A 57,223-nucleotide genomic window follows, 5' to 3' on the forward strand; every position below is an offset into this window, starting at 1 on the left:
CCACCGGCTACGGCACCGCCGTCCGCGGCCTGCGCGAAGGCGCCACCAACCGCGTGGTGCTGCTCTCGGACGCCCTCGCCAACACCGGCGACACCAGCGCCGACGGCATCCTGCGCCGCGTAGAGGAGGCCCGCCGCGCGCACGGCATCACGCTCTTCGGCGTCGGTGTCGGCAGCGACTACGGGGACGCCCTGATGGAGCGGCTCGCCGACCGGGGCGACGGCCACACGACGTACGTCGCGGACGAGGAGGACGCCCGCGAGGTGTTCTGCGAGCGGCTGCCCGCGAACATCGACCTGCGCGCCCGTGACGCCAAGGCGCAGGTGTCCTTCGACCCCGACACGGTCGAGCGGTTCCGGCTCATCGGATACGACAACCGGCGCGTCGCCGACGACGACTTCCGCGACGACCGCGTGGACGGCGGGGAGGTCGGGCCCGGCCACACGGTGACGGCACTGTACGCGGTGCGCACCAAGCCCGGCGCCGACGGCCGCGTGGCCACGGCGCGCGTCCGCTGGCTCGACCCCACGAGCCGCGACCCGCGCGAGGAGTCCGCCGACGTGGACGCGGCCGACCTCGACCGCCCGCTGAACGAGTCCGACTCCGGCCTCCAGGTGGCCGCCACCGCGGCCTACTTCGCCGAAGGCCTGCGTACCTCGTACGACCCGCTGCCCGGCGCCCCGGCCCCCGCCGAACTGGAACGGCACGCCGCGGCTCTGGCGTTCACGACCGGTGACAAGGCCGTGACCGACCTTGCGGACAGCATCCGCCGCGCGAACGAACTGCGGGGCCGAGCCCTGTAGGGGCGCGAACCGAACTGTGGGGCCGAGCCCCGTAAGGGGCGCGGGGAACTGCGCGACCAGCCACAAAAAAAGCCGCAGACGCGTCTGCTCAGCGACTCGGCAGACGCGTCTGCGGTCCTTCTTGGGCTGAGCGCGCAGTTCCCCGCGCCCCTTACGGGGTGCCCGTGCCGCACAATTCGTGCTCCGCCCGCACCGGGTCGTTGGGAAAGCGGAACGACGTCCGCTCCAGGGCACCAGCGACGTTGCGGAGGAAGCGGTCCGGGGTGAGCGGCGCACGCGTGGCGGAGTGGAGTTCGGCGAGCGCCCCGCAGTTCAGGGCGCGCCGGGCCGCGGCCACGCGGGCGGGGTCCATGTCGTCCGGCAGGTCACCGGCGCCGCGGTCGGCGACGATCCACTCGTCGGGCAGCCACTTGTCGTGGCCCACGCGGCCGTGCGCGAGGCGCTGGGAGTGGGCGGCCAGGGGGTAGGCGAGCCCGATGGGATCGAGGGCGGCACCGTCGAGCGGGATGACGGTGCCGTTGAGGCCGAGAGTCGCGTAGAAACCGGTCACCGAGGGGGAGCCGGCGTCCACGCGGGTACGGGAGAGAAACAACGTGGAAGCGCCCTCGCGCCCGGCCGCGCGCACCTCGCGCGCGTACGCGGCGTTCTGCCGGAAGCCGCCGAAGGTGTGGTGCACGGGGTGGGCGGCGGCGTTCTGCCGGACGTACACGCCGCGTTCGTCCGCGATGCCGCCCGGTCCGATCCGCCCCTCGTAGCCGATCCGCAGCACGGCGGCACACACGACCGCCCACACGCCCACGCCCACCACGGCCGCCGTCCACGCGCGCGTGGCGGGCACCAGGAAGACCGGAAGCAGCATCAGGAACAGCCCCGGCAGGAACATCCGCGCGTGCATGAAGTCCCCGCCGACCTTGATGACGTACACCCAGCAGAGAGCCCCCGCGACGACGGGCGCGAGGACGGGCGCGAGCGCCCGGACGGACGAACCGCCGGAAGACGGGGCGAACGTGGCGCGCCCCGCGGGCAGCACCGCCGCGACGACGAACAGGGCGGGCACCCACAGTAGATAGGGCCCGGCGAAGTCGCCGAGGTAGTGCAGGCCCCGCCCCCACAGGCTCTGCGAGGCCTCCTTGGTGACGCCGGGCAGCGGCATCAGATGGCCGTAGTAGCCCATGCGGAAGATCTCGTACGCGACGGGCAGCGCGCCCGCCGAGGCGGCTCCGGCCAGCGCGGCGCGCCGGGAGGGGCGCACGACCAGCCACTGCGCGCCGAGGAACACGGCGGAGACCAGGGCCAGATCGGGACGTACGAGCGGCCCGAGGCCGATGACGAAGGCAGTGGCGAGCGTGCGGGGCCGCGCGACGAGCAACAGCCAGGCGCCCCCGATCCAGCAGGTGGCCAGGCCCGTCTCCAGGCCCGAGGTGGCGAAGTCCCAGACGGGCGGCAGGCCGAGCGGGACGAGGGGGCCGAGAGGCAGGAGGAGGCGCACGCCGCCCCTTGCGTGCAGCCGCACGGCCCCCAACGCGGCGAGCGCGAACCCGGCCGCGGTGAGCAGCAGCCCGCCGTACACGGCCGCGGAGGCGATGTCCGCGCCCGGCGCTCCCGCGAGCACGAGCAGCCACTGCCACAGCGTCCCCGTGGACGACTCGGCGCGTTCGCCCGCGTTGAACACGGGCCCGTGGCCCGCGAGGATCTGCCGGACGGTGCGGACGTAGATGTGCCCGTCGTCGGACATCCAGCGCCGCTGGAACCCGGCGACGAGGATCACCAGCGCCGGCGCCAGACACAGCCCGGCCCGCAAGACGGGCCGGGCGGCGGCGAGTTGGCCTCCCGAGCGCACGGCGACCGGCCCGGCGGACACGCCGGAAGTACGGGCAGGGGTGCGTGTAGAAGTCATGCACCGTACTTCGGCGCAGGCCAGCAGCGGCTTGAACGGGACGCGGAAGGGGGGGGTGGAGTCGGCTGCGGTACGGGAGCGCCCTGAAGGGGAGCGAGGTCGGCTGCGGTGCGGGGAGCGCCCTGAAGGGGCGCGGGGAACTGCGCGACCAGCCACAACGGGCCCGCAGACGAACGACGGGCCAACCGCGGCACATCCAGCGAAGCGAAGGCTCAGCGCCGCGCGTACACGTGGAAGAGCCCGTTGCCGCTAACACCCTCCGCACGGAAGCCGGACTTCTCGAGCAGACCGAGCCCCAGCTCCTGCGGATAGGCGCGGTACTCGCAGCGCATGTGGGCCTCAAGATGCCCGTCCTGCCGCTTGACGTAGTAGTCCTTGACGTACAGGCTCTCGCCAAGACGCTCGATCGCCTGGCTGTAGACCAGACCGTCCGGCAGATCGCGCGCGTAGTCGCGGTGGGCGGCCTGCCGCGCGAGCAGGAGGACGCCGCCGGGCTTGAGCGAGGCGTGGACGTTCCGGAGCCCCTTGATGTTGTCCTCCTCCTCCACCAGGTGGCTGCACAACAGGGAGGCGCCCTCGCCCCCGCCGTCCGGGTCCGGGTGGTCCGGGTCGGGCGTGTGGTACCAGACCCCGCCGACGGAGAACGCCGCGTCGAAGGCCGACGTCATGTCCGTGCCCGCGTCCATGTGCAGGATGTCCTGCCGCACGAAGCGCGCCCGCTCGCCCACGCGGGCGCGGGCCTGGACCAGCATGCTCTCGGTGTGGTCGATGCCGGTGATGTCCGGGGCGGGCCCGTCGACTGCGCCCGCGTCGGCCAGTTCCAGGAGCTTCTCGACGACCAGGCCGGTGCCCGTGCCGAGCTCCAGGAGGCGGGGGCGGTCGGCGAGGAGTTCGAGGAGGGCGCGGGCGTAGTCGTCGTAGTCGTAGTAGCCCGAGGTCATGATCTGGTCGTAGTGACCTGAGAGTTCCGTGTAGGAGTTGACCATGGACGGGACGGTAGCGAGCGGGGGAGGGTGCTGCCAGGGTGCCTTTCGAGCCCCTTCGAGCGGTGTTATCCAGCCCTCGGAGCGGGCTCGCCGAGCCCCGCGACCGGTACGGAGTATTTCTGCGCGAACCATTGAACTTTCCCTACGCGTCGGTAAGTTGACCCCGAAGTAAGCATCCGGGCCCGTACGGGGCGAACGAACCGGGAGCCGTCATGGGCGTACGCAAGGACCTGAAGCAGGCGCGACGCCGCAGCGATCTGGCGGACCGTGCCAAGGTCGAGACCGTCAGGGACGAGCACGGCGTCGTACGGGAGGCCCGCACCCCCGCGCTCGCCGCCCCCGCGGCCCGCGCCGGCACCGCCGACATCCCCTTCACCAACGCCGCCGAGGCCCCCGACGCCGTCGTGCTGCGCCGCAAGGAGGCGGGCGAGTGGCGTCCCATCACGGCCGCCGTCTTCGCCCGCGAGGTCACCGCGGCCGCGAAGGGCCTGATCGCGGCGGGACTCGAGCCCGGCGGCCGGGTCGCGGTGATGTCGCGTACGCGCTACGAATGGGCGGTGCTCGACTTCGCGATCTGGGCGGCGGGCGGCCAGACCGTGCCGGTCTACGCGACGTCGTCCGCCGAGCAGATCGAGTGGATCGTGCGGGACTCCGGCGCCCGGCTCTTCATCGCCGAGAGCGCGGAGAACGCGGAGACGGCGCGGCGCGCGGTCGCCGGCCTGGACGCGCCCCCGGCGGTGTCGGTCATCGACGACGGCGCGGTCCTCGAACTGGCCGAGCGCGGGCACGAAGTGAGCGACGAGCAGGTCACCGCGCGCCGCTCGGCCCTCACGCCCGACTCCGTCGCGACCCTCTGCTACACCTCGGGAACCACCGGCAAACCCAAGGGCTGCGTCCTCACCCACGGCAATCTGCACGCCGAGGCCGCGAACACCGTCGACCTGCTACACCCGGTCTTCAAGGAGGTCACGGGCCAGACGGCGTCGACGCTGCTGTTCCTGCCGCTGGCCCACATCCTGGGCCGCAGCATCCAGATCGCCTGCATGCTGGCCCGCATCGAACTCGGCCACTGCCCCAGCATCAAACCGGACGACCTCCGTCCCGAACTGCGGGCGTTCAGGCCGACGTTCGTCGTCGGCGTGCCGTACCTCTTCGAGCGGATCCACGACACCGGGCGCGCGACCGCCGAGAAGATCGGCCGCGGCGCCTCCTTCGACCGCGCCGAGCGGATCGGCGTGCGCTTCGGGGAGGCGTACCTGAACAAGTTCCTGGGGAGGGGCCCGGGCCCGTCCCTCGGCCTCTATCTCGGCTGGGCGCTGTACGAACTTCTCGTCTACCGCCGCATCCGCAAGGAGGTCGGCGGCCGCCTCCGCTACGCGATCAGCGGCGGCTCCCCGCTCGACAAGCGCCTCAACCTCTTCTTCTACGGCGCCGGAATCATCATCTACGAAGGCTACGGCCTGACGGAGACCACCGCGGCCGCCACCATCGTGCCGCCGCTGAGCCCGCGCCCCGGCACGGTCGGCGTGCCCGTGCCCGGCACGGCTGTGCGCATCGCGGACGACGGCGAGGTGCTCATCAAGGGCGGCATCGTCTTCACCTCGTACTGGAACAACAAGGAGGCCACGGACGCCGTCCTGGCCGGCGACTGGTTCGCGACCGGGGACCTCGGCTCCCTCGACGACGACGGCTACCTCACCATCACCGGCCGCAAGAAGGACATCCTCGTCACCTCCGGCGGCAAGAACGTGTCCCCCGCCGTCCTGGAGGACCGCCTGCGCGGCCGCCCGCTCGTCGGCCAGTGCCTCGTCGTCGGCGACAACCGCCCGTACGTCGCCGCCCTCGTCACCCTCGACCCGGAAGCCGTCGAGCACTGGCTCTCCGTACGCAAACGCCCCAAGGACACCCCGCTGTCCGCCCTGTGCCACGACCCGGACCTGCTCGCGGACGTACAGAAGGCCGTGGACTACACGAACGAGGCGGTGTCACGGGCCGAGTCCATCCGCGAATTCGTGGTCGTCGAGGGCGAGTTCACCGAGGAGAACGGGCTGCTGACCCCGTCCATGAAGCTCAAGCGGCGGGCGGTGACGGAGGCGTACGCGAAGGAGATCGAGGGGCTCTACCGCCGGTCGCGGTAGGGCGCCCGTCGCGGTGGTGAGTAGCGCGCCCACCGCGGGGATGACCGGATCGGATCACCTAGGGCGGCAGGTGGACCGGAGTCGGCGGATGCTGTTCGTCATCGCACCGAGTCTGTTCGACGGGTGCCTGTCGGTGGTATTCGGACATCCTGGTGGTGTATGAGAAGTGGCGTCGCCCTGGACCTCGGCGGCGTCACGCGGCGGACCGCGCGCCGCGCGGGTCGGGCGCGCTGTGTCATGCGGGACATTGCTGGGGGTTCGCCATGTGGGCCGACGAATCCGCCTTCGCGATGCGCGAACGCGTCACGGAGGCAGCCGTGGTGATCTGGCTGGGCGGAGAGATCGACATCCAGGCCGCGGTCGCGCTCATACCGCGGGCGGAGCCGCTGATCGCCAGGGCGGTGCCCGAGGTGATGGTCGACCTGAGTGCGGTGACGTTTCTGGACGCGGGCGGCCTGCGGCTGCTCACCAGGATGCGGGACCGGACGGCCGCACGGGCGGGCAAGCTATGGCTGGTGCGCGGCAGCCCGACGGTGATGCGGGTGTTCCGGCTGGCCGGCATCGAGGAGGCCTTCACCTTCCTCGACCGCCTGCCTCCGGTGCTGGGGGAGGGCGGCGAGAACGCTGCGGGGGTTGTGGCCGTGTCCTGAGCCGTGTCGGGCGTCGCCGGGTCTCCCTTTCGGTGACGACTTCGACCCGGTGGTCCTCCTCGACCGGCTCGCCGCGCACTGCCCCGACCTCATCGCAGCTGTCGGGCGTGGTCGGTCAGCCAAGCAGGGGCGATGACTTCGGCGTTGCCGTCGAGGGCGGCGGCCGCGCGGGTCAGGGCGTCGGCGGCGGCCTCCGGGGAGTCGGGCAGGGCATGCGCGGCCTCGGCCAGGGAGTGGGCCGCTGCCGCTTGGGCGGCGCCGGCGATCTGGAGGGCGGTCGAGGCGCGTTCGGCTGTGGCGGCCGATTCCTCGCGGCGCCCGTCGCACCAGTACGCCCAGGAGAGGTTGAGCAGGCAGACGCCCTCGGCACGGGGGTTCTCCATCCGTGACGCCTCGCGGAGCGCCTCTTCCAGGACCGTGGCCGCCCGGCCCGGGTCGGCGAGGGCGATGAGGGCGAGACCTTGCGCGTTCAGCGCGTAGGCGATCGCCTCCTGGCTGCCGGCAGCGCGGTAGGCGCGGGCCGCCGCGGCTCCCGCGTCGACGGTCTCCTGCCAGCGACCCAGTGTGAGCAGGGCGATGGTGCGCGCGTTGCCGGCGCGGGCGGCGGTGAGCGGGTCGTCGCCCGCCGCGGCCAGTGCGGCGAGCCGGTCGGCGCCGTCCAACGCCTTCTCGCCGTCGCCGAGGTAGCTGTGGGCGAGGCTGAGGGAGAGCAGTGCGTGTACTTCGCTCTCGGTGTCGCCGAGTTCGTGTGCCAGCTCGGCGGCGCGGGCGAGTGGTGCGACGGTGGCGCCCTGGTCGCCGAGTTGTCGATGGGCGTCACCGAGGCCGAACAGCGCGTTCTGGAGCGCGGACCGCTCGCCGAGGCGCTCGGCGAGAGCTGCCGCTTCCGTGAAGAGCTCGACCGCCTGCTCCATCGGGCCCGCGCTGAGCCGGGCGTGACCGTACGCGACGGTGTGGGCGAGGCGTACCCGCTCGTCGCCGATGTGTCCGTCGACGGCGAGGTGCATCGTGACCGCGGCGAGCACCGAGCCGTGCCAGACGAGCCACTCGCTGATCTCGTTCAGTACCCGCGCGGCGCCGTCGTGGTCGTCGGCGCTGACGAGGTGGTCGAACTGCCGCCGATGCGGCTCGATGTCCTCCAGCGTGCGCCATGTGCCGCGGGGCTGTGCCTGACGTGCGTACCAGGACGCGATCCGCTTTTCCACTTCCTGCCTCCCGAAGGGTCCGTGCCATGGCATCTGGTCGCGGGCGATGTCGGCGTCCAGGGGGTGCAGGGCGACTGTCCGGTTCGCCCGGTCCGCGGACACCAGGTGTCCGCGGACGAGGGCCGTGAGGACGGGACGCACCGGCAGGTGCGGATCGAGTCCGTCCAGAATGTCTTCGACCGCGCCCTGTCCCACGGGGGTGCGCAGCGCGGCGAGGACACCGAGGACCGCGCGCGCCGACGCGTCGAGCCGCTGGTGGCGATCCTGGGCCAGGTCGGAGACGACGTCGTGGCGACGGGTGAAGTCCTTCAGTACGTCGTTCAGGCTCGGCAGCGCCAATGTGTCCTCGGCGACCGCGCCGACGAGGAGTTCCAGCGCGCGCGGGACGCCGTGGACGCGGACCGCGGCGTGCAGCAGTTCGTCGTCGGACAGGTCGGCTATGCCGAGGCTGCCGTCACGGTCGAGTTCGCGCAGCAGGGCCGCTGCCTCGGCGGGGCGCAGTCCTTCGGAGAGGGGCACCTCGGCGGTGAAGCGGCGCAGTTCGGGCGCAAGACGTACGGGTACCTGGCTGGTCACGAGGAGACGCGGCGTGGTGCGGGCCCGGAACAGCCAGTCGAAGAAGACCGCCAGCTCCTCGTCCCTGACGCTGCCGTCGTCGCCGAGCAGATCCTCCAGGTTGTCCATGAGGATGACGATCAGCCGCCCGTCCATGGCCGCGAACAGTTCGGCCAGTCTGTTCTGCGTCGTGCCGCCGGTGGCCCAGACTGTGCGCAGGTGAGCTTCCCGTTCGGGGCCGAGCAGGCGGGCGCAGTCGAAATAGAGCCGCTCCAGGGAGATCCCGGACGTACGCGTGGAGAGGTTGGCCAGACCGGACGGGAGCGGCCCTTGGACGGAGCCGGGCCATTCGCCGCGGTCGAGAAGGTCCATGACCTTCGCGGCGAGCGCGCTCTTGCCGATGCCGCGCCGCCCGACGACCGTCACCATACGGATGGAGGGGTCGCTCAAGTGCCGGGCGATCACGTCGCTTTCATGGGTGCGGTTCTTGAACAGCTCGATCCCGTGCGCGACCGGGACCCCGACCACCCGCACCTCGGGGGCTCGCTCGTCGTCCGCATCCCCGGGCACGGCAAGGGGCAGCGTCGCCGAGTCGGGGAACGCGAGCAGCCGGGCGAGTTCCGCGCGGTCCGCGGCGGCAAGGCCGCGCAGCGCGTGGTCGAGACGGACCGCGGTGAGCCGGCCGACGCCCTCCGCGCGGTGGTGCTCGGCGACCACGCCGATGATGCGGCTGCCGGCCCACACCGCTGCCCCGGACATGCCCGCCCACGGCGACGTACCAGGGTCGGGATCGGTCCCGGCCGGTGTCACAGTCATCTCCAGCGAGCCGGTACGCAGGTTGGAGAGCGCCGCCACCGTCCCGTCCGCCTGGTGCAGTTCGCGGAAGTACGCGCCGTCGTGGCGGCGGCGACGCTTCCACAGCGGGAAACCGGCGGCGTGCACGCCGATCACGCCGTGCCGGTCGTCGGCGATGCGCCCGAAGCGGGCTGCCTCGATGACCACGGGGGCCGTCTCCGGCGGCACGAAGGTCAGCACGGCCACGTCACTGTCCTCGTCCGCCCAGGCCACTGACGCCTGAGCCGACCACTCTCCGGGCCGGTCGGCGTCGCACCGTACGACCGTCTCGGTCGCGTCGGCGACCACATGGGCGGCCGTGAGGACCATGTCCGTACAGATCCGGTATCCGGAACCGCGCCGCCTTCCGCTGTCGGATTCGGTGATGATCTCGGCGATACGGTGCGGGTCGAGCCCGGGCCCGACGGCCGAAGGCTCAGGTCTCATCGGGCAGTTCGGCGCCCGAGATCAGCGCGGGGCTGTCGGGTGCGTCGCCGCGGACCGGCTGCAGGGTGAGCGTGATCCGCTGGGTGGCGGTGTGTGCGGAGCGGGCGGAGTTGTGGACGTCGAACACCCAGAACCGCACCTTGGCCCCCGGCTCCCGGCTGCGTTCCACTCCGACGGTGAGTTCCAGTTCGAGCTTCTCCGCCTGGAACCGGAGCCCCTCGCCCTGCCCGTCCGCCATGGCCCGGCTCAGCGCGCTCCGCAGCTGGGCGATCATGTCCTCCAGTTCCACCGCGTCGTCCACTCTCAGCCCCCGTCTCGTCCGACACCGACCGGTCGCGTGACTGTTGAGAATACCTACGGACGGTCAACTGCACGTCGCGCAGTGGGACTTAAGCTGCGATGCTCACGTCGCGCAGTGGGACTCACGCTGCGATGCTCAAGAAGCCTCGCCGGGCGGCGGGCGGCGCCCTTCCGGAACGAGGGCCTCAGGACCGCTCTTTCGGCGCGTAGCGCAACAGCACGACGTCGTCGATGGGGCGTGCCTCAAGGAGTTTCATACGAGCCGTGGAACCACCGGGATACGGCGCCGGAGTCAGGAACATCGGTGCGGTGGACTCGCCCACCAGCAACGGGGCGACGACGAGGTGGAGTTCGTCGGCCAGGTTCTGTGCCAGGAACTGGGTATGGATCGTGCCTCCGCCTTCCACCAGGAGCCTTTCCACCCCGCGTCGGCCGAGTTCGTCGAGGAGGAGGGACCAGTCGAGCACAGGCCCGGTGCTGACAATGCCGGCGAGGGCTCCCAGGGCGCGGCGGGCCCGGGGCAACGCGCCGTCCACCGTGAAGACCAGCTTCTCGCCGCCGCAGTGCCAGAACGCGAGTCCCTCATCCAACTCGGCGGACCTGGTGACCGTGACCTTCAGCGGATGCTCGGGCTTGCCCGCCGCGACGCGCCCGGCGCGCCGTTCCGCGTCCGCCACCAGCAGCCGCGGGTTGTCCCTGCGCACGGTGTTGGCACCGACGAGGATGGCGTCCGCCGCGGCGCGTTCGTGGTCGACACGGTCGAGGTCCCGGTGGTTGGAGAGGACGAGCCGTTCATCGGAAGCGTCATCCAGGCGACCGTCCACGGAGACTGCCGCAGACAACAGCACGTACGGACGTATGGCCATGACCGGGGCCGGTCAGAGAGCGCGGTGGTAGTCGGCCCACGCTATGTGCGATTCGTGGAGCCGCACGGTGAGCCCGGTCAGATGGCGGGCACCGGGACCGAGCGCGCCGCCGTGTATGCGTGCGGCGAGGCGGTCGGCGACGACCTTGGCCAGGAACTCCGTGGTGGTGTTCATGCCGGCGAAGTCGGGGTCCTCGTCGAGGTTCCGGTAGGACAGCGCTTCGACGACCCCGTGCACTTCCTTGGCCGCCAGGTCCATGTCGACGACGAGGTTGTCGCTGTCCAGCTGCGGGCGCTGGAAGGTCGCGTCGACCAGATACGTCGCTCCGTGCAGGCGCTGCGCGGGCCCGAAGACCTCACCACGGAAGCTGTGGGCGATCATGAGGTGATCGCGGACGGTGACGGTGAACATGACTCCTCCGGAAGGGCGTTGTCGATTGGGAGGGGGCGGGTGCGGGTGCGGGTGCGGTCAGCCGGAGCCGTAGCGGATGCGGTGGCAGAGGCCGGGCTGTCCGCCTGCGGCGATGTCGGCCATGACCTGCGGAAGTTCGTCGAAAGGGGACTCGCCGGTGATCAGTACGTCGAAGACCGGGTCCCGTAGCAGGTCGAGCGCCAGGCTGAGCCGCTCGGCGGTCGTGTGCCGTCCACGGAGCCCCGGCGGAACGGCGCCCACCTGGCTGCTGCGTAGCGACAAGCGCCGGGAATGGAAGAACTCCCCCAGGGGCAGGGCCACCTGCTGGTCCCCGTACCAGCTCAGATCGATCACGGAGCCCTCGGGAGCGAGCAGTTCGAGGGAGCGCCGGAGTCCGGCCTGGGTGGCGCTGGCGTGGAAGACGAGATCACAGTCGTCTGCCGCCTGCTCGGGAGGGGCGAAAGCGACGCCGAGCGCCGCGGCGACCTCGACGCGGGCCGGGTCGACGTCGACGAGCTGCACGCGGACCCCGGGAAAGCGGGCCAGGAGAGCGGCCACGCAGCAGCCGACCAGGCCCGCGCCCACCACCGCGATCCGGTCGCCGATCCGCGGTGGCGCGTCCCACAACGAGTTGAGCGCGGTCTCGACGATCCCAGCCAGCACGGCGCGCTCCGGCGGCACCTCGTCGGGTACCGGGGTGACAGCCCCAGCCGGGATGCGGAAAAGGGTCTGGTGCGGATACAGGCTGAAGACGGTGCGGCCCACCAGCTCCGCCGGTCCTTCCCGCACCCGACCGACATTGAGGTACCCGTACTTGACGGGTCCGGGAAAGTCGCCTTCCTGGAACGGAGCACGCATGGCCGCGTACTGACTTGGAGGCACCCGGCCGAGAAAGACCAGCGATTCCGTACCGCGGCTGATTGCCGAGTACTGGGTCTGTACTACGACCTCGTCAGCATCAGCAGGCGGGCAGGCGGGCAGGCGGGCAGGCGGGCAGGCGGGCAGGCGGGCAGGCGGGCAGGCGGGCAGGCGGGCCCGAAGTCACGATTTCACCCGTTCCCGGCGACATGACCCAGAAAGAGCGTATGAGGCTCGACACTGATGATCCTCTGCTACGAGGGCCCGCCTGTGGGCCCACCAACGACGTCCGGCACAAGCCCTCAGCCCACCCCGCCGGGCCGTCGCCCGCACCAACGCGGCCCCGCCCCGACGTGAAAGTTCCCGCGATCCTAGACGATCAAGTTTCGCGCTCAAGGCCGGAGGCGGACGCTCCCTGCCAGGGGCCCGCAGGGCCTTACGGCGTCGCTACGGCCCACCCACTAACGTGCCCGTGACCAGCAAAAAGGCCCTCCCTGAGGGAGGGCCGAACCCTGGACGAGCAAAAGCGCCCCCGGCAGGACTCGAACCTGCGGCCAAGTGCTTAGAAGGCGTAGTGACTAGCCGGAACTCTAGCCTGCGGAAACGGTACTTGGCCAGTAGCGCATACCCGCAGAGGCGCCTTGCTCAGGAACCCCAAGTGAAGGCGCCTGAGTTCGACATGTTGCATCACAAGCAATCCCTTGGGGGGTAATGCTGACGAACATATCGATACGAGGACCGCAGGGGGCCGTTCCTGTGACGCTGTACGGGTTTTGAAATTTCTGACTGCGTCCACTAATGAGCATGTCGTCAGACGCCTTCAGAGGAGCCGTCACAGCGCTGTGTAGGTCAAGTTTGGCTGTTGGGGGGCTTCCGGGAACGGCTGGCTGCTCGGGTCCCTCAGGTGCAGTGAACGCGGCCCGCAGGGGCAACCCACTCCCGACCTCCACCCTCGGGCGACATGAACGCCATTGTGTGCTTCCGGCGTTCGCCGGGCAGTTCCCCGGGGTCTTCATAGTCCTTGATCACATCGCGAAGGATGCCGACGCGTCCTCTGTCGTCTTGGACTCGTTTGCCGATGTCGCTGGAGGAGACGCTCACCGGTCCTCCCCGCGCTTCTCCTCAATGTGCTGGCGCAGTCTGACGTTGGCGTCCGACACGGCGCTGTAGTCGCCTCTGGAGCGGGCGTTCTCTCGACGCACGCTGAGGCTCAAGCAGCCTTTGCAGCCTGGGACCGCCTTCGGTTCTGGCGGAAGTTCCGTGAGTCCGTACCCCTGGGGTTTCTCCGCGCTTGCCATCGTTGCCTCCCCGGCTTAGAGCCCAACCATGGTCAGGCATGTGCGGAGTGACGCCCAGTATTATTTGCGTTGTCGGGTAAAATTCATGGACCACTGCATGAGTAGTTCCCGGCAGTCATCCCCGAATGCCGCATAGGTCTCGTACCGGTCGAAGTCTTCCCGGTATGCGTTCACGTCCCTATGGTCTCGGAGCATCAGTGCACCTGTGCCGGTTTCCACGGTGGCTAGGCGGCGGTCATACAGAGTGAACGTGTTCAACGGCATCTCCGGGATGTGGCCAGCCAAGGGGATGACGCCAAGTCGAACGTTTGGAATTCTGGAGACCGAAGCCAGGCGATCGAGTTGCATTGCCATTGCCAGAGGTGGCAAGAGTGGCCACCTAACGGCTTGTTCCGTAAGTAGGAACGTGAACGACTTCTTCGATTCGTAGAGGACGTTCTGACGCTCCAGCTTTTTCGCAATGGTCTTGGACTGGTCTCCAGGAACGTCTGCAATGCTGGCACGCACATACTCCGGAGTAGCCAGTAGGCCGGTAATGGCTGATAGGAGAAAGAATCGAAACTCTGTCGTTACGGCTTCGAATCTGGCTAGCTCATTCTGCTTTTTATCGAGTCCCCGGCGCCGTGATGACCAATGGTCTTGCCATTCCATATTTGCTGTGCGTGTTAGGGCGAGCAGTTCCGAAGCCGTAGGGTCATCCGCTCCAAGCGCTTCCAGAATTAGCTCTACGTCGACAATGGGAGGAGTGAGCTTCCCGCCTTCAATGTTGCTGACTCTGGTTTGCGACATGTTGCAGTGGCGGGCGAGCCAGGATTGCGTTTTCCCGGCTCGCTTCCGCAGGCTGCGAAGTGCTTCTGCTAGGTCTGACCTGGACTGACCTAGTCGTTCAGGCTCAAAGGTCAAGGCCCTTCACGTACTCCTCGAAAGGAACGGATTCGGCTACTGCGATTTGCTGGTACTCGATGAAAGGTGCTGGGTTCCCCTCATATACTTCACGGCTGATCTGTGTTCCATTCGACTCATAGTTCATGAGTACGACCTCGGAATGATCGAACATCCAGAAGTCTTGAACACCCTCAAGAGGGTTGGGTTGGTCAGTCACGTCGAGAATTCTGATCAGTTCCCCGGCCAGCGCGTGGGGCGAGTAGTACCAGGAGAATTCAAACCTCAGGTACTCGGACAGTGGTCGAGTGACGATGTGGACGCGTCCTTGCCTGCGACCTTCGGTCACCTGTCGGCGTAGCCGGTCGGTGTACTCGTTGTGGACCGTGACTGGGTCGATCCGCATCCCGTCGCGGAACGCTTGCAGTTCCTCCGCCTCTTGCGGCATGAGGTACTGCGGCAGGGTCTCAAGGCGCCAGGCTTCGTGTTGGAAGCCTTCGAAGCGTGCCGCCCACTGCTCACCAGCCAAGAGCACGGAAAGCCTCCCTCAGCACGCTTTCAGGGACTTCTACGAGTCCTTCCCCGTTGGGTGGTGTGAACGCCGTGGAAACGTCGCCCTGGACGACGAAGGAGCCGGACGTGGTCCGGTACACGTTGGGGCAGTCGTCCTTACCGCACGGCCCTCCATTGCCGTTTCCAGTGAGCCGGGTCAGTTCCTCACGAGCCATGGTGAACCCCCTTGTTGACACCCTCTGCGGCCGGGTCAGGACGACCGTACGAGGGGCGACGTCTGTCGTCTATGCGGTAGCACCAATATTTGCGTTGTCGGGTAAAGATCTTGGCCATGAGCGCTCTGGGGTGGCTGGTGCCGTGCAGGCCGTGTGCACGTTTGGCCTGGGGCGACATCCCCCCTCCGGGGCCGCTGTGCGGCCCTCTGCTCGCCTCGTTGGGCGCCATTCGCGCCCTCCCGGCCCTAGACGCGCCTCCAAGCCCTCAGGGGGCATGCGGGGCCGTCTCGGCCTTGGCTGAGTGAACCTGCCCACTTGGAGGGAGGGGCGGCTTTCAGAGTCATGCGCCCTAGCTCTCACTTGAACGCTGCGGGCTGTGTCCAGTGACTGATCTGGTTGATGCAGCGGCGGCCCTAGTTTCAGAGTTGATACTCCTAGTGGCGCCCTCCCTGAAGAGGGCGCCTCTAAGTGAGTGATTCTGATTCTGATCCGCATGTGAAGTCATTACCGGCTGCCTAGGCCGGGGCGGAACTAAATCTCTCTCAAGAGATCCTCTCTTGACTGTCTCACTGGTAACAAGTTACCTAGTTCGACTCGCTCACTTTGTTCACTCTGCCTTGGCAGGTTGAGATTCTCTAAAGAGTCTTTAGTTACCTAAATATCTCTCAGTCGCCAAGGGAGTAGTTGAAGAGTAGTTCTCTTATGTAGATAGAGAGTAGTTAGTATGTAGTTTGTGTGTCACTGGTGGTGTGCCTATGTGTCAGTTGTGACGTGCCCTTGCTTCTCCTGTGGTGTACTCACTGCACCGTAAGTGACGTTGATGTGCGTCGGTAGCGGTGTGGCTAGGGCTTCTTGCCGTACAGTCTGTAGACCTTGTTACCGGCCATGCCCTTGCCGGTCTCCCGGATGAGTCCAGCCTCTTTGAGGGCCTTCAGCGCTCTGTCCACCCCGCTTCTACTCATGCCGGACGCCTTTGAAAGAGTTTCGATGCTGGCTGAGCAACCGTGACTGTTCGGGCCGCAGTAGTGGGACATCGTCACGCCAAGGCGCACCGCAGGGTGCTTTATCGCTTGGGCGATCATGTATCGCTGCCAGTCCATGGGCGTGGTGGTCATGTCTTCTGTATCCGCAGAGACCTTTGTGTGGGCCTGTGCGGCTTCATCGGGTCGCGCCAAGGCATCAGAGGCGCTCTGCTCCTGCGGGGCTGCCTCAGGGGCCTGTGCGGGCTTTTCCCAAGGAGGTGTGGTGATCTCCCAGGGGGCCGGGGCGTCGAAGGGGGAGGTCTTGCCGGAGGATGTGTACACCGACTCCATGGTTCCTCTCTCGGTCACAGAAAAGGGCCCCCGATCCCAAACCGGGGGCCCTGGCTACAGCTCTTCGACTGTGACAGCGAATGAGACGGGCTGTCACCTGAATTAGTAGCGGTCTCCCGTCCTCTGGACCGCCTTCACGGCTCTGGAAGTTGCCATGTCCGCCGCGTACCGCCTGAGCATGGTCCGGTCCTTCCAACCGGCCACAGTCATCACGTCTCCCTCGGAGACGCCCGAGGAGAGCAAGTCATCTGCGAAGGTGTGCCGGAACTGGTGAGGCGAGACCGAGTCGTATCCGGCATCTTTCGCCCTACGGTTCACCATCCGGTACAGGCCCGAGTATGTGAGCCTCCCCCTGTTCCGGCTGCCGAGCCAGAGCCATTCGCCTCCACTGAGCTTGTGACTCTCCCTGGCCCGCAGGTAGCGGGTCAGAGCAACGACCGTCTTGGGCTGCAAGGGAACTATCCGGCCCTCTCCGCTCGCCCGTGCTTCCTTCAAGGGGACCACTTGAAGCAACCCCTGGTCCAAGTGGAGGTAGCCCGCCTTCAGCGTGAGAAGTTCCTCGGCTCTCAGGCCCTCTGTTAGGACTCGGATCATCGCGTGGTCCCTGACCTTCTCGAACTCCCTCACTCTCGGGTGGCCGTTGCCCGTGACCTTCAGCAGGTCTGTGATGAAGTCCGCGCTGAGCGTCTTTGGCTTGACCATGGTCGGAGGTGCGTACCGCTGGAGCTTGTTGTCCCGGTAGGGGTTGGGAACGTCGTACTCGTCCTCCAGCCATCCCAGGAAGGTGCGGAGGTTCCTCTGGAGAGTGTTGGTTCCGCCCTGGCCGTGTCGGTCGTAGTACGCCCGGAAGAATCGGTTCAGCGTGCCTGTGTCCACAGCGGTGAAGTCTTCGGCTACGGCCTCGGCCGTCATCCACTTGTTGAGGGCATGTGCGGCCTTGGCGTAGGCCGTGACGGTCTTCTCCTGGTAGGGCCTGCCGCGCTTGTTGTTGGTGGCCCGCAGATGGGTGGCGTACTCAGAGAGCATCGCTGCCCTGTCGTCCGCTCCTGGTGGTGTGTCGGCAGGGAGGCTCTGTACGGCCCTGAGGGTGGCTGTCTTCCCAGTGGTGGACCGGAGCGGGCTACGGGCCGCGACGGGCTTGCGGGCTGCCATGGATGACTCCCACGATCGGGAGTGCTAGGCAAGGAGCAGTTGGCGAAGCACCTCACCTAACACTGTCTGATAGGTGAGTCACTGCGACTTCTATGGCCGTTCTTGCAGCTCAGACGCTGTGTGGCGCCCCCGGCAGGACTCGAACCTGCGGCCAAGTGCTTAGAAGGCACCTGCTCTATCCACTGAGCTACGGGGGCCGGGTGGCGGCCGGTGGCCTGGAGCCCGGTGTGGGGTGGTCCGTGACCCTGCCGGGGGTCGTGGACCATGGACCGGGGACAAGGATAGGGCTCCTTGTGGCTTGTCCCTGGTGCTTCACCTCCGCCACGCGATGTGGAGGTTCGGTGAAGCGGTCCTGATAATCGCAGGCAGGTGCGAATCTCGCATCGCTTTTGGCGTCTGGCGCCCCGGGTGTTGTGCACTCGTTATGCCTGCGCCCCAGTCGCCCCTTCCGTCGCGCGTGTCCGATCGGCGCGCAGGGGTGCCCATATGCTTCAGAAAGCTGCCAAAATTGGGCATTCTTCGCATGTGGTGACCTTGGACGTACGGCCTCAACTGCTTGACGCACTCTCCGCCCTGCGTGAGCGTGTAGCCGCCGCACGCTTTCCGCTCCCCCTGCCGGGGGCGCCACGCGCGCGGGCCAACCGGGACGAGCTTCTCGCACAACTCGACGATTATTTGGTGCCCCGGCTGCGGGCGCCCGAAGCGCCCTTGCTGGCCGTTGTCGGCGGCTCGACCGGCGCCGGCAAGTCCACGCTCGTGAACTCCCTGGTGGGACGGCAGGTCAGCGAGGCGGGTGTGCTCCGGCCCACGACCCGTACGCCCGTCCTGGTGTGCCATCCGGAGGACCAGCACTGGTTCTCGGGCATGCGCGTCCTGCCGCAGCTCACGCGCGTGTGGGCGCCCCGGCAGGAGGGCGAGGGGGCCGATGGGGTGGGGCCGGACGGCGAGCGCCTGCTGCGTGTCGAGACCGCCGACACACTGCCCCGCGGCCTCGCCCTCCTCGACGCCCCCGACATCGACTCCCTGGTCGCCGACAACCGCGTTCTCGCCGCCGAGCTGGTCTGCGCCGCCGACGTGTGGGTCATGGTCACCACGGCCTCCCGGTACGCCGACGCCGTGCCCTGGCACCTGCTGCGCACCGCCAAGGAGAACGACGCCACCCTCGTCACCGTCCTCGACCGCGTGCCCCACCAGGTCGTCGGCGAGGTGTCACGGCAGTACGGCGCGCTCCTCACCAAGGCCGGACTCGGCGACGTACCGCGCTTCACCGTCCCCGAACTGCCCGAGTCCGCCGGCGGCGGCGGGCTCCTGCCGGCCACCGCCGTCGAGCCGCTGCGCCTCTGGCTCGCGCACCGCGTGCAGGAACCGTCCTCCCGTAGACACGCCATCGAACGCACGGCCTACGGAGTCCTCGCTTCCCTGAACGCCCGCATGCCGGAGCTCGCCGCCGCCGTCGCCGCCCAGTACGCGGCCGCCCTGCGGCTCACATCCGTCGTCGACGAGGCGTACGAAAGCGAGCACGCGCGCGTACGGGAGCGGCTGCAGGCGGGCGCCGTGCTCGCCGGAGACGCCCTGAAGCGCTGGCGCGCCTACCCGCTCGACTGCGGCCCCGGAGAGCTCCTCGACGCCATGGCAGAGAGCCTCGAAGCGCTCCTGCTGTGCGCGGCCACGGCCGCCGACGAACGCATCGACGACGTGTGGCGGCGCGAGCCTGCCGCCCAGGCCCCAGGGCTCCTCCGCCCCGGCCGACGCCACGAAACAGCCCTCTACGAAGACGACGACAGCCCGGAACACCGCATCGGAGTGGCCGTACGGCGCTGGCGGCGCGAGCTCGAGGAGCACGCCGAGGACGAGGTGCGCGCCCTCGACCGCGCCGACAGGAGCGCCCCGCCCGACGCCGAAGTCGTCGCCGCGCTGCTCGCCACCGCCCTGCTGGGCGGGCGGCGGGCACGCACCGCCGGAGAGACCCTGGCCGAACGCATCGGCGCCCACGGCGCGCTGCGCCTGCGCGACCGCGGCGGCCGGCTGCTCACCGACTACCTGGACAAGGTCCTCGGCGCGGAGCGGGAGCGCCGCCTGGCCCCCCTCGACGCACTCGACGTCAGCCCGGAGCCCCAGGCCGAACTCATCGCCGCGCTTTCCGTACTGCAGAAGGAGAGGTGACCGCGGTGACCGCCGTCACGGGCCACACCGACCGCACGGGCCACACCGACCCCACAGACGAGCTGGACGACCTGGACGACCTGGATGACGTGGAGAGCTCGGAAGGCTCGGAGAGCTTGGAGGACTCGGAGGACGTAGACCGCTCTGACAACTCTGATCGCTCTGAACGTTCCGGCACCTCGGTGGAGGGCAACGACGGTGACCGCGCGGAGGACGTCGAACGCGCCTGGGACGACGGGCTCATCGCGCGGCGCGTGGTGGTGGGTGCCTCCACGGCGGACGGCGCCTTCGCGGCGGCGACGGAAGCGGTGGCCGGAACAGCAGCCTCCGGTTCGTCGTCTCCGGGGGCGTCGTCTTCGTACGAAGACTCGGCCACGTACGACACCCACTCTCCGTACGAAGGTGACGTCGCCACGAAGGACACGACCGTCGTCTACGAAGGAGGGCTGCGGGGCCGGCTGGACGCGCTGCGCGAGCTCATCGGGCTCTCCCGTACGCGGCTCGACAGCAAGACGCTCGCGGAGGCCGGGCGGGTGCTCGACGAGGCCGCGGCGCGGCGGCGTCTTTCCGATCGGCACACCGTGGTCGCCCTCGCGGGCGCCACGGGGAGCGGCAAATCGACGCTCTTCAACGCGCTCGCGGGAGTGGCGATCTCGGAGACCGGCGTACGCAGGCCGACCACCGCCGCGCCGATCGGGTGCAGCTGGACGGACGGCGCCGCCGGGCTGCTCGACCGGCTCGGCATCCCCGGGCGGCTGCGCAGACGCCCGCTCCAGGGGCCGGACGCGCAGGACCTGCAGGGCCTCGTGCTCGTCGATCTGCCCGACCACGACTCGGCGGCGGGCGACCACCGCGAGCACGTGGACCGGATCCTCGGGCTTGTCGACGCGGTCATCTGGGTCGTCGACCCGGAGAAGTACGCGGACGCGATGCTGCACGAGCGCTATCTGCGGCCCATGGCGGGGCACGCGGAGGTCATGTTCGTCGTGCTCAACCAGGTGGACCGGCTCCCCGGAGACGCCGCCGACCAGGTCCTCGACGATCTGCGGCGGCTGCTCGACGAGGACGGCATCGCACTGGGCGAACACGGCGAACCGGGTGCGACGGTGCTCGCGCTGTCCGCCCTCACCGGGGACGGCGTCGGTGAACTCCGTGAGGTGCTCGGCCAGTTCACGCGCGAGCGAGGAGCCGCGGCGCGGCGCATCGAGGCGGACCTGGACGCGGCGGCGGCGCAGCTGCGGCCGGTGTACGCCTCCGGGGCGGGGGCCGCGTCCGCGCGGGGCGCGCTCGGGCTCAGCGAGGAGGCGCGCGAGGAGTTCTCCGACCGGCTCGCGGAGGCGGTGGGCGCCGCCGCGGCCGGGCAGGCCGCCGAGCGTGCCTGGCGCAGGCACGCGGGCAGGGCGTGCTCCGCGCCCTGGCTGCGGCTGTGGCGGTGGTACGAGGCGCAGCGCTCCCCGTACACCACGGGCAGGCACGTCCTGCGGCCCCCCGCGGACGAGGAGTCGACGGCCCGCGCGCGCGTGGAGCACGCCGTGCGCACCGTGGCCGACGCGGCGGCGACCGGGCTGCCCACGCCCTGGGGGCAGGCTGTGCGGGAGTCGGCCGCGCGCGGCGCGCAGGGGCTGCCCGAGGCCCTCGACGAGCTGGCCCTGCGGGCGGCGCTGCCGGACGGGCGGCCGCCGCGGCCCGGGTGGTGGCCGGCGGCGGTCCTGGCGCAGGCCGCGATGACGCTGCTTCAGGTCGTGGGCGGGCTGTGGCTGGTGGGGCAGATCGTCGGCGTCGCGGAGCCGAACCTGGGGGTGCCGGTGCTGCTGATGGCCATGGGCATCGTCGGCGGGCCGTGCGTGGAGTGGGCCAGCGGGATGGCGGCGCGCGGGCCGGCGCGGCGGCACGGGTACGAGGCCGAGCGGCGGTTGCGGGAGGCGGCCGCGGGGTGCGGGCGGGCGCGGGTGCTCGATCCGGTGGCGGCGGAGTTGCTGCGGTACCGGGAGGTTCGGGAGCAGTACGTGCGGGTGGCTCGGCGGGCGTGAGGGGGGGCGGCGCTGGGACTCCGGCGGGCCGGGGGAAGCGGAACGGCGCCGTCGGGTGAGGGAGTTGTCCACAACTGGCCGGTAGAGCACAGGGCTCAGCGGGGCCCGGCCCGGCGGGTGCAGTCTGAGATCGCAGCCGCCGCGGAGCCGATGCGAGAAACGCGAAGGCGGACGTGAGCGGCTGCGGACACAGACGCGGCCGTGCGGGACGGGCCCGCACGCGTGTGGACGAGGGAGGGGTCGGCATGAACGACACGATGGTGACGGTGGTGGGGAACGTGGCGACGACGCCGGTGTTCCGGGAGCTGCCGTCCGGACCGGTGACACGCTTTCGGATCGCGGTGACGGCGCGGCACTTCGACCGCACGCGCAACGTATGGGCGGACGGCCACACCAACTTCTTCACGGTGTGGGCCTGGCGGCAGCTCGGCGTCAACACCCAGGGTTCGCTGGCGGTGGGGGAACCGGTCATCGTGCAGGGCAGGTTGAGGGTGCGGGACGAGGAGCGGGGCGGGCAGCACTGGCGGTCGGTGGACATCGACGCCTACGCGATCGGACACGACCTCGCGCGCGGAACATCGGCGTTCCGGCGCTCGGGCAGGACGATGGACTCCGCCGCGAAGGAGCGAAGTCCCGTGCGGGGGACGGCGGATGAGCCTGAGTTCGAACTCCCCGCGCAGCCCCAGCCCCAGCCGCAGTCGCCGTCCCAGTCGCAGCCTCAGGCATCGGAGCCCGAGCTGGAGATCGAGTCGGCGACCGAGGCGGCGACGGAGCTCGAGCTGGACGCGGCTGCGGTCGGGTGACGCCGGAGGGCGGGTGGACACCCGCCCGGCACCCGAAGCGGAACCATGGATTTGTCGATATGCCCAGCTCAGAAGGGGCGTTGTCGATAACAATTCCGATTCGGATCGGTTATCAGACGGCACTACCGGGAATCGCGATGCGCCACGTCCCTAGGATTCCGGGCGTGGCTCCGTGGGGCGGTTGTGACCTGGACGGGGCGATCGGCAGGTGACTCTGCTCGGTTGAATCTGCTGGCGGGACCAGTCCCCCCATGTGAATGGGTTCCGCCCGGAGGGGATTTCTGTGTTTTCTGCGTTGTCAGGGTGTCCGTCGGCCAAGGCGTTCGTGACGTCGTCGTCCCTGCGGAGCCGGAGCCGGGGTGCCGCCCGCCTCGCCGCGGTGGCGGTCGCGGCCGGGCTCGCCGTGGCGGGCGCGACGGTCACCGCGACCGCGGCCACGGCGGTGGACACCCCCCAGCACCGAGGCGGGGCGAGCGCGACGCTCGGCGGCCTGAAGACGTACGGCCAGGCGGTCATCCGTGAGGACGGCGGCAGCCAGAAGATACCCGCGGGCCTCTTCGAGATGGCCGTGGACAACGGCGGCACCCTGCAGACGTACTGCGTCGACATCCACAACCCCACGCAGAAGGACGCGAAGTACCAGGAGACCCCCTGGAGCGGCACGTCCCTGAACGGCAACGCCCGGGCGGGCAAGATCCGCTGGATCCTGCAGCACTCCTACCCCCGGGTGAACAACCTCGCCGAGCTGGCGAGGAAGGCGGGCGCGGACTCGCTCACCGAGGAGTCGGCCGCGGCCGGCACACAGGTGGCGATATGGCGCTACTCGGACAAGGCCAAGGTGGAGGCCGTCGATCCGCGGGCCGAGAAGCTCGCGGACTATCTGCAGCGCAGCGCGCGCAACAGCCCGGAGCCGAAGGCGTCGCTGACACTGGAGCCGCCGGCCGTCTCGGGGCACGCCGGGAAGCGACTGGGCCCGGTGACCGTGCGGACCGACGCGGAGAGCGTGACCGTCACGCCGCCCGCGGACTCGGCGAGCGGCGTGAAGGTCGTCGGCAAGGACGGCAAGCGGATCAAGTCCGCGGGCGACGGCAGCCGGCTGTACTTCGACGTGCCGAAGGGCACACCGGACGGCACGGCCTCGCTGGAGGTGCAGGCGTCGACGACCGTGCCGGTCGGGCGGGCCTTCACCTCCGAGACCCGCAGCCAGACGCAGATACTCGCGGGCTCCAGCGAGTCGACGGTCTCGGCCGCGGCGACGGCGCACTGGGCGGCGAAGGGCGCGATACCCGCGCTGTCCGCGGAGAAGAACTGCGCCAAGGGCGGCGTGGACATCACCGCGAGCAACAAGGGGGACGCGGCGTTCACCTTCAGCCTGATGGGCTTCAAGCACACCATCAAGGCCGGTGAGGCGCGGACGGTGACGATACCGCTGCAGGAGGACCAGCCCTACGACTTCACGATCGTGGGGCCGGGCGGATTCGAGAAGCGGTTCAAGGGAGTGCTCGACTGCAAGATCGAGGGCAGCGCGGTCGCCGTCGGCGGCAAGACGCAGCCCGCGCCGGAGCCGAGCCCCGCGTCGGCGGGCGGCACGTCCGACGGCGGCGACCTCGCGGAAACCGGCGGCTCGAACGCGACACCCTTGATAGCGGGCATCGCGATCGCCCTGGTCGTGGTGGGCGGCGGCGCGGTCTTCCTGCTGCGCAAGAAGAAGAATCCTGCGGGCCCCGCGGAGGCGACCTCGTCCGAGGAGTGAGCGGAACGTGATCACCTGGTCACCGCCCGGGACGCCCGGGCGGTGGCCGGGACGGGGAGGTCAGCCCTCAGCCCTGTTGCAGCGCCGCAAGGCCCTTCTGCAGGTCTTCGCTGTTCATCACCGGCTGGATCTCGATCTTCGCGCCGAGTCCCTCGAAGAACGGCTCCGCGATCGTGGGCAGCTGTGAACTGTCCTGCATGTCGAAGACAAAGGTGCAGCACCGCCCGCCCTTGCTGGGGCCGAAGTAGGCCGCCTCGGGCTTGAGCCGTTCCGTCAGCGACTGCACGATTTTCGACAGTGTGCCGTTCTTGAGTGCCTCATTCGAGATCTGGGTGTCCAGATGAGCTCTCAGCATGACCCTCATCGCACGCGTTCCTTCCGTCCACCACGACCGGCGCGGTCCCGTCCGCGCTCGCTGAGACCCGGTGACGTCCCGCTCAGCCTCTCCTCGGGTGATCAGGGCAGCAACATCTCGCCCTCCGTCCGTGTCGCCCTGGGCCGCGTGCGGCCGCTCGGCGAGGTGAGCAGGTCACGGCCCCGGGCAGTACTGGTTTCCTCCGGGGGGTGGCTGTCAGGCAAGATGGGGTGTATCTGCCCACACACTGAATGCCGGACGGTTTCTCTTGGCTGAGTTCATCTACACCATGCGCAAGACGCGCAAGGCGCACGGCGACAAGGTGATCCTCGACGACGTCACCTTGAACTTCCTGCCCGGCGCGAAGATCGGTGTCGTGGGTCCGAACGGCGCCGGCAAGTCCACGGTGCTCAAGATCATGGCAGGGCTCGAGCAGCCGTCGAACGGTGACGCGTTCCTGTCGCCGGGCTACACGGTCGGCATGCTCCTGCAGGAGCCGCCGCTCGACGAGTCCAAGACCGTCCTGGAGAACGTCCAGGACGGCGCGGCCGAGATCATGGGCAAGCTCAGGCGGTTCAACGAGGTCGCCGAGCTGATGGCGACCGACTACTCGGACGCGCTCATGGAGGAGATGGGCAAGCTCCAGGAGGACCTCGACCACGCCAACGCGTGGGACCTGGACACCCAGCTCGAGCAGGCCATGGACGCGCTCGGCTGCCCGCCCGGCGACTGGCCGGTCACCAACCTCTCCGGTGGTGAGCGCCGCCGCGTCGCGCTGTGCAAGCTGCTGCTCGAGGCGCCCGACCTGCTGCTGCTCGACGAGCCCACCAACCACCTGGACGCCGAGTCCGTGCAGTGGCTGGAGCAGCACCTCGCGAAGTACCCCGGCACCGTCGTCGCCGTCACCCACGACCGGTACTTCCTGGACAACGTCGCCGAGTGGATCCTCGAGCTGGACCGCGGCCGCGCGCACCCGTACGAGGGCAACTACTCGACGTACCTGGACAAGAAGGCGGCCCGCCTGAAGGTCGAGGGCCAGAAGGACGCCAAGCGTGCGAAGCGTCTGAAGGAAGAGCTGGAGTGGGTCCGCTCCAACGCCAAGGGCCGGCAGGCCAAGTCCAAGGCGCGCCTCTCCCGTTACGAGGAGATGGCCGCCGAGGCGGACAAGATGCGGAAGCTGGACTTCGAGGAGATCCAGATCCCGCCGGGCCCGCGCCTGGGCAACATCGTCGTCGAGGTGGAGAACCTCTCGAAGGCGTTCGGCGACAAGGTCCTGATCGACGACCTGAGCTTCACGCTGCCGCGCAACGGCATCGTCGGCATCATCGGTCCGAACGGCGCAGGCAAGACCACGCTGTTCAAGATGATCCAGGGCCTGGAGACGGCGGACTCGGGCTCCATCAAGGTCGGCGACACCGTCAAGATCTCCTACGTCGACCAGACCCGCGCGAACATCGACGCGAAGAAGTCGCTGTGGGCCGTGGTGTCGGACGAGCTGGACTACATCAACGTGGGCCAGGTCGAGATGCCGTCGCGCGCGTATGTGTCGGCGTTCGGGTTCAAGGGCCCGGACCAGCAGAAGCCGGCGGGCGTGCTCTCCGGCGGTGAGCGCAACCGGCTGAACCTGGCGCTGACCCTCAAGCAGGGCGGCAACCTGCTGCTCCTCGACGAGCCGACCAACGACCTCGACGTCGAGACCCTGTCGTCGCTGGAGAACGCGCTCCTGGAGTTCCCGGGCTGCGCCGTCGTGGTCTCCCACGACCGCTGGTTCCTGGACCGGATCGCCACGCACATCCTCGCGTACGAGGGCGAGTCCAAGTGGTTCTGGTTCGAGGGCAACTTCGAGGCGTACGAGAAGAACAAGGTCGAGCGGCTCGGCCCGGACGCGGCCCGGCCGCACCGCGCCACCTACAAGAAGCTCACCCGGGGCTGACATGGCGCGCCACATCTACGAATGCCCGCTGCGGTGGTCGGACATGGATGCCTTCGGGCACGTCAACAACGCCGTCTTCCTGCGGTATTTGGAAGAGGCGCGGATCGACTTCATGTTCCGGCTCTCGGCCGAGGACGACGGGCCGTCGTTCTCGGGCGGGTCCGTGGTGGCGCGCCACGAGATCGACTATCTGCGGCCGTTGGTGCACCGGCACAAGCCGGTGACCATCGAGTCGTGGGTGACGAAGATCGGTGCCGCCTCGCTGACGATCTCGTACGAGATAAAGGAGCCCGAGGACGGCGGGCAGGTGTATGTGCGGGCGGCGACGATCGTCGTGCCGTTCGACCTGCGGGCCCAGCGGCCGCGCCGGATCACCGCCGAGGAGCGGGCCGTCCTGGAGGAGTATCGCGACGAGGACGTGGCGAGTGCCGGTGCCGGTGCCGGTGCCGGTGCCGCGAGCGTCGGGGGCACGGGCGGTGCGGGGGCGCTCGTCGCATGACCGTGCGACTGCACTTCGCCGATGCCGGGGAGGCGGCGGATCTCGCCGCCTTCCTGGCCCGGCTGATCCACTACGACAAGGCGGCCGCGGTGCGGTTGCAGGCCGCGGGGGAGACCCTGGCGGTGTTCGGGCGGCCGCCGTCGTTCGAGGTGATCGCGATTCGTACGGCGCGGCTTGCCAAGCCGTACGAGAACGGGCTCGACACGTCGCTGGACGTGACCGTGTCCGCCGGTGAGTTGCTGGAGGCCGTGGGGGAGTCGGCCGACGCCGTGGAGACGGCGGGGACGGTGGTCGTGCCCGCGGCGGTCACGGGGCCGCCCTGGGCCGGGGTGCTGCCGCCCCGGGGTGGGTGGCGGCAGGTTCCCGGGTTGCCGTCGATGAGTGAGGTGCGGGACCTGGTGCAGGGGGCTGTCGCCGAATTCCGGTCCCGGGTCGAGGAGTTGGCGCCTGAGCTGCGGGTTCGGGCCGAGCTTGATCGGGTGGGGCGGGAGATCTGGTCCCGGGTGGTGCCCGGGACTGAGCTGCCCGTGCGTGCCGCTCATGCTGCGCAGGCCTTGGGGTTTCTGCGGGGCGAGGCGTTGGACTTGCTGTCGGCTGGGCCCTGGCTGCGGTTGCGTACGCCTTACGGGTCTGTTGCCTTGCGGCGGGCGGGGGCTGGGCCGCTTACCGTTACGCCGACCTGACGGCTGGCGTCGGCCTGGGCTGTGCCCACCCGTTCCGCCGTGCGGAACGCCTGCCCACAGCGGGAAGCGTAATAGTGCTGACGGCCGTGACGGCTCAGCCTGGGGTGTTGACCATTGAGGCTGCTGCGTAGGTCAGGTAGTTCCAGAGGGTGCGTTCGTGTTCCTCGGGGAGGTTCAGGGCGTCGACTGCTGTGCGCATGTGCTTGAGCCAGGCGTCGTGGGCCTCCCTGTTGACCGTGAAGGGGGCGTGGCGCATGCGCAGGCGGGGGTGGCCGCGGTTGTCGCTGTAGGTGCGGGGGCCGCCCCAGTACTGCATCAGGAACAGGGCGAGTCGCTCCTCGGCCGGGCCCAGGTCCTCCTCCGGATACATCGGCCGGAGCAGCGGGTCCTGTGCGACTTCTTGGTAGAAGAGGTGCACCAGGCGCCTGAAGGTCTCCTCGCCGCCGACCTGTTCGTAGAAGGTCTGCTCCTGAAGCGTGCCGCGCGGGATCTCATTCACTCCTCCATGGTCTCAGACGCGACGGACGAGGACGGAAGGCTTAGGACCACTCGCATCGGGCGGCCCGGGGCAGCAGAGTGGGGGTATGGGTGCGCATGCTCCGCTCGCCGAGGAACCCGAAGGACCCGGGGGCCCCGTGGGACCCGACCCCGTGCAGGCCGTCGAGGCACGGCTCGCGCTGGTGCGGGAGATCGAGGCCAGCGGTGCCTGGGACGACGATCCGGCCTGGCGGGAGGCGTTCCAGGAGGTGCCGCGGCACCTCTTCGTGCCGTACTACTACGTGGCCACGGGCGTCGGGTACGAGCGGCTGTGGGGCGAGGACCCGGATCCGGTGCGGCGGGCGCGGTGGCTGCGCGGGGCGTACGCGGACGCGCCGCTGGCCACGCGGGTACGGGACGGGGAGCTGGTCTCCTCCAGCAGCCAGCCCTCGCTGATGGCCAAGATGCTGGTGGAGCTGCACGTCGGTGACGGTGCGGAGCACGACGTACTGGAGATCGGCGCCGGTACGGGGTACAACGCGGCGCTGCTCGCGCATCGGCTCGGGGACGAGCACGTCACGACCGTCGATCTGGACCCCGAGATCACGGAGTCCGCGCGGCGGCATCTGGCGGCTGCCGGATACCGGCCGGCCGTCGTGACCGGTGACGGCGCCGCGGGCTGTCCGCAGCGGGCGCCCTTCGACCGGATCATCGCGACCTGCACGCTCCACTCGGTGCCGCGGGCCTGGCTCGCGCAGTGCCGCCCGGGCGCGCGGGTGCTCGCGCCGCTCGCGACGGGGCTCATCGCGCTGCGGGTGGCGGACGCCGAGCACGCGGAGGGGCGGTTCCTGCACACGCCCGCGTACTTCGTGCCGCTGCGCGGCGGGACCGGGCGCCTCGCGGCGCACGAGCAGCACATCGGCGGGCTGCCGCGCCGGGCGCTGCAGAACGAGCTGTTCCGCTTCCTGCTCGAACTGACCGCGGGGAGCCTCGACCCGCACGAGGCGTTGGCGCTGTGGCAGCGGGAGGGGCGGCCGGTGCGGGAGCGGTTCGGGGTCACGGTCAGCGGGGAGTACGCGTGGGCGTGGCTGGACGACCCCGAAGGGCCGTACGCCTGGCCGCTGTGACGGCGAGGGGTACGGCCCTTCGGGTACTGCCGCGTCCGGTGGGGGCGCGGGTCAGTCGCGGGTCAGTCGCGGCGGATGGTGATCGTCGTCCAGGCGCCGACGTGCACTTGGTCGCCGTCCTGGAGCGGTATCGGGACGAAGGGCTGGATGGGCTCCTCGCCGCCGTTGACGGTGGTGCCGTTGGTCGAGTTCTGGTCGACGACCGCCCAGCCGCCGTCCGGCTGCTGGACCAGGACCGCGTGCTGGTGCGATACGCCCGGGTCCTCCGGCGGCACCGACAGGTCGATGTCGGGGGTGTCGCCGGTGGAGTGGCGGCGGCGGCCGATCGTGATCTGGTTGCCGACGAGCGGACGCTGCTGCTCCGGGGAGTACGCGGGCAGGTTCAGGCCCGTGGCCTCCGGGCCGCTGCGCTGCATCATCGCCATGAAGTAGTCACGGTCGGGGCCGATGGTCGCGGTCCAGGACGCGGGGCCCTGCGGCTGCGGCGGCCCAGGCTGTTGGCCGGGGCCGGGGTAGCCCTGCTGGGGCTGCTGGTCCGGGCCGCCGCCCGGACCACCGGGACCTCCCGGACCGCCCTGGCCGGGGGCGCCGGACGACGGGGGCGAGAGGACCCAGTCGTCACCGCCGCCGCCGAAGGACGGCGCGGACGGGCCGCCGGGTCCGCCGGGTCCGCCCGGGCCGGGCGGGGGCGGGCCCTGGGGCGCGCCGGTCTCCTGCGGGAACGCGGGCGGCGCGGGCGGACCCTGCTGCTGGAACGCCTGCGGGGCGCCGGGCGGGTTCGGGCCGGGCGGGGGCGGGGTGCCGCCGTTGCCGGTGCCGAACGGGGGGATCGGCTCGGCGGGACGGTTCATCTGCGAGGGCCGGGAGCCTTGGTAGTCGAACGGGTCCTGGCCGGGGCCGGGGGCCGGTCGGCCGCCGGGCGACGTGGTGCCGGGGCCGCCCGGGCCGCCGGGACCACCATGTGCACCCGGGCCGCCCGGACCACCGGGACCGCCAGGGCCACCGGGCGCGCCGGGGCCGGGCGGGGGAGGGGGCGGGCCCTGCTGGAACTGCTGGGCGGGGTTGGGGGAGCCGGGGCCACCCGGGCCGGGTCCGCCGGGACCGTGCCCGCCAGGGCCGCCGGGGCCAGGCCCGCCCGGCCCACCGGGACCGCCGGGACCAGGCCCACCTGGGCCAGGACCGCCAGGCCCACCGGGACCGTGGCCACCGAAGTCGGGACCGCCAGGCCCACCAGGGCCAGGACCGCCAGGCCCACCGGGACCGTGGCCACCGAAGTCGGGACCGCCAGGCCCACCAGGGCCAGGACCGCCAGGTCCACCGGGACCAGGCCCACCGGGACCATGGCCACCGAAGTCGGGGCCGCCAGGCCCACCGGGCCCGCCAGGACCCGGACCAGGCCCACCCGGACCACCGTGCCCACCGAAGGCAGGCCCACCGAAGGGCCCACCCGGGCCATCAGCACCGGGCCCACCGGGGCCGCCAGGTCCACCGGGGCCAGGTCCACCGGGGCCAGGTCCACCGGGGCCAGGTCCACCGGGGCCAGGTCCACCGGGGCCAGGCCCACCCAGACCGCCAGGCCCGCCGGGCCCAGGCATCCCCGGACCACCGGGCCGCCCGCCCGTAGGCAGCGGCGGATTGGGCGCCGCGGGCGTGTACGACGTGGCCGTACCGGTGAGGAAGTTCCACCGGCACTCCTCGCAGAAGGGCGCGTTGGCCTCGCGGGGCGTGCGGCACTGCGGGCAGAGCTCGGGCTCGGGCCCGAGGTCCGGCACGGCGGAGAGGTGCGGGCGGCCGTGCTGACCGGGCCCGCCCTGCTGACCAGGACCACCGGGACCGCCAGGGCCAGGACCACCGGGACCGCCGTGACCAGGACCACCGGGACCGGGGCCACCAGGCCCGCCTGGACCACCGGGGCCGCCCGGACCAGGACCGCCAGGGTGACCGGGACCACCGTGCTGACCGGGACCACCGTGCTGACCGGGACCGCCAGGCTGGCCGGGACCGCCAGGCTGACCCGGGGCCGGCGGATAGCCGTATCCGGCGGCGGGAGGCGGCGGGGGAGGCGGCGGCGGTACGGCACCAGCCATGCGGTGACCGCAGACCTCGCACCAGTCGTCGGAACCCGACTGGTGTCCGTTCGGGCAGGTCGGCATGTCGGCGCTTCCCCCTCTCCTTCTCCGGCCCGAGGGCCGTGTGCACTGGCTTTTCCGGTACTGGCAACGCGTACGCGTACTACTTCTTCACGCGGACCGTCTTCGTCGAGCGCGTCTCGAGTGTCATCTCGTCGGCCTCGGCGACCCGCGCCTTCAATCGAACAGTACCTGTCGTGGCGTCCACGACGTCCACCACCTTGGAAAGGAGCTTGGCGGTGTCCTCGTTGCCGGAGGCGCTGGCGAGCTGAACGGCCCGGCCCAGCTTGGCCGTTGCGCCGTCGTAGTCGCCCGATTTGCGGGCGTCCAGGCCCTGCTGGATGACCTGGGCCAGCTCCGCCTGGCCGGTGTAGTGCGCGACCTGCGGATTGATGGAGGTGGAGGCCGCCATGTCGTCCGTCCAGACCGCCCTGACCAGGCCCTGGGACAGGGTCTGTACGGTGCCGTCGGCGCCGGGCACGACCAGCGAGACCCGGGCCGCGAGCATCTCCTGGCCGAGTTCGGCGCCGGGCACGCGGACGCAGATGTGGTAGTCGCGGGACTCGTCGCCCCAGGAGCCGGTGGGGTAGTCGCCCGCGCGGGGCCCCGCCTCCGTACGGCGGTCGGTCAACTCCTCGACCGTGGGCGCCACTTGCTTCACGAACATGATCTCCACGCCCATGGGCGTCCACAGCCGCAGGCTGACGTCGGCGACTTCCTTGCCCATCGCGGACTCCATCATCTGCGTGAAGTCGGCGGCGAGGCCGGCCGGGTCGGCGACGATGTCGGCGGTGCCGAGGAGCGCCGAGGCGATGCCTGTGACCTCTTTCACTTCCCAGTCGGTGCCGACGCCGCGGGCGTCGCAGGTGAAGCGGCCCGCGCAGGCGTCGAGGGAGGCGCGCAGGTCCTCCGGTGACTCGTGTTCGTTGCGGCCGTCGGTGAGCAGGATGCCGTGCCTGATGGATACGTCGGCGGAGGCGAGGAGGCGGTCGGCGAGGCGCAGCCAGGTGCCGATGGCGGTGCCGCCGCCGGCGCTGAGCTTGCGCAGCGCCTCCTTGGCCTGGGCGCGGGTCTGCGGTCCGGCGACGGCGAGGCGGCCGCCGCCGGGGTAGACCTCCTTGGCGACGTGGGTGCCGCCGACGACCGCGAAGCGGACGCCGTCGCGCAGGGCGTCGATCGCGGCGGCGGTGGCGTCGCGGGCGCCGCGCATCTTCGTCGGCGGATAGTCCATGGAGCCCGAGCAGTCGACCATGATCGCGACCGCGGCGTCCGGGCCCTGGCCCGCCGAGTACAGATGGGGCGCGCCGACCGCGGAGCCGATGGTGCCGCCGCCGGTCGAGGTCACGGTGGCGATCGCGTTGACCTCGCGGCCGCCCTCGGGCAGATACTCGTTCTGGTACACGTCGACCGTGAACTGTGGCACGTTCGACTTCGAGAAAATGGCCATGGAACTGCTCCCCCCTAGGACTACTTCCCACAGGCCTCTCGGGACTTCTTCCCGTCGGCCGCGCGCCCGCCACGCGGGGCCCGGCCCGCCCGCGCTAGGCCGATCCTGCCCCTTGCGGCGTGGCCGGGAACGGCAGGACCGCCACTGTTACGTTGTCGTGGCCCCCGCCGTCGAGCGCGTGGCCGACGAGGACCTGGGCGCTGTGCAACGGGCGCAGGGCGGCGTCGGCGGGCACGGCGCGGGCCATGTCCTCGGCCGCCTCCGCGTAGTTCCACAGGCCGTCCGTGCACACCACCACTACACCCGGGCGGTCCGGCTTGAAGGAAGCGGTGTGCGGCTCCAGTTCGTAGGCGTCGGCGCCGAGCCAGCCCGTGATGGCGTGCGCCCGCTCGTCGGCGTACGCCTCGGCCTCGTTCATGAGGCCCGCGGCGACCATCTGGGCGGCCCAGGAGTCGTCCTCGGTGAGGCGGGCGGTGGGGCCGGTGCGGTCGACCGGGATCCAGTAGGCGCGGCTGTCGCCGACCCAGCCGACGACGAGCAGTCCGCCGGCGACGACGGCGCCGACGAGGGTGCAGGCGGGGGCGTTCTGGTGCGGGCTGTGCTCGCGGGCCGAAGTGGGCTCGGCGGCGAGCGAGTTGACGGCCTCCGCGGCGGCGACGATCGCGTCGTGCATGGCCTGCTGCGGGTGGGTGCCGCGCGGCAGGGCGGCCTGGAGCGCGGCGTCGGCGGCGCGCGAGGCCGCCATGGAGGCCTCGTCGGGCCGGGTCGCCGAGGAGACGCCGTCGCAGACGATGGCGACGGTGGCGGGGGAGCCGTCGGGCAGCGCGGCCGAGGAGATCGCGAAGGCGTCCTCGTTGCGGTGGTGCCGCAGGCCGCGGTCGCTGACGGCGGCGACGGCCGCCGGTCCCTCCAACTCCTGCTCCATGTGGTCCCGCTCGCGCGGCTGGGCGTGCCCGCAGTTCTCGCAGTAGCCGTCCGGGGCGACGTGGCCGGCGCGGCAGGCGACGCAGAGCTTGGTGCCGGCGGGCGGCGTCGGCGCTTGCGTCGGCGCGAGTTCGGGGGAGCCGGTGCCCGTACGCGGGTCGGCGGGCTGCTGTGCGGCCGGGGGCTCGGGGGCGGGCAGCGGGTACTCGTCCGGCTCCGGGGAGCCGCCGGGCGCCGTGAGTTCGGTGCCGGAGGAGTCGGTGCCGGGCAGGTCGGTGGGGCGGTGGGTCGGGGCCGGCGTGTCGGTGCTGTCGACCTCGGGGGCGACAGGCCACTGGGCCGGAGCCGGAGCCGGAGCCGCTTCCGGGGGCGGCGGCGGGGCGGCGGGAGCAGGACCGGGAGGCATGCCGTTGATCGCGAGGGTGGGGCGGTCGGACGGTGGGGCCGGGACCGCCGAGAGGTCGTAGCCGCACGCGCCGCAGAACAAGTCGCCCGACTCCAGGGGCTCCTCGCAGCTCGGGCACGTCGACAGGGCCGCCGGTTGGTGCATCTGGGACATCTTCACACCCACGTCCGAGGGCGGAAACGGTTGGCCCGTTCCACCAGTTCGATCCTTTCCTGGCCACCCTGTGCGAGCCGGGCAAGGGTTCGGTACGAACGTTCAAGACCGAACCGGAGACCGCGCTCGTCCAGCTCGCTGCCGAGCAGGACCGTCCCCGTACGACCGTCGCCGGCGGCGGCCGGCGGCGCGGAGGCGTGGCCGGAGTGGCTACCGGAGAGTACCCAGTCGAGCGCCGTACCGAGGACTTCGGTCGAGAGCCGCTCTCTGCGCACCGCGTCGAGGCCGAAGCCCGCGAGCGCCTCGACCTGCCCGGCGGCGGCCGTCAGGTCGTCCAGGAACGGGGCGTCGGGCTCGGCCGTCGTGTCGAACGTCATACGTTGCCGCAGCCGCGCCCGCACCGCGGCGACGCGGGCCGCCGTGTAGTGGATCGACGACTCCGGCACGGACTCCAGGGTGCGCACCGCGCCGCTCCGGTCGCCCGCCGCGAGCTGCACCCGGGCGAGCCCGAACGCCGCGCTGACATAGCCCGGGTCGGTCGTCCACACCAGGCGGTAGTACTCCGCGGCGTTGTCCAACTGGCCGAGCACCTCCGCGCAGACGCCGAGGGCGAGCTTGGGCGCGGGCTCGCCCGGGAACGCGTCGTACACCGCGTCGAAGGAGAGCGCCGCGATCTCGTGGTCGCCGGTGGTGAGGGAGGCGACGCCGCGGTACCAGATCACCCGCCAGTCGTCGGGGTGGTCTATCTCCAGGGACTCCAGCGCCTTGCCCGCGGAGACCGGCTCGCCCATGGTGAGGCGGGCGCGCAGCTCGCGCAGGCGCAGTTCGGGGGAGACCGCGGGCGCCGCCCCGAGCGCGGCGATCAGTTCGCTGCCCGCGGAGTCCACGAGCCCGGCGAGGAAGCCCGCGTTGGGGTCCCCGGGGTCGACCCGCGGCACGGGCAGGGCGAGCGCCGCCACGGGGGCGTCCAGCGGACGCACCATGGACGAGGACGACGCCCCGTTCTCCCCGGCCCCGCCGAGCGCACTTCCCCCGGCCCCGCCCGCCAGAGCCCCAGCACCTCCGCCCCCCGACTCCCCGCCGCCTCCGGCGCCCAACTCCCCGGCGCCTCCGCCGCCTACGGCGCCCGGATCCGGATCCGGCTCCACGAGACCGAGCCCCAGCCGCTGCCCGATCCCGGGCCCGATCTCCCGCGCCCCGAGCGCCGACACCTCCCCCACCAGCTCCGCGAACAACTCCGTGTCCGTGACCTTCACTTCGGGCCCGAACAGCGTCGAGAGGGCGGGCCGCGGCCGCCCGCTCTGCACCGCCACGACCTCCCGCAGCACGCCGGTCAGCTGCTCGGCCATCTCCTGGGCGGAGCCGAACCGCCGCGCGGGATCAGGGTCCGTGGCGCGCACGAGGAGCCGGTAGAACGACTCGTACGTACGGAAGACCTCGATGTGGTCGGGGTCGGGCAGGGAGTCCACGAAGACGTTCGTGTAGCCCTGGAAGTCGAACGTCAGCACCGCCAGCGTGCGCGCCACCGTGTAGAGGTCCGAGGCCACGGAAGGACCCACCTCCGCGACCTCCGGCGCCTGGTAGCCCACCGTGCCGTAGATCGCCGACTCGTCGTCGTCCATCCGGCGGACCGCGCCCATGTCGATGAGCTTGAGCTGGTCCTCGGTCTGGATGGCGTTGTCGACCTTGAAGTCGCAGTACAGCAGGTTGCGGCTGTGCAGATGACCGAGGGCCTCCAGGGCCTCGATGCCGTACGCGCAGGCCTGCTCGACGGGCAGCGGGTCGCGCTTGCCGGTGGGCGTGCGGCGGCCGTTGGCGATCTCCTTGAGGGACTTGCCGCCGACGTACTCCATGACGATGTAGCCGTCCATGGAGCCGGTGCGCTGGTCCAGGTGCTCGACGAAGTTGTAGATGCGGACGATGTTGGCGTGCTCGATCTCGGCGAGGAAGCGGCGCTCGGAGATCGCGGCGGCCATCGCGTCCTGGTCGCCGGTGTCGAGCAGGCCCTTGAGGACCACCCAGCGGTCGGACACCGCGCGGTCCACGGCGAGATACACCCAGCCGAGCCCGCCGTGCGCGAGACAGCCCACGACCTCGTACTGGCCGTGCACGATGTCGCCGGGGTCGAGCTTCGGCACGAACGAGTACGGGTGGCCGCACTTGGTGCAGAAACCCTCCGTACGGCCCGGACGCGAGCCGCGCGCGCGGCCCACCGGCGCACCGCAGTCGGAGCGCGAGCAGAACCGCTTCCTCTCGGGCACCTCGGGCTTCTCCTGCACCGCGTCGCGCGGGTCGGGGCGCGGCACCTGCGGCACCGACACCAGGCCGACGCCGAGCCTGCCGCGGGCCGACGAGGCCGCCGACGAGCCCGAGCTGCGCACCGACACCGACCGCGCCGACGTGCCCTGGGACAGGGAGCGCGAGAGCCGCCCCGAGACCGAGCGGCGCGACGACGCGGACCGCGAGGAGCGGGTGCTCCCGCGGGTGCCGGTGCTCGACGAGCCGCGCGAGCCGCGCGAGCCCCGGCCGCTGCGTCCGCTGCGGCCGCCGACCGTGATGCCCGTCGCCGGGGAGCCCACCATGCCGTTCGCCGAGACGACCGGGGCGAGACCGCAGGTGTCGCAGTACAGCTCGCCGCCGCCCACGTCCTCGTACGAACCCGTGCACTTGGGCCGCTGACACGGCTGCTGTCCGCTCGTCTGCTCACTCATGCTTCCCCCCTCCGGTCGGTGGGCTGCCCGCCCTGCTGCGGGACCCTGGGCGCCAGCGCGTCGGCCGCCGCCCGCTGGTAGCGGAGCACCGCCTCCTCGGCGACGCGCAGGTCGCAGGGCGCGCTCCAGAGCATGCGGCGCGCCGCGTCGTACCGCTCGATGAGGAACGGGTCCTCCGCGAGGCCGTGCCGGGCCACCTTCGCCTTGTACGCGTCGAGGCGGCCGCGCAGCTCCGCGCGGACCGCGAGCGGCGCGGTGACCGCCGTCAACGACTCGCGGGCGCGCAGCAGTTCGTCCTCGGCCTTCTCCTCCAGGGACTCCAGGAGCGGGGAGAGGCGGTGCCACTGGGCGTTCCTGCGGTAGTCCGCGGCCATCGCGAGCTGCTCCTGGAGCGCCGTGGGCGGCCCGGAGACGGCGGGCACCTCGGAGGCGGCGATCTTCGCGAGGACCTCGCCGCGCGCGGAGCGCGCCTCGGCGAGCGTGCGGTCCGCGCGGGACAGCAGGTCGCGGAGCCTGCCCAGGCGCGCCTCGGCGTCCTGGCGGACCGTGAGCACGGCGTCGATCTCGCGGCGCACGTCCTCCAGGGCGCGGGCGGCCTGGTCGTAGCGGTCGGTGTGCGGGCGGCCGCCGCCGGGGGCCGAACTGCCGCGCGTGGGCAGCCAGAACGCCAGCGGGTCGGACACCACCTGCTCGCGCAGCAGGGCCAGCTCCTGCGTGATCTGCTCCAGGTCGTCGCCCGAGGGGTGCTCGCCGGGGCGGACGCCCACGGAGTGCGCGAGCTGGCGGGTGCGCTGGAGTTCGGCGGCGAGCAGGTCGATGCGGGCGGGCAGCGCGGACCACACGGCGTCGGCGGCGACGACCGTGTCCAGGGAGTGCGCGTACAGGTCGTTCATGCGCGCGACGAGCTCTTCGAGCGTGAACTCCTCGGTGAGCTTCGCGGGCCCCGTGATCGACGGCGCGGCGCCGGACGACGAGCCGCCCGCGACGGTGACGCTCCGGCCGCGCAGCAGCCGGGTCAGCTCCACGAGGTCGTCGCGGTTGGGCCAGCGCCTGCGCTCGCGCACCTCGCGGGCGGTGTTCAGGGCGCCCGCGTACGCGTCGAAGTACGTCCACAGGAGGGTGATCTGGCGCTCGGCGGCGAGCCAGCGCTCGTGCGTGGTGCCGGTGAGCTTCGCGCCTTCGAGGAGGCGGCGGCCCGCGTGGTCCTGGAGGGCGAGGAGCGACGTCTCGATCGCCTCGTGCTCGGCGTCGAGCCGCACCAGCGCACGGTCCACCTCGTCCCGGTCCATCACAGGGCCGGGGGGTCCCGCGACGCTCATCGATCACCTCTCCGCTCTGCGTTGACTTCTCAGCTCTCGAACTACGGTGTCAGTCCTTGTACTTCGGAGTCCTTCGGGCTCTTCGGGTCAGTCCTTGTACTTCGGACTCGGCGGTCCCGCCGAGTCGCCCAGGTCGTCGGCGAGCCACTCCTTGTAGGAAGCACGCCAGCCGTCCTTGTCCTTGCGGTAGTCGTCCAGTACGTCGTTGACGCGGCGCACCAGGTCGTCGGCGTCCTTCTTCATCGCCACGCCGTAGTACTCCGTGGTGAACGGCTCCTTGCCCTTCAGCTCCACCGTCGGGTCCTGTGCCGCCTGGCCCGCGGCGAGCGCGCTGTCGGTGACCACCGCGTCCACCTCGCCGAGCTGGAGCCTTACCAGGCAGTCGAGTTGGTTCGGCACCGTGGTCCTGATGTCGGCACCGAAGCTCTTCTCCTTGAGCGCCGATTCCGCGGTCGAGCCCGCGGCCGAACAGACCTTCTTGCCCTTCAGCGTCTCGTTGTACCCCGTGATGTCGGATGTCTTCGGGGCGAGGACCTGCTGGCCGGTCTCGAAGTACGCGGTGGAGAAGGCGACGTCCTTGATGCGCTCGCAGTTGATCGTCATCGTACGGACGACCATGTCGACCTGGCCGCTCTGGATCGCCGGGACGCGCTGGTTGGTGGGGATCGCGCGGAACACCACGGCGTTGCGGTCGCCGAGCAGCTTCTCGGCGATCTCGCGGGCCAGGTCGATGTCGAAGCCCTCCAGCTTGCCGACGCCCTTGTTGGGGTCGCGGTAGCCCCAGCGGTAGCTGTTCTGGTCGACGCCCACGACGAGCTTCTTGACCTTGCGCTGTTTGATCTTCTCGAGCGTCGGGCCGTCCTTGGGGGAGGGCCGCAGGCTGCGCTCCGGCGCGTCGCAGTCGTCCGCGCGCGCGGGCGCGGCCTGTACCGCCCCGCTCCCGCCGTCCGCGCCCCCCGTACCGCTGCCCTCGCCGGTGCCGCCCAGCTTCGGCAGGGCGAGCACCAGGGCCGCCGCCAGGAGACAGGCGAGGGCCATCGTGGTCACCCCGCCCCAGCCGCGCAGCACCGCGACACCGCGGCGCGTGCGTGCCGCGACGCCGTGCTGTCCGCTCTCGTCAGGTCGCGTACGCATCGTCCGCGCGCCCCCCATCACCGGTACTCCGAAAGCCTGCGGCCGATGCCGAGCACGGCGGCGGCCGCGCCGAGCACCGCGAGCACGGCGGCGCCCACCGGCAGGCCCGCCATCGCGCCCTTGCCGTCCTGGGCGGCGCTCTTGAACTCGCGCAGCTCGTGTGTGAGCGCGACGTCGAGCGCCGCGTCCACGTTGTCGAAGGACTCGCCCGTCGACCTGGTCTCGGTGCCTTCGGCGCCGATGACCGCGTCCAGCGCGCCCTCGTAGTCACCCGCGTCGTCGCTCGCGCGGGCCGACTTGTGGCGGTCCTTCCACTCGGTCACGTTCTTCGCGGCCGTCTCCAGCGGGCGCTCGCCCGAGGAGTCGTCGGCAAGACCCGCGGCCTCGTCGAGCAGCCCGCCGCCGTCCTTGCCGCCGGCGAGCCGCGTCATCTGCCGCTGGTAGGCGACGTCGAACTTGTCCTTCGTGGCGCTGCCGACGGCGACGGTCTCGGCGCCCCGGCTGACCAGCGTCAGGTTCTCGTTGCTCCGTGCCTTCAGGGAGCTGATGCGGGCGTCGTTGAGGACGTTCAGGGACTTCACGCCATTGTCGTACGACTCGTTGAGGCCGGAGCGGGCGAAGGTGTGGCCGCCCAGGAGCCACAGGAGCGCCACCGCGGCGGCCGTCGTGGCGGCGAGCAGGCCCGTGTTGAACACCCTGTTCGTACGGCGGTAGTTGCGGTGCTGGGCCCAGCCGAGGGCGGCGAGCGCGGCGACGCCGAAGCCGATCGCGAGCCAGGGGTAGGGCTTGGCGTCGGCGTAGTCGTCGTTCAGGCGCTCGTTCTCCGCCTTGTAGAGCTTCTCGGCGGCGGGGAGCATCTCGGTCTGCATCGTGTCGTTCGCGTACCGCAGATAGGCGCCGCCGAGCGGCAGGCCCTGGCGGTTGTTGGCGCGGGCGCGCTCGATGAGGGCCGTGTACTGCGGCAGGAGCTTGTTCAGCTCGCTCACGGACGCCGCCGACGAGGCGTCCGAGCCCGCGTTCGCCGCGGCCGTCGCGAGCTTCTCGCTGGCCCGGTCGATGTCCCGCTGATACCGCTCGCGGACCTTCACCGGCTCCTGGCCGCCGGCCAGGAAGCCGCTGGACGCGGCCGTGTTGGCGTCCGCCAGGGAGCGGTAGATCGCGGCGGCGTCGTTGCTCAGCGGCTGGCTGCGGTTCAGGACGCGGTCCGCGGCGTCCGCGCGGGAGGTCGTCTGCCAGGCCGTGACGGCGCCGAAGGCGAGAACCAGGGCGGCCAGGAAGGCGCCGATGGCGCGCAGCTTCCCCGGCTCGGTGGTCGCTGCCGCGCGCAGGCGGGCCACGCCCTCGGCCCACGCCGTGCTTCTCTCTGGCGTGGGCGCCTGCCGCGGTGCTCCCGTCGGTGCGGCCGCCTGGGGCGGCAGCAGCGGCGGTTGGGCCGGCGTGGGCGCGTGCGGTGGTGCCTGTGGTGGGTGTGTCACCTGACCTCGACCTCCCCCTTGGTCTTCGGACGGCCCTTCCTTCCGGGCGCAAGTATCGCTGCCGGGGCCGACATCCGCACAGGCCTTGACCTGATCTTGTGCGGATTCGTGGTCGGGGGCACCTTTGAACACGCGACGGGGATCTGTTCGGTTCCGGGGTGGGGCGGTCCCCCGCTGGTCGGCCTTCGGCCTCGTGCTCAAGCGCCGGACGGGCTGATAGTTGCCGGAGCGTGCCGACTACGTCCCGTAAGGGCTGGTCAGGGCGGGTGGGTGGGGGATATAGCCCCTCCGGCGGTTGAGGAGCGGGGGTTCGGGGGCGGAGCCCCCGTGACGGTGGGTCAGGTGCCGGGTGAGTAGTGAGTCCGCACCCGTGCGTGTACCTCCGCCGGCGCCCCCACTGCGTCCAGGCCCAGCAACACCGCGCCCAGGACCGGCCGTTCGGTCACCACGCGGGGGATGGCTTTCGGGGCCCGTTCGGACAGGCGGGTGCGGATGCCGTCGTCCAGGCGGCCGTGCCGGGCCGCGAGGACGCTGCCGCCGAGGAGGACGGGGGTCGCCTCCTCCAGCAGGCCGAGGCGGCCCAGGGCCACCGTCGACATGACGACGACCTCCTCGGCCATGCGGTCCACCAGGGAGCAGGCGACCGCGTCGCCGTCCGCCGCCGTCGCGAACAGGACGGGCGTCAGCTCGTGCTGGCGGGCGGCCTCGATGTGGCCCCGGTGCAGCGCCTCGATGAGGGCGTACATGGAGGGGAGGCCGAAGTGGGCGGGCAGGGCCGACATCAAGGCCGTGGGGCCGCCGCGGCCGTCCTCCGCGCGGGCCGCGTGCCACAGCGCCTCCTGGGCCAGGGCCCCGCCCCCGCCCCAGTCCCCGGAGATCTTGCCGATCGCCGGGAAGCGCGCGGTGCGCCCGTCCGGCAGCATGCCGACGCAGTTGATGCCCGCCCCGCACACCACCGCGACCCCGCGCGGCTCGGCGTCCTCGACGAGGCCCGCCCTGAGGACCGCGAAGGTGTCGTTGCGTACGTCGACGCTCGTGCTCCAGCCGCGACGGCGTATCGCTGCCGCCAACTCGCGCTCCTCCACCGGGAGATCGGCGTTGGCCAGGCATGCCGCGACATGGCCGACCGACGTGAGGCCCGCCTCGCCGAGCGCCCGGTCCACCGCCTCGGCGAGCACGTCCACGGCCGGTTCCACGCCGACCAGCGGGGGCTGGAATCCGCCGCCGCGGGCCGCGCCGACGACCTGTCCGTCGGCCGCGACCACCGCGACGTCGGTCTTGCTGTTGCCCGCGTCGATGGCGAGCACCGGCGCGGACGCCGAAGGGCCCGCGCCGCGGGATGCGCTCAGGCCCACGCGAGGTGCTCCCGGTTGTGTGCGACGAGCTGGTCCGTGAGCGTTTCCGCGTACTCGTACTGGCCGATCAGCGGGTGCGCGAGCAGCGCCTTGAAGACGCGGTCGCGGCCGCCGTGCAGGGCGGCGTGCAGCGCCAGGTCCTCGTACGCGGTGACGTTCGCGATCAGCCCCGAGAACAGCGGGTCCAGGGCCGGGACGGCCAGGGGCGTGGCGCCCGAGGAGTCCACCGATGCCTGCACCTCGATGACGGCGTCGTCCGGGAGGAAGGGGAGCGTGCCGTTGTTGTACGTGTTCACCACCTGGTACGGGCTGCCGCCTCCGCCGAGCAGCGACGCGGCCAGGTCGACCGCCGCCTCCGAGTAGAAGGCGCCGCCCCGCTTGGCGAGCAGTTCCGGCTTCTCGTCGAGCGCCGGATCGCCGTACATCGTCAGCAACTGCTCTTCCATCGCGGCGACTTCGGCCGCCCGGGACGGCTTGGTGCGCAGCTCCCGTACGACGGCGTCGTGCTGGTAGTAGTAGCGCAGGTAATAGGAGGGGACCACGCCGAGGCGGTCGACGATCGCCTGCGGCATGTGCAGGTCCTCGGCGATGGCCTCGCCGTGCTCGGCGAGCAGCTTCGGCAGCACGTTCTCGCCCCCGGGGCCGCCGAGGCGCGCGCCCAGCTCCCAGGTCAGGTGATTCAGACCCACGTGGTCCAGGTGCACCTGCCCCGGGTCCACGCCCAGGTGGGCGGCGAACTTCCGCTGGAAGCCGATGGCGACGTTGCACAGGCCGACGGCCTTGTGTCCGGCCTGGAGCAGGGCGCGGGTGACGATGCCGACGGGGTTGGTGAAGTCGATGATCCACGCGTTCGGGTTGGTGCGGCGGACGCGTTCGGCGATGTCGAGGACGACGGGGACCGTGCGCAGCGCCTTGGCGAGGCCGCCCGCGCCGGTCGTCTCCTGACCGACGCAGCCGCACTCCAGCGGCCACGTCTCGTCCTGCTGCCGGGCCGCCTGGCCGCCCACGCGGAGCTGGAGCAGCACCGCGTCGGCGTCGGCGACGCCCGCGTCCACGTCGGACGTGGTGACGATGCGGCCCGGGTGGCCCTGCTTGGCGAAGATGCGCCGGGCCAGGCCGCCGACCAGTTCAAGGCGGTCGGCCGCCGGGTCGACGAGGACGAGCTCCTCGATCGGCAGGGTGTCCCTCAACCGGGCGAATCCGTCGATGAGTTCGGGTGTGTAGGTCGAGCCTCCGCCGACCACTGCGAGCTTCATTTCTGAATCAGCCCTTTACTCCGGTGAGGGTGACGCCTTCGACGAAGGCCTTCTGTGCGAAGAAGAAGATGACGATGACCGGAGCCATGACCAGGAGCGTCGCCGCCATGGTCATGTTCCAGTTCACCATGTGGGCGCTCTTGAAGGATTCCAGGCCGTACGAAAGGGTCCACGCGCCCGGGTCCTGTGCCGCGTAGATCTGCGGCCCGAAGTAGTCGTTCCAGCAGTAGAAGAACTGGAAGAGGGCGATGGCGGCGATGCCGGGCTTGGCCATCGGCACGATGACGGTGAGCAGGGTCCTGAGCTCACCGCAGCCGTCGACCTTCGCCGACTCGATGTACTCCTTGGGGATCGTGAGGAGGAACTGCCGCAGCAGGAAGATCGAGTACGCGTCGCCGAACGCCATCGGGATGATCAGCGGCCACAGCGTGCCCGACAGGTGGAACTGCTGCGCCCACACCAGGTACATGGGGATCACGATGACCTGCGGCGGCAGCATCATCGTCGAGATGACGAGCAGCATCGCCGTGCGCCGGCCCCGGAAGCGGAACTTCGCGAGCGCGTACGCCACGGGGATCGCCGAGCACACCGTGAACAGGGTGCCGAGTCCCGCGTACATCAGGGAGTTGCGCCACCAGGTGAGGAAGCCGTCGGTCTCGAAGACGGCCTTGTAGTTCTCCCAGTGCCAGGAGGACGGCCACAGGTCGCCGCTCATTGCCTGCGAGTCGCTCATCACGGACGTCAGGAAGACGAACACGAAGGGCAGGATGAACAGCAGCGCCACGGCGATGGCGACGCTGTGCACGGCTATCCAGTGCAGGATGCGCCTGCGGCGGGCGCGCGCGGCGGCCGGTCCGCGCTGCTTGGCGGGGGCGGCCTTCGACGAGGAGGCGGGCGCGCTGAGTGTCGTGGAAGTCATCGGGGATCAGTCCTCCGCCGAGAGCAGGCCGGAGCGCTTGCGCATCAGCAGCAGCGTCACGGCCATGGCGATGGCGAAGAGCACGAGCGAGAGCACGCACGCCGCACCGGTGTTGAAGTTCTGGAAGCCCATCGAGTAGACGAGCTGGGGGACCGTGAGGGTCGAGTGGTCCGGATAGCCGGGCTGGATCACCGAGCCGGGACCGATGGAGACCCCGGAGGCGATCTTCCCGGCGACCAGGGCCTGCGTGTAGTACTGCATGGTCTGTACGACACCCGTGACCACGGCGAACATCACGATCGGCGTGATCGAGGGCCAGGTGACGTACCGGAACTTCGCCCAGGCGCCCGCGCCGTCCAGCTCGGCCGCCTCGTACTGCTCCTTGGGTACGTCGAGCAGCGCGGCCATGAAGATCACCATCAGGTCGCCGATGCCCCACAGGGAGAGCATCACCAGCGAGGGTTTCGCCCATGTCGGATCGTTGAACCAGGTGGGCGCGTCGATGCCGACCCTCGACAGGATCTCGTTGACCGGGCCCGTGCCCGGGTTCAGCAGGAAGACGAAGGCGACCGTCGCCGCCACCGGCGGGGCCAGGTAGGGGATGTAGAAGGCGGTGCGGAAGAAGCCGACCCCCGACTTGATCTTCGTGATGAGCAGCCCGAGCGAGAGCCCGAAGACCACCCGGAGCGCCACCATCACCACGACCAGCCACAGCGTGTTCCACAGGGCCGGGCCGAACAACGGCATCTGCTCGAACACGTACCGCCAGTTCCGCAGGCCCACGAACGTGGGCTCCTTGATCTGGTTGTAGTGCATGAACGAGAAGTAGACGGTGGCGATCAGCGGGTACGCGAAGAAGACGCTGAAGCCGATCAGCCAGGGGGAGAGGAACCCGAGCACGCGCAGTCGGCGGCGCGCGGGAGGGGACAGTCTGCGGCGCGCTGGTTTGGAGAGTGGCAGGGCCATGGCGGGGGTCCTCAGTTCTCTGCCTGGAGATTGTCGGCGTCGATCTGGCCGTCGAGCTTCTTCAGCGCCTCGCGCAGGTTCTTCTTGCCGCCGGCTTCGACGGAGTACGCGAGGTCCGCGAGCGAGACGATGTACGCGCCGCCGTTCGTGGACTGCGGGAGCGCCTGGCTGTGCTCGTTCGCCAGGATCTTGAAGAAGGTGCGGAAGCGCCTGTCGGCGTCCAGACGGGGCGACTTGAGGGCCGCGTAGGTGGACGGCACGTTGTGGATGTCGTTGGCGAAGTCCACGACCTGGTTCGTGTTCGCCGTCAGGAACCGCACCAGCTCCCAGGCGGCGTTCTGGTGCTTGCTGCTGTGCGCGATGCCGAGGACGGTGCCGGTGATGAAGCCCCGGCCGTACGTGTCGGCCTGGTCGTCGGGCACCGGCAGCGGCGCCACGCCCCAGTCGAACTTGGCCTTGGCGTCCTTCAGCATCAGGCCACGCCACTCGCCGTCGAGGTGCATGGCCAGCTTGCCGGTGAGGAAGCCGTTCTGGCTCGACATCTCGTCGCCGAAGGTGGAGCGGAACTTCTCCAGGTCGGCGTAGCCGCCCTGCGCCTTGATCAGCTCATTGGTGGTCTTGAAGAAGTCGTACGTCTTGGGCTCGTCGGCGAGCCGCGACTTGCCGTCGGCGTCGAAGTACTCCGGACCCCACTGCGCGAAGAGCCGGTCCGGGGCGTTCTGGTAGAGCCGGAAGTTCGGCATGAAGCCGACGCGCTTGTACGAGTCCTTGCCGCTGCGCACGGTCAGCTTCGCCGCGGCCTTCTTGAACTCCGACATGGTGCGCGGCGGGTGCTCGATGCCCGCCTCCTTGAAGGCGTCCTTGTTGTAGTACATGCCGAACGCGTCCGCGAGGAACGGCAGCGCGCACTGGTTGCCCTCGTAACTCGTGTAGTCGAGCAGGGTCTTGGGGAACGTCTTCTTCTTGTCGAGGCCGGTCTTCTTCATGAACGGGTCGAGGTCGACCCACATCCCGGAGTCGCAGTACTGGCCGACGTTGTTCGTGGTGAACGACGACACCACGTCGGGGGCTTCGCCGCCGCCCGCCCTGAGGGCCTGGTTGATGGTGGCGTCGGTGACGTTGCCGGTCGCCTTCACATCGATGTTCGGGTGCAGCTTCTCGAACCGCTCGATGCTCTCGTTGATCGCCTTGACTTCCCCGGGGGCCGCCCAGCCGTGCCAGAACTTCAGCGTCACGGGCTTGGTCGGATCGTCTTCGGCGCTGCCGGTGCTCGGGTTGGCACAGCCGGCCAAGAGCAGTCCGGCCGCGGTCAGGGCGGCGGGCACGCGTGTGCGTATGCGCCATCGCGGCATGGCGGACGTCCTTTGCGGGAGGCGGTGTTGGGGGAGTCGGGGTGTTCCGTATGTGGCGAGGGGCTCAGGCGGTGTCGAAGAGGGTGTCGCGGGCCTGGGTGAGGGCCGTGCGCAGGGCGCCGGTGAGGATCGGATCGCCGTCGAGCTCGCTGATGCGCAGGAGCGGGCGCGGCAGGGCGAGGCCCGTCATCTCCTCCTCGACGCGCAGGCGCAGCTCCTCGCCGCCCGCCTGCGGCACCTGGCCGGACAGGACGACGAGTTCGGGGTCGACGACGGCGACGACGGCGGCGAGGCAGGTGGCGATGTGGCGGGCCAGCTCGTCGCGCACGGCGGGGTCGGCGAGCGCGTCGGTGAGCGGCTTGCCGCCCGCGAGCTCGCGGACCACGGCGGCGGAGACGAGGCTCTCGAAGCCGCCCCGGTACGAGCCGGGCGTCCCGTCGGGGCCGCGCAGCAGCGGGGCGCCCGGCACCGGCATGTAGCCGATCTCGCCCGCGCCGCCGGTCGCGCCCCGGAGGAGCACGCCCCCGAGCACGATCGCGGCGCCCACGCCCTCGTCCAGCCAGGCGAGCACGAAATCGTCGTTGTCCTGGGCCGCGCCCTCGTACTGCTCGGCGATGGCCGCGAGGTTCACGTCGTTCTCGATGGCCACCGGGGTGCCGAGCACCTCGGCGAGTTCGGCGCGCAGGGTGCGGGAGTGCCAACCGGGCAGGTGCGGGGCGTAGCGGAGCCGGCCGTCGTGCGGGTCGATGGCGCCGGGCGTGCCGATGACGGCGCCGCGCAGGTCGTCGTGGCCGAGCCCGGCCTGGGCGAGGGCGCCGTCCACGGCTTCCACGACCAGCTGGGCGGTGCGATGGCGTACGTCCTCGGCGACGGCGGCGGCCTCGATGCGCTGCCTGCCCACCTCGCGCCCGGTGATGTCGGCGACCAGGGCGGTGATGCCGGTGGGGTCGGCGGACAGGGCGGCGACGTGGCCGACGGCGGGGTCGATCTCGTACAGGACGGCGTTCGGACCCGGCCGTCCGCTCTGCCGCCCGGTGGTGCGGACCAGGCCCGCCGACTCCAGGCGGCTCAGGAGCTGCGAGGTCGTCGGCTTGGACAGGCCGGTCAGCTCGCCGATGCGGGTACGGGTGAGCGGGCCGTGGGCGGCGAGCAGGTCGAGCGCGGCGCGGTCGTTCATGGCGCGGAGCACGCTGGGCGTGCCCGGGACGCCGGGCGACCCGTTGGATGGGGTGGTTCCAGCCATCGCTGACGACACCTGCCCTTCGGTGGCCCGCCTCCCTCACGTCACTGTTAGGAAGGCTTCCTATTGGATGCGAGGAACGTAAGTCCCTGGGCAGGGGGCGTCAAGGGTGGGTGGGCCTGCGGCAACCAAGTCGTTACCTCGTCAGCGGGCGGCCCGAGAGGCCCGGGCGGGGGGAATTCAGCCCGTCGAGGGGGTCCCCCCTGCTCCTTAAGAGCTTGGGGGAGATTGAGGACGAGGCCGTTCAGGCCGATACGGGGGTCCGGGGGCGGAGCCCCCGCTACGGCCACCGGGTCCTACTTCGACAGGTTCGGCGGCGGGGCTATCGGCGAGGCCGCCAGGGACTGCGGCGACGTCGACGACGCGTACGCCGACGGGGCCGCCATGCCCGCGGTCGGGTCCGCGGCCGGCGTCACGCCGCCGTCCTGCTGCATGGGCAGTCCGCCCACGAGGCGGATACCTTCCGCGTCGAAGGCCCGCTTGATGCGCCAGCGCAGCTCCCGCTCCACGCCGAGGGACTTGCCCGGCATGGTCTTGGCGGAGACGCGCACCACCATCTGGTCGAGCAGCACGCTGTCCAGGCCCAGGATCTCCACCGGGCCCCACAGGCGCTCGTTCCACGGCTCTTCCTTGGCCATGGTCTCGCCGACCGCCGTCAGCGTCTTCTTCACCTTCTCCAGGTCCTCGTCCGGACGCACCGTCACATCGACGCCGGCCGTCGACCAGCCCTGGGAGAGGTTGCCGATGCGCTTGACCTCGCCGTTGCGGACGTACCAGATCTCGCCGTCGTCGCCGCGCAGCTTCGTGACGCGCAGCCCCACCTCGATGACCTCACCGGAGGCCACCCCGGCGTCGATGGAGTCACCGACCCCGTACTGGTCCTCCAGGATCATGAAGACGCCGGAGAGGAAGTCCGTGACGAGGTTGCGGGCGCCGAAACCGATCGCGACGCCCGCGACACCCGCCGAGGCGAGCAGCGGCGCCAGATTGATCTCGAAGGTACCGAGGATCATCAGCGCGGCCGTGCCGAGGATCAGGAACGACGCCACCGAGCGCAGGACGGAGCCGATCGCCTGCGAACGCTGCCGCCGCCGCTCCACATTGACCAGGAGCCCGCCGAGCGCCGTGCCGTCGACGGCCGACGCCGTGCGGTTCATGCGCTCTATGAACTTGGTGATGGCCCGCCGTACGAGCACCCGCAGAACCATGGCGATCACGACGATCAGCAGGATGCGCAGGCCGATGGCGAGCCAGGTCGACCAGTTCTCCTCCACCCAGCTCGCGGCGTTCGTCGCGCTCTCCTGGGCGTCGTCGAGGGTGACGGGTTTGCGAGTCGGCGTCGGTGTCGGGTCCGGGTCCGTTCCGGCGGCCGAAAGGACGGACAGGAACACGGCTCGTACCTCCAGGCATAGCGGCCTGCCCAGGAGATGCACCGGGCAGACCCACCACACTAACGGGGCATTGTGTGTGGATCGTTGTCATGTTCGAAGGAGAGACGGTGCTCACCAGGCGCAAAACGGCGCCGATCGGCGCGGAAACGTGCCTGCGCCCGGGGTGTGGGCGAAAACACTTCAGGGCCGTTACCAGCACATGGTGGCGCTACGACCAGCCATGAGGGGAGACTGGCTGCAGATCGTCCCGGCGCGAGCCACGCGCCGCCGGCGTACAAGGAGGCATCCGTGCCGCATGTCCTGGTCCTCAACGCGTCGTACGAGCCCCTCGGCGTCGTACCGCTCCGCCGCGCGCTCGTCCTCGTCCTGGAGAACAAGGCACTCTGCCTCGAGGAGTCCGGCGCCTTTATGCACAGCGCGACCCGCACCATCCCCGCACCCAGCGTGGTCCGGCTCAAGCGCTTCGTGCGGGTCCCCTACAGGGGGCCCGTTCCACTGACCCGCCGTGCCCTGTTCGCCCGCGACGGCGGCCGGTGCATGTACTGCGGTGGCGTCGCAACCAGCGTCGACCACGTCATTCCGCGCAGCCGCGGCGGTCAGCACGCCTGGGACAACGTGGTGGCCTCGTGCCGCCGCTGCAACCACGTCAAGGCCGACCGGCACCTCATGGAGCTGGGCTGGCGCCTGCGCCACAAACCCGCCCCGCCCTCGGGACTCGCCTGGCGCATCATCGGCACCGGGCATAGGGATCCGCGCTGGTTGCCGTACTTGCAGCCGTTCGGCGCGGATGACGCGATGGCCCGGATCGACGGGATCTCTGCCTAGGGATCCATCCGGGCCATTGTTGTGCCAAGGCCACGGGGGCTCCGCCCCCGGACCCCCGCTCCTCAAACGCCGGAGGGGCTATTTCCCCCACCCGCCCGCCCTTCTAGCCCGTCCGGCGATTGAGGACGAGCCGCGAAGCGGCGATACGGGGGTCTGGAGGCGGAGCCCCCAGTCTCGGGAAGGGGCGCTAATGGACGCAGCGGGGAAGGCCCCGCAGGGCCAGATGTGAGCAGCACCACGTTCCCCGAACGTATACGGATGCGCCCCACCGCAGTGGGTAGGGCTTCGGAACCGATGCCCGCGACCAAGGAGCACCCCATGCCCGCCTCCGCGAACCTCCTCCTCTCCGCCCTGTCCAAACAGGTCTCGCACCCCGACTCCGGCCTCGACGGCTCCTGCTCCTGCGGCTGCCTGGAGCCGCCCCTCACCAGCGAGCCCCCGCTCGCCGACGCCGCCCCCCTCACCAGCGAACCGCCCCTCACGGACGCCGCCCCGCTGACCAGCGAGCCGACCTCGACGGGCACTGCCTCGGGCCTGGACCCCATGGGGGTCTAGGTGACCCTGGCCCGGCTGGCCGCCCTGCACGGCGTGGCCACCTCGTACTCCCCGTCCCCGGACAGCACGGTCCAGGCCTCGGAGGCCGCGGTCGTCGCGGCCCTCGCCGCGCTCGACGTCGACGCGAGCACGCCCGAGGCGGTGCGGGACGCGGTGGCGGCCCGCGAACGGGCCTTACGGGAACGCCTGTTGCCGCCCACCGTGGTCCTGTGGACGGGCGACGGCCCTGCTTCCGACGACAAGAAGCACGCGCTCCCAGAAGCCCTCACCTCCCTCCCCCCGGACACCCGCCTCACAGTGGAGACCGAGGAAGAGGGAACGCTCGTCGACCTCGCGAACACCGCCCCCACCCCCTCCCTCCCCCCAGGCATCCACCGCCTCCACGCCACCACCCCCGACGGCACCACCGCCGAAGCCCACCTCGTCGTCGCCCCGCGCCGCGCCCCCGCCCCACCACCCCGTACCTACGGGTTCCTCGTTCAGCTCTACTCCCTCCTGAGCCGCCACTCCTGGGGCATGGGTGATCTCGGCGACCTCGCGGAGCTGGCATCGTGGTCGGGACGGGCGCTGGGGGCCGGCTTCGTTCAGGTGAATCCGCTGCACGCGGCGGTGCCGAAGCCGCCGGGCGGCGCGGGGGACCCGTCTCCGTACCGCCCCTCGTCGCGCCGCTTCCCGGACCCCGTGCACCTGAGGGTGGAGAACATCCCGGAGTTCGGCCACCTCCGGGGCGAGGCTCGCGACCGCGCGGGCGGCTGCCTGGAGCGCGCCGCCGTCCTGCGCCGGGCCGTCCTGCGCGAGGGCGCGCTCATCGACCGGGACGCCGTGTGGGAGCTCAAGTCGGCCGCCCTGGAACTGATCCGCGACGTCCCGCTCGGGCCCGGCCGCTGCGCCGCCTACAGCGACTTCCTCGCCGAGCACGGCGAGGCCCTGGAGGACCACGCCACCTGGTACGCGCTCGCCGAGCGGTACGGCCCCGACTGGCACGCCTGGCCAAGACCCCTGCAGGACCCCGCCTCGCCCGAAACCGCCCGCGCCCGCACCGAGTTGATGGACCGCGTCGACTTCCACGAGCGCCTGGCCTGGCTCACGGACGAGCAGCTCGCCGCCGCCCAGCGGGCCGCGCGCGACGCCGGGATGCCCGTCGGCCTCATCCACGACCTGGCCGTCGGCGTCCATCCGGACGGCGCCGACGCCTGGGCGCAGCGGCGTCACTTCGCCGCGGGCATGTCCGCGGGCGCGCCCCCGGACGCCTTCAACGAACGCGGGCAGGACTGGGGCCTGCCGCCGTGGCGCCCGGACCGGCTCGCCGAGTCCGGCTATGCCCCGTTCCGCGCCCTGCTGCGCGCGACGCTGCGGCACGCGGGCGCCGTCCGCGTCGACCACGTCATGGGGCTCTTCCGGCTCTGGTGGGTGCCGAGCGGACGTACCCCCGTCGACGGAACGTACGTCCGTTACGACGCGGAGGCCATGCTCGCCGTCCTCGTCCTGGAGGCGCACCGCGCGGGCGCCCTCGTCATCGGCGAGGACCTGGGCACCGTCGAACCGGGCGTCCGCGAGGCGCTGCGCGAGCGCGGGGTGCTCGGCACGTCCGTGCTGTGGTTCGAGCGCGACTGGGAGGGCGACGGGCTGCCGCTGCCGCCCGGGCGGTGGCGCGCCGACTGCCTCGCCACCGCCACCACCCACGACCTGCCGTCCACCGCCGCCCGCGTGACCGGCGCCCACGTCCGGCTCCGCCATGACCTCGGTCTGCTGGCCCGCCCGCTCGCCGCCGAACGCGCCGAGGCCGCCGCCGACGTAGGCGAATGGCTCGCCCTGATCTCCCGGCTCGGCCTGCTGCCGGGCGGCGCCGGGCGCGAGGAGGACGAGATCCGCGCCGTGCACCGGTTCCTGCTCGCCACCCCGGCCCGCATGGTCGGCGTCTGGCTGCCCGACACCGTCGGCGACCGCCGCCCGCAGAACCTCCCCGGCACCTGGGACCAGTACCCGAACTGGCGGCTGCCCGTCGCCGACGCCGCCGGACGCCCCGTCACCCTGGAGGACCTCGCCGCGTCCCCGCGCCTGCACGCCCTGCTCGACGTGTTCGACGCGGTGCGGCAGCGCCCGCCGCGCAGGAGTTGAGGCGCCCCGTACGGCACCCCGGGCGCGCGGCCCGCGGAGCGGTTCGCTACGTTGGCACCGTGGACAAGAAGAACGCCCTGCGCGCCGGTGCCCTGGCTTCCGGTACGACGCTGATGATGCTGCTCATGACGTCCCCCGCGCTCGCGCTCACCCGCGACGACGGCGACGACCCGGGCCCCGGCCTGAGCGTGGTCGAGACACTCGGCCTGTACGTCGCCGCACCCATCGTGCTGTTCCTGGTCATCGCGGGCCTCGTGATGGTCGGCGACAAGTCCCGCAAGCAGCAGAAGCAGGGCTGACGGCGCCGGTTCGGCACCAGCTCTCCTCACCTTTCCGCCGAGGGCGCTCCTCGGCCGCGTACGCACCCCTTAGGACTGCGTACGCGGCCGGGAGCGCCCTCGGCGCGTCCTGCCCCCGTGCGGTGACGGTGACAGGGCCTCAAGCGCCGTCCCCCGGCTGCGCGCCCGCGAGCAGCTTCCGCAGCAGGGCGGCGAGCTGAGCCGTCTCCGCCTCGTCGAGACCCGCGGCCGTGAGCGCCGTGCGCTGCGCCTCCAGGCCCGCCACGACCGCCCGCTCGACCAGCTCAAGGCCCTTCTCCGTCAGGGTCACCTGCAGCGCCCGCCGGTCGTGCGGGTCGGGGGAGCGGCGCAGCAGTCCCGCCCGCTCCAGCTTGTCCAGCCGCCCGGTCATGCCGCCCGACGTCAGCATCAGTGTCGAGGCGAGCCGGCGCGGCGAGAGCGAGTACGGATCGCCGGTGCGCCGCAGCGTCGCGAGCACGTCGAACTCCCCGCGCGTGGTGCCCACTTCACGGTGTGCCTGCTCGACGCGGTCGGCCACGGCCTGCGAGATGCGGTAGACGCGGCCGAAGACTTCCATGGGCGTGGTCTCCAGGTCGGGCCGGACCACGGCCCACTGCTCGATGATCGCGTCGACGGCGTCGGAGCTGGGGCCGGAGCTGGAGCCGGTGCCAGGGCCGGAGGTGGTGGCGTTCATGGGGGAATTATTCACCGATCTTGGATGCTCGCAAGTAAGTAGGTTGACGGTAAGTAGCTTAGAGCTAAGCTACTTACAGCTGAGCTTCCTTGCCGCCGAGCCTCCTTCCCGGGGCTCTTTGCTTTGCGACCTCTTGGGGGACGTACGTCATGAAGCGCTCCACCGCGATCCTGCTCACCGCCTACGCCCCCCTGACCTGGGGCTCCACCTACGCCGTCACGACCGAGTTCCTGCCCGCCGACCGCCCGCTGTTCACGGGCCTGATGCGGGCCCTGCCCGCCGGTCTCCTGCTGCTCCTGCTCGCCAGACGGCTGCCGCGAGGGGAGTGGTGGTGGAAGTCGGCGGTCCTCGGGGCGCTGAACATCGGCGCCTTCTTCCCGCTGCTCTTCCTGTCCGCCTACCGCCTGCCCGGTGGCATGGCCGCGGTCGTCGGCTCGGTCGGCCCGCTCTTCGTCGCCGGACTCTCGGCGCTGCTTCTCGCCGACCGCCCGAGCCCGCGCACCCTGCTCACCGGCGCCGCCGCGGCACTCGGCGTCAGCCTGGTCGTCCTCAAGGCGACCGGGGCGCTCGACGTGGTCGGCCTGCTCGCGGCCGTGGGATCGACGGCGTCCATGTCGACGGGCACGGTCCTGACCAAGCGGTGGGGCCGCCCGGAGGGGGTGGGCCCGCTGGCGCTCACGGCCTGGCTGCTCACGGCCGGCGGCCTGCTGATCGCGCCCGTCGCGTTCCTGGTCGAGGGCGCGCCGCCCGCGCTCGACGGCCGGAACATCGCGGGCTACGTCTACCTCTCCCTCGCGGGGACGGCTCTCGCGTACTGGCTGTGGTTCCGCGGCATCGGCCGCCTCAGCGCGACCCAGGCGAGCCTGCTCGGCCCGCTCTCGCCGCTGACGGCGGCGGTCATCGGCTGGGCCGCGCTCGGTCAGTCGCTGACGGCGGTGCAGGTGGCGGGGATGGCGATCGCGTTCGGCGCGACGGTGTTCGGCCAGCTCCGGCCGCAGCGACAAGGAGCCGGCGGTGGCTCCGAATCATTCAGCTCAGCTTCAAAGGCTGATCGAAAAGATTCGATGGACCTGGATGGTGTGGGGGTGCGACGGTAGCCCGGCACGAGATCACCGAGCCCCGGAACCGGGGAGAGAGGCAAGGGATACCAGTGGCGAGCGTCCTGGACCGGAGCGGCAGCGTCGACGGCGTACGGAGTGACGGCGTCGGCGTACGGAGCGGTACGGAGGGCGGGCGTACCGGCTCCGGCGGGGCGGGCGCCGGGCCGGGTGCGGGGCTCGGCGTCGGGCTCGCGCTCGCGGCGCTCGCCACCGTCGTCTGGTCGGGCAGCTTCGTCACCTCCCGGGCCCTGGCCGACAGTGTGCCGCCCGTCCAGCACGCGTTCTGGCGCTGGATCATCGCCATCGCGGCCGTCGCCCCCTTCGCGATACGCCAGACCTGGCGCCAACGCGCGCTGCTGCGCGCGCACTTGGGATTCCTGCTCGCCGCCTCCTTCCTCGGCGTCACCGTCTACAACACCCTGGTGAACCAGGCCGGAGTGACGACCACCGCGGGCAACATGGGCATGATCATGGCCGCGTCGCCCGTCCTGATGGCGGTGTACGAACGCCTCGGCGGCGCCCGGCTCGGGGCGCGCCGCGTCACCGGCATGCTCGTCGCCTGCGTCGGCGTACTGCTCCTGGTCAGCGGCGGCTCCCTCGCCATGGACCTCGCGGCGGGCGACCTGTGGGTGATCGGCGGCGCGATCGCCTTCGGCTCGTACAGCGCGCTGCTGCGCCGCAGGCCCGCGGAGATCTCCGGACTGCCCTTCCTCTTCAGCACCTTCGTCCTGGGCGCGCTGATGCTGCTCCCGGTGTTCCTGGTCAGCCTCGCCGTTCAGGGCGGGTTCGAGCCGACGGCCGCGACGGTGTCCCCGCTGCTCTACGTGGGCGTGGTCTCCTCGGCGGTCGCCTTCTTCGCCTGGAACAAGGCGATCTCCGTCATCGGCGCGGCCCGCGCCGGCGTCGTCTACTACCTCCAGCCGGTGTGCGTGGCGCTGCTGTCCTTCGCGGTGCTCGGCGAGGGCATGGGGTGGCTGCAGGTGCTGTGCATGGGGCTGATCCTGGGTGGCGTGGTGCTCGGCTCGGCGGGGCGGAAGTAGTCCCGGCGGGGTGGAAGCAGTCCCGACGGGGAGGCGGTCCGGCATGCGTGTGCCGGGCCGCCGGTACGTTGACGTCATGACCGAGTGGGACATCAAGAAGCTGCAGATCCTGCGCACCCTGAACGAGCGCGGGACCGTCACAGCGACGGCGCGGGCGCTCCTGATGACCCCCTCGGCCGTGTCGCAGCAGTTGTCCAACCTCTCCAAGCAGGTGGGCGTGCCGCTCCTCGAAGCCCACGGGCGGCGGGTGCGGCTCACCGGGGCCGCGCGGCTGCTGCTGGTGCACGCCGATGCCGTGTTCGCCCAACTGGAGGCTGCGGACGCGGAGTTGGCGGCGTACGTCGACGGGGTGGCCGGGGAGGTGCGGGTGGGGGCGTTCTCCACCGCCGTGCCCGCGCTCGTGGTGCCTGCGGTGCGGGCCCTGCGGGCGGCGTGGCCCGGGGTTTCGGTGCGGGTGCGGGAGGCCGAGGCGGCGGAGGCGTACGAGTTGCTGGCCGCCGGGGACGTCGATCTCGCGCTGTCCCTCGCCGCGCAGGCGCCCGCGGGGCGGGACCGGCGGTTCACGCGGGTGCCGTTGCTCGCCGATCCGCTGGATGTCGCGCTGCCCGCGGATCATCCGCTGGCGCGGGCTTCGGGGGTGCGGCTTGCCGACCTCGCGGGGGAGCCGTGGATCTTTGGTGGCTCCGGCCCCTGGTCGGAGATCACGCTGGCCGCGTGCGAGGCGGCCGGGTTCGTGCCCGAGCAGGCGCACAGTGCTGCCGGGTGGGAGGCGATTCTGGCGATGGTGGGGGCGGGGATGGGGGTGGCTCTGGTCCCGCGCATGGCCTCCGGCCGGGGTGGGGGTGTCGTGATGCGCTCCCTGGGCACCGACCGCCCGAGCCGCCACGTCGTCGCCGCGGTCCGCCGGGGGGCGGAGGGGGCTCCGGCGGTTTCCCATGTGCTGGGGGCTCTGCGGACGGCTGCCGCCGCTTGACGAGGCCTGTGCACAGGCCTGCCGTACCGGCGCCGCCGACCTGAGAGCGCCCTTCCCTCAACATCCCGACACCGCCGACCTGGGCTGTGCCCACCCGTTCCGCCGTGCGGAACGCCTGCCCACAGCGGGAAGGCCCACAGCGGGAGCGGACCGCAGCCGCCGATGGTGGCTGACCCCCACAGGAGACGCTCACCCCGCGGTGTGCTGGAAACGGGTGGGCGGGTGGGAGAGCTTCCGCCGCGGAGCGGCGGGGGTGGTGGGGTGACCGGGACGTGCCGGGCACCCCACCCCCGTAC

At 71.1% G+C, this 57,223-nt stretch carries 47 protein-coding genes and 1 tRNA gene (1 of these 48 only partly in view); 18 read left to right on the top strand and 30 right to left on the bottom strand.

What is annotated here, in order from left to right:
* A protein-coding gene (locus AC0KTA_RS24510) for a vWA domain-containing protein (RefSeq protein WP_481050375.1) crosses the window boundary here: on the top strand, window positions 1-803 show its 3' portion. The gene continues 781 nt to the left of window position 1, outside the view; 803 of the gene's 1,584 nt are visible here — the last part of the coding sequence; the start codon falls outside the window, past its left edge; it ends in the stop codon at window positions 801-803.
* 151 nt (window positions 804-954) lie between these two features.
* On the opposite strand, the gene AC0KTA_RS24515 is transcribed toward AC0KTA_RS24510, so the two are convergent.
* Window positions 955-2,700: an arabinofuranosyltransferase AftB family protein gene (locus AC0KTA_RS24515; protein WP_481050376.1), complete on the bottom strand. Its 1,746-nt coding sequence runs from the start codon at window positions 2,698-2,700 to the stop codon at window positions 955-957.
* A gap of 212 nt (window positions 2,701-2,912) precedes the next feature.
* Complete coding sequence (locus AC0KTA_RS24520; RefSeq protein ID WP_481050377.1) at window positions 2,913-3,686, bottom strand: class I SAM-dependent methyltransferase; 774 nt, start codon at window positions 3,684-3,686, stop codon at window positions 2,913-2,915.
* A 212-nt stretch (window positions 3,687-3,898) separates the two neighbouring features.
* Here AC0KTA_RS24520 and AC0KTA_RS24525 point away from each other — a divergent pair, with 212 nt between their 5' ends.
* Together AC0KTA_RS24525 and AC0KTA_RS24530 are read left to right on the top strand one after the other, a co-directional pair.
* Window positions 3,899-5,824, top strand: coding sequence for an AMP-dependent synthetase/ligase (locus tag AC0KTA_RS24525; protein ID WP_481050378.1), 1,926 nt, complete (start codon window positions 3,899-3,901; stop codon window positions 5,822-5,824).
* Between the two features lie 263 nt (window positions 5,825-6,087).
* Complete coding sequence (locus tag AC0KTA_RS24530; RefSeq protein ID WP_481050379.1) at window positions 6,088-6,474, top strand: STAS domain-containing protein; 387 nt, start codon at window positions 6,088-6,090, stop codon at window positions 6,472-6,474.
* Window positions 6,475-6,563: 89 nt separating this feature from the next.
* Here AC0KTA_RS24530 and AC0KTA_RS24535 read toward each other — a convergent pair whose 3' ends face one another.
* The 11 genes from AC0KTA_RS24535 to AC0KTA_RS24585 all read right to left on the bottom strand — a co-directional run bounded on the left by AC0KTA_RS24535 (window position 6,564) and on the right by AC0KTA_RS24585 (window position 17,520).
* Window positions 6,564-9,515, bottom strand: a complete 2,952-nt coding sequence (locus AC0KTA_RS24535; RefSeq protein ID WP_481050380.1) for a trypsin-like peptidase domain-containing protein — start codon at window positions 9,513-9,515, stop codon at window positions 6,564-6,566.
* Entirely contained in the window at window positions 9,505-9,816 is a 312-nt protein-coding gene (locus AC0KTA_RS24540) for a trypco2 family protein (RefSeq protein WP_481050381.1), read from the bottom strand. The genes AC0KTA_RS24535 and AC0KTA_RS24540 overlap by 11 nt, the downstream gene beginning before the upstream one ends.
* A 184-nt stretch (window positions 9,817-10,000) precedes the next feature.
* Window positions 10,001-10,681: a RibD family protein gene (locus AC0KTA_RS24545; RefSeq protein WP_481050382.1), complete on the bottom strand. Its 681-nt coding sequence runs from the start codon at window positions 10,679-10,681 to the stop codon at window positions 10,001-10,003.
* Between the two features lie 12 nt (window positions 10,682-10,693).
* Entirely contained in the window at window positions 10,694-11,092 is a 399-nt protein-coding gene (locus AC0KTA_RS24550) for a 6-pyruvoyl trahydropterin synthase family protein (protein ID WP_481050383.1), read from the bottom strand.
* Between the two features lie 57 nt (window positions 11,093-11,149).
* Complete coding sequence (locus AC0KTA_RS24555; protein ID WP_481056548.1) at window positions 11,150-12,073, bottom strand: zinc-dependent alcohol dehydrogenase; 924 nt, start codon at window positions 12,071-12,073, stop codon at window positions 11,150-11,152.
* Window positions 12,074-13,308: 1,235 nt separating this feature from the next.
* The gene (locus AC0KTA_RS24560; RefSeq protein WP_481050384.1) at window positions 13,309-14,151 is read right to left on the bottom strand and encodes a helix-turn-helix domain-containing protein; all 843 of its coding nucleotides are present in this window, start codon (window positions 14,149-14,151) and stop codon (window positions 13,309-13,311) included.
* Complete coding sequence (locus AC0KTA_RS24565; RefSeq protein WP_481050385.1) at window positions 14,141-14,665, bottom strand: DUF6879 family protein; 525 nt, start codon at window positions 14,663-14,665, stop codon at window positions 14,141-14,143. The genes AC0KTA_RS24560 and AC0KTA_RS24565 overlap by 11 nt, the downstream gene beginning before the upstream one ends.
* A complete protein-coding gene (locus AC0KTA_RS24570; protein WP_481050386.1) occupies window positions 14,649-14,858 on the bottom strand; it encodes a hypothetical protein in 210 nt (69 codons plus the stop codon). Before AC0KTA_RS24570 ends, AC0KTA_RS24565 begins: the two co-directional genes overlap by 17 nt.
* 842 nt (window positions 14,859-15,700) lie before the next feature.
* Window positions 15,701-16,171, bottom strand: coding sequence for a helix-turn-helix domain-containing protein (locus AC0KTA_RS24575; protein WP_481050387.1), 471 nt, complete (start codon window positions 16,169-16,171; stop codon window positions 15,701-15,703).
* Window positions 16,172-16,273: 102 nt separating this feature from the next.
* Complete coding sequence (locus AC0KTA_RS24580; RefSeq protein WP_481050388.1) at window positions 16,274-17,323, bottom strand: tyrosine-type recombinase/integrase; 1,050 nt, start codon at window positions 17,321-17,323, stop codon at window positions 16,274-16,276.
* 121 nt (window positions 17,324-17,444) lie between these two features.
* Window positions 17,445-17,520: transfer RNA gene (locus AC0KTA_RS24585), tRNA-Arg, on the bottom strand.
* Window positions 17,521-17,848: 328 nt separating this feature from the next.
* Between AC0KTA_RS24585 and AC0KTA_RS24590 the strand changes: the two genes are divergently transcribed.
* The 4 genes from AC0KTA_RS24590 to AC0KTA_RS24605 all read left to right on the top strand — a co-directional run bounded on the left by AC0KTA_RS24590 (window position 17,849) and on the right by AC0KTA_RS24605 (window position 24,072).
* Window positions 17,849-19,486, top strand: a complete 1,638-nt coding sequence (locus tag AC0KTA_RS24590) for a dynamin family protein (RefSeq protein ID WP_481050389.1) — start codon at window positions 17,849-17,851, stop codon at window positions 19,484-19,486.
* 5 nt (window positions 19,487-19,491) lie between these two features.
* Window positions 19,492-21,516, top strand: coding sequence for a YfjP family GTPase (locus AC0KTA_RS24595; RefSeq protein WP_481050390.1), 2,025 nt, complete (start codon window positions 19,492-19,494; stop codon window positions 21,514-21,516).
* 245 nt (window positions 21,517-21,761) lie between these two features.
* A complete protein-coding gene (locus AC0KTA_RS24600; protein ID WP_481050391.1) occupies window positions 21,762-22,319 on the top strand; it encodes a single-stranded DNA-binding protein in 558 nt (185 codons plus the stop codon).
* Window positions 22,320-22,644: 325 nt separating this feature from the next.
* A complete protein-coding gene (locus tag AC0KTA_RS24605) occupies window positions 22,645-24,072 on the top strand; it encodes a Cys-Gln thioester bond-forming surface protein (RefSeq protein WP_481050392.1) in 1,428 nt (475 codons plus the stop codon).
* A 67-nt stretch (window positions 24,073-24,139) separates the two neighbouring features.
* Here the strand turns inward: AC0KTA_RS24605 and AC0KTA_RS24610 are convergent, their stop codons facing one another.
* Entirely contained in the window at window positions 24,140-24,436 is a 297-nt protein-coding gene (locus AC0KTA_RS24610; RefSeq protein WP_481050393.1) for a DUF3303 family protein, read from the bottom strand.
* A 259-nt stretch (window positions 24,437-24,695) separates the two neighbouring features.
* Between AC0KTA_RS24610 and ettA the strand changes: the two genes are divergently transcribed.
* The 3 genes from ettA to AC0KTA_RS24625 are packed head-to-tail and all read left to right on the top strand — an operon-like array spanning window position 24,696 to window position 27,542.
* The gene (gene ettA / locus AC0KTA_RS24615) at window positions 24,696-26,360 is read left to right on the top strand and encodes an energy-dependent translational throttle protein EttA (RefSeq protein ID WP_481050394.1); all 1,665 of its coding nucleotides are present in this window, start codon (window positions 24,696-24,698) and stop codon (window positions 26,358-26,360) included.
* Window position 26,361: 1 nt separating this feature from the next.
* Complete coding sequence (locus tag AC0KTA_RS24620; RefSeq protein ID WP_481050395.1) at window positions 26,362-26,859, top strand: acyl-CoA thioesterase; 498 nt, start codon at window positions 26,362-26,364, stop codon at window positions 26,857-26,859.
* Window positions 26,856-27,542, top strand: coding sequence for a DUF8185 domain-containing protein (locus AC0KTA_RS24625; RefSeq protein WP_481050396.1), 687 nt, complete (start codon window positions 26,856-26,858; stop codon window positions 27,540-27,542). Before AC0KTA_RS24620 ends, AC0KTA_RS24625 begins: the two co-directional genes overlap by 4 nt.
* Window positions 27,543-27,636: 94 nt before the next feature.
* Here AC0KTA_RS24625 and AC0KTA_RS24630 read toward each other — a convergent pair whose 3' ends face one another.
* Window positions 27,637-28,041: a globin gene (locus tag AC0KTA_RS24630; protein WP_481050397.1), complete on the bottom strand. Its 405-nt coding sequence runs from the start codon at window positions 28,039-28,041 to the stop codon at window positions 27,637-27,639.
* A gap of 85 nt (window positions 28,042-28,126) precedes the next feature.
* Here AC0KTA_RS24630 and AC0KTA_RS24635 point away from each other — a divergent pair, with 85 nt between their 5' ends.
* Window positions 28,127-29,146 carry a methyltransferase domain-containing protein gene (locus tag AC0KTA_RS24635; protein WP_481050398.1) on the top strand — a complete coding sequence of 340 codons (1,020 nt, stop codon included), beginning with the start codon at window positions 28,127-28,129 and terminating at the stop codon, window positions 29,144-29,146.
* Window positions 29,147-29,208: 62 nt separating this feature from the next.
* Here the strand turns inward: AC0KTA_RS24635 and AC0KTA_RS24640 are convergent, their stop codons facing one another.
* The 14 genes from AC0KTA_RS24640 to AC0KTA_RS24705 all read right to left on the bottom strand — a co-directional run bounded on the left by AC0KTA_RS24640 (window position 29,209) and on the right by AC0KTA_RS24705 (window position 49,323).
* Complete coding sequence (locus AC0KTA_RS24640) at window positions 29,209-31,299, bottom strand: FHA domain-containing protein (protein WP_481050399.1); 2,091 nt, start codon at window positions 31,297-31,299, stop codon at window positions 29,209-29,211.
* Between the two features lie 79 nt (window positions 31,300-31,378).
* Window positions 31,379-32,722, bottom strand: coding sequence for a vWA domain-containing protein (locus AC0KTA_RS24645; RefSeq protein ID WP_481050400.1), 1,344 nt, complete (start codon window positions 32,720-32,722; stop codon window positions 31,379-31,381).
* A 94-nt stretch (window positions 32,723-32,816) separates the two neighbouring features.
* Complete coding sequence (locus tag AC0KTA_RS24650) at window positions 32,817-34,205, bottom strand: PP2C family protein-serine/threonine phosphatase (RefSeq protein WP_481050401.1); 1,389 nt, start codon at window positions 34,203-34,205, stop codon at window positions 32,817-32,819.
* Window positions 34,206-34,207: 2 nt separating this feature from the next.
* A complete protein-coding gene (locus tag AC0KTA_RS24655; protein WP_481050402.1) occupies window positions 34,208-36,916 on the bottom strand; it encodes a serine/threonine-protein kinase in 2,709 nt (902 codons plus the stop codon).
* Window positions 36,913-38,235, bottom strand: coding sequence for a hypothetical protein (locus AC0KTA_RS24660; RefSeq protein WP_481050403.1), 1,323 nt, complete (start codon window positions 38,233-38,235; stop codon window positions 36,913-36,915). Before AC0KTA_RS24660 ends, AC0KTA_RS24655 begins: the two co-directional genes overlap by 4 nt.
* Before the next feature lie 87 nt (window positions 38,236-38,322).
* The gene (locus tag AC0KTA_RS24665; protein ID WP_481050404.1) at window positions 38,323-39,369 is read right to left on the bottom strand and encodes a glutamate ABC transporter substrate-binding protein; all 1,047 of its coding nucleotides are present in this window, start codon (window positions 39,367-39,369) and stop codon (window positions 38,323-38,325) included.
* A 17-nt stretch (window positions 39,370-39,386) separates the two neighbouring features.
* On the bottom strand, window positions 39,387-40,844 hold the full coding sequence (locus AC0KTA_RS24670) for a hypothetical protein (protein ID WP_481050405.1): 1,458 nt from the start codon (window positions 40,842-40,844) through the stop codon (window positions 39,387-39,389).
* Between the two features lie 338 nt (window positions 40,845-41,182).
* Complete coding sequence (locus AC0KTA_RS24675; RefSeq protein ID WP_481050406.1) at window positions 41,183-42,199, bottom strand: N-acetylglucosamine kinase; 1,017 nt, start codon at window positions 42,197-42,199, stop codon at window positions 41,183-41,185.
* Window positions 42,190-43,455, bottom strand: a complete 1,266-nt coding sequence (locus AC0KTA_RS24680; RefSeq protein WP_481050407.1) for a 6-phospho-beta-glucosidase — start codon at window positions 43,453-43,455, stop codon at window positions 42,190-42,192. Before AC0KTA_RS24680 ends, AC0KTA_RS24675 begins: the two co-directional genes overlap by 10 nt.
* Before the next feature lie 7 nt (window positions 43,456-43,462).
* On the bottom strand, window positions 43,463-44,374 hold the full coding sequence (locus AC0KTA_RS24685) for a carbohydrate ABC transporter permease (protein WP_481050408.1): 912 nt from the start codon (window positions 44,372-44,374) through the stop codon (window positions 43,463-43,465).
* 6 nt (window positions 44,375-44,380) lie between these two features.
* The gene (locus AC0KTA_RS24690; RefSeq protein ID WP_481050409.1) at window positions 44,381-45,340 is read right to left on the bottom strand and encodes a carbohydrate ABC transporter permease; all 960 of its coding nucleotides are present in this window, start codon (window positions 45,338-45,340) and stop codon (window positions 44,381-44,383) included.
* Window positions 45,341-45,351: 11 nt separating this feature from the next.
* Window positions 45,352-46,692 (bottom strand): ABC transporter substrate-binding protein, encoded by a 1,341-nt coding sequence (locus AC0KTA_RS24695; protein ID WP_481050410.1) that lies wholly within the window; start codon window positions 46,690-46,692, stop codon window positions 45,352-45,354.
* A gap of 64 nt (window positions 46,693-46,756) precedes the next feature.
* Window positions 46,757-47,935 (bottom strand): ROK family transcriptional regulator, encoded by a 1,179-nt coding sequence (locus AC0KTA_RS24700; protein ID WP_481050411.1) that lies wholly within the window; start codon window positions 47,933-47,935, stop codon window positions 46,757-46,759.
* A 293-nt stretch (window positions 47,936-48,228) separates the two neighbouring features.
* The gene (locus tag AC0KTA_RS24705) at window positions 48,229-49,323 is read right to left on the bottom strand and encodes a mechanosensitive ion channel family protein (RefSeq protein WP_481050412.1); all 1,095 of its coding nucleotides are present in this window, start codon (window positions 49,321-49,323) and stop codon (window positions 48,229-48,231) included.
* Window positions 49,324-49,611: 288 nt separating this feature from the next.
* Between AC0KTA_RS24705 and AC0KTA_RS24710 the strand changes: the two genes are divergently transcribed.
* The 4 genes from AC0KTA_RS24710 (at window position 49,612) to AC0KTA_RS24725 (ending at window position 53,120) form a co-directional block, all read left to right on the top strand.
* The gene (locus AC0KTA_RS24710; RefSeq protein ID WP_481050413.1) at window positions 49,612-50,148 is read left to right on the top strand and encodes an HNH endonuclease; all 537 of its coding nucleotides are present in this window, start codon (window positions 49,612-49,614) and stop codon (window positions 50,146-50,148) included.
* A gap of 318 nt (window positions 50,149-50,466) precedes the next feature.
* On the top strand, window positions 50,467-50,703 hold the full coding sequence (locus tag AC0KTA_RS24715) for a hypothetical protein (RefSeq protein ID WP_164324970.1): 237 nt from the start codon (window positions 50,467-50,469) through the stop codon (window positions 50,701-50,703).
* Entirely contained in the window at window positions 50,704-52,821 is a 2,118-nt protein-coding gene (gene malQ / locus AC0KTA_RS24720) for a 4-alpha-glucanotransferase (protein ID WP_481050414.1), read from the top strand.
* Between the two features lie 59 nt (window positions 52,822-52,880).
* Window positions 52,881-53,120 (top strand): hypothetical protein, encoded by a 240-nt coding sequence (locus AC0KTA_RS24725; RefSeq protein ID WP_189729965.1) that lies wholly within the window; start codon window positions 52,881-52,883, stop codon window positions 53,118-53,120.
* A gap of 139 nt (window positions 53,121-53,259) precedes the next feature.
* Here AC0KTA_RS24725 and AC0KTA_RS24730 read toward each other — a convergent pair whose 3' ends face one another.
* A complete protein-coding gene (locus tag AC0KTA_RS24730) occupies window positions 53,260-53,814 on the bottom strand; it encodes a MarR family winged helix-turn-helix transcriptional regulator (protein WP_481050415.1) in 555 nt (184 codons plus the stop codon).
* Window positions 53,815-53,963: 149 nt separating this feature from the next.
* On the opposite strand from AC0KTA_RS24730, the gene AC0KTA_RS24735 reads away from it, so the two are divergent.
* The 3 genes from AC0KTA_RS24735 to AC0KTA_RS24745 all read left to right on the top strand — a co-directional run bounded on the left by AC0KTA_RS24735 (window position 53,964) and on the right by AC0KTA_RS24745 (window position 56,927).
* Window positions 53,964-54,911, top strand: coding sequence for an EamA family transporter (locus AC0KTA_RS24735; protein ID WP_481050416.1), 948 nt, complete (start codon window positions 53,964-53,966; stop codon window positions 54,909-54,911).
* 53 nt (window positions 54,912-54,964) lie between these two features.
* Window positions 54,965-55,954: a DMT family transporter gene (locus AC0KTA_RS24740; RefSeq protein WP_481050417.1), complete on the top strand. Its 990-nt coding sequence runs from the start codon at window positions 54,965-54,967 to the stop codon at window positions 55,952-55,954.
* 76 nt (window positions 55,955-56,030) lie between these two features.
* Entirely contained in the window at window positions 56,031-56,927 is an 897-nt protein-coding gene (locus AC0KTA_RS24745; RefSeq protein ID WP_481050418.1) for a LysR family transcriptional regulator, read from the top strand.
* Window positions 56,928-57,223 lie beyond the last annotated feature (296 nt).

It is taken from the genome of Streptomyces sp. Y309, assembly GCF_056712025.1.

What these genes read in the sequence shown, in the direction of transcription:
- AC0KTA_RS24515 (WP_481050376.1), bottom strand. Translation starts at nt 2,700, where the DNA reads ATGACTTCTACACGCACCCCTGCCCGTACTTCCGGCGTGTCCGCCGGG.
- AC0KTA_RS24520 (WP_481050377.1), bottom strand. Translation starts at nt 3,686, where the DNA reads ATGGTCAACTCCTACACGGAACTCTCAGGTCACTACGACCAGATCATG.
- AC0KTA_RS24525 (WP_481050378.1), top strand. Translation starts at nt 3,899, where the DNA reads ATGGGCGTACGCAAGGACCTGAAGCAGGCGCGACGCCGCAGCGATCTG.
- AC0KTA_RS24530 (WP_481050379.1), top strand. Translation starts at nt 6,088, where the DNA reads ATGTGGGCCGACGAATCCGCCTTCGCGATGCGCGAACGCGTCACGGAG.
- AC0KTA_RS24535 (WP_481050380.1), bottom strand. Translation starts at nt 9,515, where the DNA reads ATGAGACCTGAGCCTTCGGCCGTCGGGCCCGGGCTCGACCCGCACCGT.
- AC0KTA_RS24545 (WP_481050382.1), bottom strand. Translation starts at nt 10,681, where the DNA reads ATGGCCATACGTCCGTACGTGCTGTTGTCTGCGGCAGTCTCCGTGGAC.
- AC0KTA_RS24550 (WP_481050383.1), bottom strand. Translation starts at nt 11,092, where the DNA reads ATGTTCACCGTCACCGTCCGCGATCACCTCATGATCGCCCACAGCTTC.
- AC0KTA_RS24570 (WP_481050386.1), bottom strand. Translation starts at nt 14,858, where the DNA reads ATGGCTCGTGAGGAACTGACCCGGCTCACTGGAAACGGCAATGGAGGG.
- AC0KTA_RS24575 (WP_481050387.1), bottom strand. Translation starts at nt 16,171, where the DNA reads ATGGAGTCGGTGTACACATCCTCCGGCAAGACCTCCCCCTTCGACGCC.
- AC0KTA_RS24580 (WP_481050388.1), bottom strand. Translation starts at nt 17,323, where the DNA reads ATGGCAGCCCGCAAGCCCGTCGCGGCCCGTAGCCCGCTCCGGTCCACC.
- AC0KTA_RS24600 (WP_481050391.1), top strand. Translation starts at nt 21,762, where the DNA reads ATGAACGACACGATGGTGACGGTGGTGGGGAACGTGGCGACGACGCCG.
- AC0KTA_RS24610 (WP_481050393.1), bottom strand. Translation starts at nt 24,436, where the DNA reads ATGAGGGTCATGCTGAGAGCTCATCTGGACACCCAGATCTCGAATGAG.
- AC0KTA_RS24620 (WP_481050395.1), top strand. Translation starts at nt 26,362, where the DNA reads ATGGCGCGCCACATCTACGAATGCCCGCTGCGGTGGTCGGACATGGAT.
- AC0KTA_RS24625 (WP_481050396.1), top strand. Translation starts at nt 26,856, where the DNA reads ATGACCGTGCGACTGCACTTCGCCGATGCCGGGGAGGCGGCGGATCTC.
- AC0KTA_RS24635 (WP_481050398.1), top strand. Translation starts at nt 28,127, where the DNA reads ATGGGTGCGCATGCTCCGCTCGCCGAGGAACCCGAAGGACCCGGGGGC.
- AC0KTA_RS24640 (WP_481050399.1), bottom strand. Translation starts at nt 31,299, where the DNA reads ATGCCGACCTGCCCGAACGGACACCAGTCGGGTTCCGACGACTGGTGC.
- AC0KTA_RS24645 (WP_481050400.1), bottom strand. Translation starts at nt 32,722, where the DNA reads ATGGCCATTTTCTCGAAGTCGAACGTGCCACAGTTCACGGTCGACGTG.
- AC0KTA_RS24650 (WP_481050401.1), bottom strand. Translation starts at nt 34,205, where the DNA reads ATGTCCCAGATGCACCAACCGGCGGCCCTGTCGACGTGCCCGAGCTGC.
- AC0KTA_RS24655 (WP_481050402.1), bottom strand. Translation starts at nt 36,916, where the DNA reads ATGAGTGAGCAGACGAGCGGACAGCAGCCGTGTCAGCGGCCCAAGTGC.
- AC0KTA_RS24660 (WP_481050403.1), bottom strand. Translation starts at nt 38,235, where the DNA reads ATGAGCGTCGCGGGACCCCCCGGCCCTGTGATGGACCGGGACGAGGTG.
- AC0KTA_RS24665 (WP_481050404.1), bottom strand. Translation starts at nt 39,369, where the DNA reads ATGCGTACGCGACCTGACGAGAGCGGACAGCACGGCGTCGCGGCACGC.
- AC0KTA_RS24680 (WP_481050407.1), bottom strand. Translation starts at nt 43,455, where the DNA reads ATGAAGCTCGCAGTGGTCGGCGGAGGCTCGACCTACACACCCGAACTC.
- AC0KTA_RS24685 (WP_481050408.1), bottom strand. Translation starts at nt 44,374, where the DNA reads ATGACTTCCACGACACTCAGCGCGCCCGCCTCCTCGTCGAAGGCCGCC.
- AC0KTA_RS24690 (WP_481050409.1), bottom strand. Translation starts at nt 45,340, where the DNA reads ATGGCCCTGCCACTCTCCAAACCAGCGCGCCGCAGACTGTCCCCTCCC.
- AC0KTA_RS24695 (WP_481050410.1), bottom strand. Translation starts at nt 46,692, where the DNA reads ATGCCGCGATGGCGCATACGCACACGCGTGCCCGCCGCCCTGACCGCG.
- AC0KTA_RS24700 (WP_481050411.1), bottom strand. Translation starts at nt 47,935, where the DNA reads ATGGCTGGAACCACCCCATCCAACGGGTCGCCCGGCGTCCCGGGCACG.
- AC0KTA_RS24715 (WP_164324970.1), top strand. Translation starts at nt 50,467, where the DNA reads ATGCCCGCCTCCGCGAACCTCCTCCTCTCCGCCCTGTCCAAACAGGTC.
- AC0KTA_RS24730 (WP_481050415.1), bottom strand. Translation starts at nt 53,814, where the DNA reads ATGAACGCCACCACCTCCGGCCCTGGCACCGGCTCCAGCTCCGGCCCC.
- AC0KTA_RS24735 (WP_481050416.1), top strand. Translation starts at nt 53,964, where the DNA reads ATGAAGCGCTCCACCGCGATCCTGCTCACCGCCTACGCCCCCCTGACC.
- AC0KTA_RS24745 (WP_481050418.1), top strand. Translation starts at nt 56,031, where the DNA reads ATGACCGAGTGGGACATCAAGAAGCTGCAGATCCTGCGCACCCTGAAC.